Source organism: Ketobacter sp. (assembly GCF_003671495.1).
In the GTDB taxonomy this organism is placed as follows: domain Bacteria; phylum Pseudomonadota; class Gammaproteobacteria; order Pseudomonadales; family Ketobacteraceae; genus Ketobacter.
This window is the reverse complement of sequence record NZ_RCHN01000045.1, coordinates 1-57,671: the sequence shown is the minus strand read 5'-3', so window position 1 is coordinate 57,671 and position 57,671 is coordinate 1. Positions and strand designations below refer to the sequence as shown.

General features: G+C 55.4%; 50 protein-coding genes and 2 tRNA genes (1 of these 52 running past the window's edge). 32 read left to right on the top strand and 20 right to left on the bottom strand.

Translation table 11 applies throughout. The features are described from left to right. The 3 genes in view from D9N14_RS20555 to D9N14_RS20545 are tightly spaced (at most 7 nt apart) and all read right to left on the bottom strand, a layout consistent with a single transcriptional unit that may run on beyond the window. Positions 1–53: the 5' end (the start) of an HAD family hydrolase gene (locus tag D9N14_RS20555; protein ID WP_290583314.1), read on the bottom strand. It extends 631 nt beyond the left edge of the window; 53 of the gene's 684 nt are visible here — the first part of the coding sequence; it begins with the start codon at positions 51–53; the stop codon falls past the left edge of the window. Between the two features lie 7 nt (positions 54–60). After that, positions 61–759, bottom strand: coding sequence for a bifunctional 2-polyprenyl-6-hydroxyphenol methylase/3-demethylubiquinol 3-O-methyltransferase UbiG (ubiG, locus tag D9N14_RS20550; RefSeq protein ID WP_290583312.1), 699 nt, complete (start codon positions 757–759; stop codon positions 61–63). Next, positions 752–2,089: a TRZ/ATZ family hydrolase gene (locus D9N14_RS20545; RefSeq protein ID WP_290583310.1), complete on the bottom strand. Its 1,338-nt coding sequence runs from the start codon at positions 2,087–2,089 to the stop codon at positions 752–754. The genes ubiG and D9N14_RS20545 overlap by 8 nt, the downstream gene beginning before the upstream one ends. A 155-nt stretch (positions 2,090–2,244) precedes the next feature. On the opposite strand from D9N14_RS20545, the gene mtnA reads away from it, so the two are divergent. From mtnA to D9N14_RS20500, 9 genes are all read left to right on the top strand, one after another. Beyond that, entirely contained in the window at positions 2,245–3,324 is a 1,080-nt protein-coding gene (gene mtnA / locus D9N14_RS20540) for an S-methyl-5-thioribose-1-phosphate isomerase (protein WP_317622654.1), read from the top strand. 215 nt (positions 3,325–3,539) lie between these two features. Next, positions 3,540–6,194: a DNA gyrase subunit A gene (gene gyrA / locus D9N14_RS20535; protein WP_290583308.1), complete on the top strand. Its 2,655-nt coding sequence runs from the start codon at positions 3,540–3,542 to the stop codon at positions 6,192–6,194. A gap of 5 nt (positions 6,195–6,199) precedes the next feature. Further along, on the top strand, positions 6,200–7,279 hold the full coding sequence (gene serC / locus D9N14_RS20530; protein WP_290583306.1) for a 3-phosphoserine/phosphohydroxythreonine transaminase: 1,080 nt from the start codon (positions 6,200–6,202) through the stop codon (positions 7,277–7,279). Positions 7,280–7,288: 9 nt separating this feature from the next. Further along, a complete protein-coding gene (pheA, locus tag D9N14_RS20525; RefSeq protein ID WP_290583304.1) occupies positions 7,289–8,389 on the top strand; it encodes a prephenate dehydratase in 1,101 nt (366 codons plus the stop codon). A gap of 1 nt (position 8,390) precedes the next feature. Next, positions 8,391–9,497 carry a histidinol-phosphate transaminase gene (gene hisC, locus D9N14_RS20520; RefSeq protein ID WP_290583302.1) on the top strand — a complete coding sequence of 369 codons (1,107 nt, stop codon included), beginning with the start codon at positions 8,391–8,393 and terminating at the stop codon, positions 9,495–9,497. Beyond that, positions 9,494–11,740 (top strand): bifunctional prephenate dehydrogenase/3-phosphoshikimate 1-carboxyvinyltransferase, encoded by a 2,247-nt coding sequence (locus tag D9N14_RS20515; protein WP_290583300.1) that lies wholly within the window; start codon positions 9,494–9,496, stop codon positions 11,738–11,740. The genes hisC and D9N14_RS20515 overlap by 4 nt, the downstream gene beginning before the upstream one ends. Continuing rightward, the gene (gene cmk / locus D9N14_RS20510; RefSeq protein WP_290583298.1) at positions 11,733–12,431 is read left to right on the top strand and encodes a (d)CMP kinase; all 699 of its coding nucleotides are present in this window, start codon (positions 11,733–11,735) and stop codon (positions 12,429–12,431) included. The genes D9N14_RS20515 and cmk overlap by 8 nt, the downstream gene beginning before the upstream one ends. A gap of 248 nt (positions 12,432–12,679) precedes the next feature. Continuing rightward, positions 12,680–14,362, top strand: coding sequence for a 30S ribosomal protein S1 (gene rpsA / locus D9N14_RS20505; RefSeq protein ID WP_290583296.1), 1,683 nt, complete (start codon positions 12,680–12,682; stop codon positions 14,360–14,362). A 135-nt stretch (positions 14,363–14,497) separates the two neighbouring features. Next, complete coding sequence (locus tag D9N14_RS20500; protein WP_290583294.1) at positions 14,498–15,343, top strand: SDR family NAD(P)-dependent oxidoreductase; 846 nt, start codon at positions 14,498–14,500, stop codon at positions 15,341–15,343. A gap of 70 nt (positions 15,344–15,413) precedes the next feature. Here D9N14_RS20500 and D9N14_RS20495 read toward each other — a convergent pair whose 3' ends face one another. Then, positions 15,414–16,745 (bottom strand): TolC family outer membrane protein, encoded by a 1,332-nt coding sequence (locus tag D9N14_RS20495; RefSeq protein WP_290583292.1) that lies wholly within the window; start codon positions 16,743–16,745, stop codon positions 15,414–15,416. A gap of 86 nt (positions 16,746–16,831) precedes the next feature. Between D9N14_RS20495 and D9N14_RS20490 the strand changes: the two genes are divergently transcribed. Then, complete coding sequence (locus D9N14_RS20490; protein WP_290583290.1) at positions 16,832–17,149, top strand: YqcC family protein; 318 nt, start codon at positions 16,832–16,834, stop codon at positions 17,147–17,149. Positions 17,150–17,157: 8 nt separating this feature from the next. Here the strand turns inward: D9N14_RS20490 and D9N14_RS20485 are convergent, their stop codons facing one another. The 3 genes from D9N14_RS20485 to D9N14_RS20475 all read right to left on the bottom strand — a co-directional run bounded on the left by D9N14_RS20485 (position 17,158) and on the right by D9N14_RS20475 (position 22,168). Then, positions 17,158–19,497 carry a hybrid sensor histidine kinase/response regulator gene (locus tag D9N14_RS20485; RefSeq protein WP_290583288.1) on the bottom strand — a complete coding sequence of 780 codons (2,340 nt, stop codon included), beginning with the start codon at positions 19,495–19,497 and terminating at the stop codon, positions 17,158–17,160. 143 nt (positions 19,498–19,640) lie between these two features. After that, on the bottom strand, positions 19,641–20,051 hold the full coding sequence (locus tag D9N14_RS20480) for an HIT domain-containing protein (RefSeq protein ID WP_290583286.1): 411 nt from the start codon (positions 20,049–20,051) through the stop codon (positions 19,641–19,643). Further along, entirely contained in the window at positions 20,051–22,168 is a 2,118-nt protein-coding gene (locus D9N14_RS20475) for a carboxy terminal-processing peptidase (protein WP_290583284.1), read from the bottom strand. The genes D9N14_RS20480 and D9N14_RS20475 overlap by 1 nt, the downstream gene beginning before the upstream one ends. Positions 22,169–22,584: 416 nt before the next feature. Here D9N14_RS20475 and D9N14_RS20470 point away from each other — a divergent pair, with 416 nt between their 5' ends. The 5 genes from D9N14_RS20470 (at position 22,585) to D9N14_RS20450 (ending at position 27,683) form a co-directional block, all read left to right on the top strand. Beyond that, entirely contained in the window at positions 22,585–24,210 is a 1,626-nt protein-coding gene (locus D9N14_RS20470) for an OmpP1/FadL family transporter (RefSeq protein WP_290583282.1), read from the top strand. A gap of 34 nt (positions 24,211–24,244) precedes the next feature. Beyond that, positions 24,245–24,793 carry a histidine phosphatase family protein gene (locus D9N14_RS20465; protein ID WP_290583280.1) on the top strand — a complete coding sequence of 183 codons (549 nt, stop codon included), beginning with the start codon at positions 24,245–24,247 and terminating at the stop codon, positions 24,791–24,793. Between the two features lie 9 nt (positions 24,794–24,802). After that, positions 24,803–25,093 carry a DUF503 domain-containing protein gene (locus D9N14_RS20460; RefSeq protein WP_290583278.1) on the top strand — a complete coding sequence of 97 codons (291 nt, stop codon included), beginning with the start codon at positions 24,803–24,805 and terminating at the stop codon, positions 25,091–25,093. A 500-nt stretch (positions 25,094–25,593) separates the two neighbouring features. After that, on the top strand, positions 25,594–27,237 hold the full coding sequence (locus tag D9N14_RS20455; protein WP_290583276.1) for a hypothetical protein: 1,644 nt from the start codon (positions 25,594–25,596) through the stop codon (positions 27,235–27,237). 14 nt (positions 27,238–27,251) lie between these two features. Beyond that, positions 27,252–27,683 carry a phosphate ABC transporter substrate-binding protein gene (locus D9N14_RS20450; RefSeq protein ID WP_290583274.1) on the top strand — a complete coding sequence of 144 codons (432 nt, stop codon included), beginning with the start codon at positions 27,252–27,254 and terminating at the stop codon, positions 27,681–27,683. Between the two features lie 70 nt (positions 27,684–27,753). Here the strand turns inward: D9N14_RS20450 and D9N14_RS20445 are convergent, their stop codons facing one another. Continuing rightward, complete coding sequence (locus D9N14_RS20445; protein ID WP_290583272.1) at positions 27,754–28,791, bottom strand: DUF2804 domain-containing protein; 1,038 nt, start codon at positions 28,789–28,791, stop codon at positions 27,754–27,756. Positions 28,792–28,812: 21 nt separating this feature from the next. Here D9N14_RS20445 and D9N14_RS20440 point away from each other — a divergent pair, with 21 nt between their 5' ends. Then, positions 28,813–29,199 carry a SirB2 family protein gene (locus tag D9N14_RS20440; protein ID WP_290583270.1) on the top strand — a complete coding sequence of 129 codons (387 nt, stop codon included), beginning with the start codon at positions 28,813–28,815 and terminating at the stop codon, positions 29,197–29,199. A 9-nt stretch (positions 29,200–29,208) separates the two neighbouring features. After that, positions 29,209–29,994, top strand: a complete 786-nt coding sequence (locus D9N14_RS20435) for a thioesterase family protein (protein WP_290583268.1) — start codon at positions 29,209–29,211, stop codon at positions 29,992–29,994. A 45-nt stretch (positions 29,995–30,039) separates the two neighbouring features. Here the strand turns inward: D9N14_RS20435 and D9N14_RS20430 are convergent, their stop codons facing one another. Both D9N14_RS20430 and D9N14_RS20425 read right to left on the bottom strand, forming a co-directional pair. Then, positions 30,040–30,942, bottom strand: coding sequence for an SDR family oxidoreductase (locus tag D9N14_RS20430; protein WP_290583266.1), 903 nt, complete (start codon positions 30,940–30,942; stop codon positions 30,040–30,042). A 128-nt stretch (positions 30,943–31,070) separates the two neighbouring features. Beyond that, complete coding sequence (locus tag D9N14_RS20425) at positions 31,071–32,207, bottom strand: acyl-CoA dehydrogenase family protein (RefSeq protein ID WP_290583264.1); 1,137 nt, start codon at positions 32,205–32,207, stop codon at positions 31,071–31,073. Positions 32,208–32,485: 278 nt separating this feature from the next. Between D9N14_RS20425 and D9N14_RS20420 the strand changes: the two genes are divergently transcribed. After that, positions 32,486–33,490 (top strand): AraC family transcriptional regulator, encoded by a 1,005-nt coding sequence (locus D9N14_RS20420; protein ID WP_290583262.1) that lies wholly within the window; start codon positions 32,486–32,488, stop codon positions 33,488–33,490. 23 nt (positions 33,491–33,513) lie between these two features. Here D9N14_RS20420 and D9N14_RS20415 read toward each other — a convergent pair whose 3' ends face one another. From D9N14_RS20415 to D9N14_RS20390, 6 genes are all read right to left on the bottom strand, one after another. Next, complete coding sequence (locus D9N14_RS20415) at positions 33,514–35,184, bottom strand: fused response regulator/phosphatase (protein WP_290583260.1); 1,671 nt, start codon at positions 35,182–35,184, stop codon at positions 33,514–33,516. Positions 35,185–35,210: 26 nt separating this feature from the next. Further along, positions 35,211–35,507, bottom strand: coding sequence for an STAS domain-containing protein (locus tag D9N14_RS20410; protein WP_290583258.1), 297 nt, complete (start codon positions 35,505–35,507; stop codon positions 35,211–35,213). A gap of 20 nt (positions 35,508–35,527) precedes the next feature. Continuing rightward, a complete protein-coding gene (locus D9N14_RS20405) occupies positions 35,528–36,658 on the bottom strand; it encodes a methyl-accepting chemotaxis protein (RefSeq protein ID WP_290583256.1) in 1,131 nt (376 codons plus the stop codon). Positions 36,659–36,799: 141 nt separating this feature from the next. After that, the gene (locus tag D9N14_RS20400) at positions 36,800–38,704 is read right to left on the bottom strand and encodes an ATP-binding cassette domain-containing protein (protein ID WP_290583254.1); all 1,905 of its coding nucleotides are present in this window, start codon (positions 38,702–38,704) and stop codon (positions 36,800–36,802) included. 6 nt (positions 38,705–38,710) lie between these two features. Next, positions 38,711–41,200, bottom strand: a complete 2,490-nt coding sequence (locus tag D9N14_RS20395; protein ID WP_290583252.1) for an ABC transporter permease — start codon at positions 41,198–41,200, stop codon at positions 38,711–38,713. Further along, the gene (locus D9N14_RS20390) at positions 41,197–41,883 is read right to left on the bottom strand and encodes an ABC transporter ATP-binding protein (protein ID WP_290583250.1); all 687 of its coding nucleotides are present in this window, start codon (positions 41,881–41,883) and stop codon (positions 41,197–41,199) included. Before D9N14_RS20390 ends, D9N14_RS20395 begins: the two co-directional genes overlap by 4 nt. 44 nt (positions 41,884–41,927) lie before the next feature. Between D9N14_RS20390 and D9N14_RS20385 the strand changes: the two genes are divergently transcribed. Further along, positions 41,928–42,575, top strand: coding sequence for an arylesterase (locus tag D9N14_RS20385; protein WP_290583248.1), 648 nt, complete (start codon positions 41,928–41,930; stop codon positions 42,573–42,575). 81 nt (positions 42,576–42,656) lie between these two features. On the opposite strand, the gene D9N14_RS20380 is transcribed toward D9N14_RS20385, so the two are convergent. Both D9N14_RS20380 and D9N14_RS20375 read right to left on the bottom strand, forming a co-directional pair. Continuing rightward, complete coding sequence (locus D9N14_RS20380) at positions 42,657–43,913, bottom strand: acyl-CoA dehydrogenase family protein (protein ID WP_290583246.1); 1,257 nt, start codon at positions 43,911–43,913, stop codon at positions 42,657–42,659. A 163-nt stretch (positions 43,914–44,076) separates the two neighbouring features. Then, a complete protein-coding gene (locus D9N14_RS20375; protein ID WP_290583244.1) occupies positions 44,077–45,522 on the bottom strand; it encodes a rhomboid family intramembrane serine protease in 1,446 nt (481 codons plus the stop codon). A 326-nt stretch (positions 45,523–45,848) separates the two neighbouring features. On the opposite strand from D9N14_RS20375, the gene ihfB reads away from it, so the two are divergent. The 6 genes from ihfB to D9N14_RS20345 all read left to right on the top strand — a co-directional run bounded on the left by ihfB (position 45,849) and on the right by D9N14_RS20345 (position 49,570). Next, positions 45,849–46,196 carry an integration host factor subunit beta gene (gene ihfB, locus D9N14_RS20370; RefSeq protein WP_290583242.1) on the top strand — a complete coding sequence of 116 codons (348 nt, stop codon included), beginning with the start codon at positions 45,849–45,851 and terminating at the stop codon, positions 46,194–46,196. 99 nt (positions 46,197–46,295) lie between these two features. Continuing rightward, a complete protein-coding gene (locus D9N14_RS20365) occupies positions 46,296–46,607 on the top strand; it encodes a hypothetical protein (RefSeq protein WP_290583240.1) in 312 nt (103 codons plus the stop codon). A gap of 1 nt (position 46,608) precedes the next feature. After that, a complete protein-coding gene (gene lapB, locus D9N14_RS20360; RefSeq protein ID WP_290583238.1) occupies positions 46,609–47,781 on the top strand; it encodes a lipopolysaccharide assembly protein LapB in 1,173 nt (390 codons plus the stop codon). Between the two features lie 29 nt (positions 47,782–47,810). Next, a complete protein-coding gene (gene pyrF, locus D9N14_RS20355) occupies positions 47,811–48,506 on the top strand; it encodes an orotidine-5'-phosphate decarboxylase (RefSeq protein ID WP_290583236.1) in 696 nt (231 codons plus the stop codon). A 66-nt stretch (positions 48,507–48,572) separates the two neighbouring features. Next, positions 48,573–48,863 (top strand): ComEA family DNA-binding protein, encoded by a 291-nt coding sequence (locus D9N14_RS20350; RefSeq protein WP_290583234.1) that lies wholly within the window; start codon positions 48,573–48,575, stop codon positions 48,861–48,863. A gap of 71 nt (positions 48,864–48,934) precedes the next feature. Further along, positions 48,935–49,570, top strand: a complete 636-nt coding sequence (locus tag D9N14_RS20345; protein WP_290583232.1) for a phospholipid-binding protein MlaC — start codon at positions 48,935–48,937, stop codon at positions 49,568–49,570. Here D9N14_RS20345 and D9N14_RS20340 read toward each other — a convergent pair whose 3' ends face one another. Further along, positions 49,571–50,068 carry an acyl-CoA thioesterase gene (locus D9N14_RS20340; RefSeq protein ID WP_290583230.1) on the bottom strand — a complete coding sequence of 166 codons (498 nt, stop codon included), beginning with the start codon at positions 50,066–50,068 and terminating at the stop codon, positions 49,571–49,573. Positions 50,069–50,239: 171 nt separating this feature from the next. Between D9N14_RS20340 and D9N14_RS20335 the strand changes: the two genes are divergently transcribed. Next, the gene (locus D9N14_RS20335; protein ID WP_290583228.1) at positions 50,240–50,701 is read left to right on the top strand and encodes a transcription termination/antitermination NusG family protein; all 462 of its coding nucleotides are present in this window, start codon (positions 50,240–50,242) and stop codon (positions 50,699–50,701) included. A gap of 102 nt (positions 50,702–50,803) precedes the next feature. Here the strand turns inward: D9N14_RS20335 and D9N14_RS20330 are convergent. Continuing rightward, positions 50,804–50,879, bottom strand: a tRNA-Asn gene (locus tag D9N14_RS20330). A 245-nt stretch (positions 50,880–51,124) separates the two neighbouring features. Between D9N14_RS20330 and D9N14_RS20325 the strand changes: the two genes are divergently transcribed. The 6 genes from D9N14_RS20325 to infC form a co-directional block, all read left to right on the top strand. Next, entirely contained in the window at positions 51,125–52,399 is a 1,275-nt protein-coding gene (locus D9N14_RS20325; RefSeq protein ID WP_290583226.1) for an aminotransferase class I/II-fold pyridoxal phosphate-dependent enzyme, read from the top strand. Positions 52,400–52,543: 144 nt separating this feature from the next. Continuing rightward, a complete protein-coding gene (locus D9N14_RS20320) occupies positions 52,544–53,959 on the top strand; it encodes a mannose-1-phosphate guanylyltransferase/mannose-6-phosphate isomerase (RefSeq protein ID WP_290583224.1) in 1,416 nt (471 codons plus the stop codon). A 2-nt stretch (positions 53,960–53,961) separates the two neighbouring features. Further along, a complete protein-coding gene (gene uvrB, locus D9N14_RS20315; RefSeq protein ID WP_290583222.1) occupies positions 53,962–55,971 on the top strand; it encodes an excinuclease ABC subunit UvrB in 2,010 nt (669 codons plus the stop codon). 15 nt (positions 55,972–55,986) lie between these two features. Further along, positions 55,987–56,994, top strand: a complete 1,008-nt coding sequence (locus D9N14_RS20310; RefSeq protein WP_290583220.1) for an NAD-dependent epimerase — start codon at positions 55,987–55,989, stop codon at positions 56,992–56,994. Positions 56,995–57,057: 63 nt separating this feature from the next. After that, a tRNA-Val gene (locus D9N14_RS20305) sits at positions 57,058–57,134 on the top strand. A 235-nt stretch (positions 57,135–57,369) separates the two neighbouring features. Next, positions 57,370–57,671 (top strand): translation initiation factor IF-3 (gene infC / locus D9N14_RS20300; protein WP_411267964.1); only part of this gene is annotated, 302 nt, incomplete at its 3' end.

Genomic DNA, 57,671 nt, shown 5'->3' with positions numbered 1-57,671 from the left:
TCCAGATCGAACAGCACGGCGGCGATGGGGCAAGGAACTGCGTTGTCAGGCATAGTGGGCTCAGTCCGCCTTGATGCAGTGCAGGAAGTAGTTCACGTCCACGTCCCGGGTTACTTTGAATTGCATGGTGAGCGGGTTGACGCTCATGCCGCTGAGATCGCGAATGCCCAATCCCGCTTTGCGGGCCCAGGCGGACAGCTCTGAAGGTTTGATGAATTTCATATACTCATGGGTGCCCCGGGGCACCAGGTTCATCACGTATTCCGCCCCGACAATGGCCATCACATAGGACTTGGGGTTGCGGTTGATGGTGGAGAAAAACAGGTGGCCTCCCGGTTTCACCAGGGTTGCACAAGCCTGCACAATGGCCGCGGGGTCTGGCACGTGCTCCAACATTTCCATGCAGGTCACCACGTCGAAAGCAGCGGGCATTTCGGCGGCCAGGTCTTCCACCGCGATGCAGCGGTAGTCGATGTTCAGGTGATTGGCCGCAGCGTGCTCCCGGGCGGCCTGCAGGTTGGCTTCGCCCATGTCGATGCCTGTCACCTGGGCGCCGCGATAGGTCAGGCCCTCGCTCAGGATGCCGCCACCGCAACCCACATCCAGCACCATTCGGTCGGCCAGGGGGGTGCGCTCATTAATGTAGTTCAGGCGCAACGGGTTAATGTCGTGGAGGGGTTTGAACTCGCCTTCCAGGTCCCACCACTTATCCGCGATGGACTCGAACTTGGCGATTTCGGTGTGATCAACGTTACTCATCAGGGTGCTCATCCGCCATTTGAATTTGTGCTTTCCAGAGTTTGGCTTTGCTCAGGATGTCCGCCAGGTCTATGGTGGTGAGCTGACGATTTTTCATGACCTGGCGGCCGCCAATCCAGGAATCGGTTACCTGGCTTGCGGGGGTGGCATAGACCAGTTGCGACTCCAGGTGATAGTGGGGCTGGCAGGTCACATCATCCATATGTACAGCAATCATATCCGCTGCTTTACCGGTTTCCAGGCTGCCGGTCAGATCGTCGATGCCGAGGGCCCGGGCGCCGTTGATGGTGGCCATCTGCAGTGCCGTCGCTGCGGGAATGGCGCTGGGGTTGCCGGCGACGCCTTTGGCCAGCAGGGCGGCGGTTCGCATCTCACCGAACATATCCAGGTCATTGTTGCTGGCTGCGCCGTCTGTGCCCAGGGCCACATTGACCCCGGCCTCAACCAGTTTGGCCACCGGGCAGAAGCCGCTGGCCAGTTTCAGGTTGGACTCAGGGCAGTGAATCACATGCGTGCCGGTTGCCGCCAGCAGGGTGATCTCATCGTCGGTCAATTGCGTCATGTGAACTGCCTGCAGTTGCGGGTTCAGCAGGCCCAGTTCATTCAGTCGGGCGATGGGGCGTTGACCACCTGCCTTCAATGCCTCTTCCACTTCGAAGGCGGTTTCATGCAGGTGAATTTGCACTGCCATGTTGGTTTCCACCGAGTAGGCGGCGACTTTCTTCAAGGGGGCGTCGGAAACGGTGTAGGGCGCATGCGGACCGAAGGCCACATTGATCAGCGGATGATTGCGGTAGTCGTCGTGCAGTTGCAGCCCCTTGCGCAGGTATTCATCGGCGTTTTGCGCCCAGTTAGTGGGGAAGTCCAGAATCGGGAAGCTCAATTGGCAGCGCATGTGGGCGTTGGCCGCGGCCTTCGCCACCACGTTGGGGTAAAAGTACATATCACTGAAGCAGGTGGTGCCACTGCGGATCATCTCCGCCATGGCCAGCAGGGCGCCTTCCTGGGTGAAGGCCTCGTCCACCCAGCGTCCTTCTGCCGGCCAGATGTGGTTCTGCAGCCAGTCCATCAGGGGCAGGTCGTCCGCCAGTCCCCGGAACAGCGTCATAGCGGCATGACCATGGGCGTTGATCAAGCCCGGCATCAGCACATGTTCGGGTAATTCTATGGTCTCCGCTGCCTGTATTGACAGCGATCCCTGCGGGGCAATAGCAACAATGCGGCCCTTGTCGATGGCCACGCTCTGGCGTTCCAGATAGGGTTGCTGCGGGTCCATGGTCAGGACCCAGCGGGCATGGATGATGGTGGCGACGAGTTGGTTTTCTGGCATGTAACGGTTCCTGCGCTGGTTCGCGTCGGGCAATAGTACCTGTGTTTGATTCCAGAGTGAAAATGCGAGCACAAAAAATCCCTTTAAATTCCTCGTTGTCTGGCTCTGTTGGATGCCTGTCCGTATAATTCCCAGTCTTATTTCGATGAGGACAGATGATGGTTTCAGCCCAGGAACATTCCGTAAGTGCGATCGAATGGCGAGATGAAGCCCTTTGGTTGCTGGATCAGCGCCTGCTCCCCCTGGAAGAGGTCTGGCTGGAACATCAGGATGTGGGGGCGGTGGTTCACTCCATCCGTGAGATGGTGGTGCGAGGAGCGCCTGCCATTGGCATTACCGCCGCCTATGGGGTGGTGATCGCAGCCCGGCACCGTCGCAACCTGGATGCCTACACCTGGCGGGAGCAGCTGGAGCAGGATTTTGATGCCCTGGCCCAGTCCCGCCCCACTGCAGTGAACCTGTTCTGGGCTCTGGACCAGATGCGGGCTGCCCTGGATAAACTTACCGACAGCGAGGACCCCATCGTCCAGTTGCTGCGGGAGGCAAAGAAAATCCACCGCCTGGACGTGGCGGCCAATCACGCCATGGGGCGTTTGGGCAGTGCGGTGATGGCGAACATCAACAGCCCCGCAAAGGGGGTCATCACCCACTGTAATACCGGTTCTCTGGCCACTGGGGGCTATGGCACGGCCCTGGGCGTGATTCGGTCTGCCTGGCAACAGGGCCTGATTGACCGGGTGTTCGCCGATGAGACGCGCCCCTGGTGGCAGGGTTCCCGCCTGACGGCCTGGGAATTGGCCCAGGACAAGATTCCGGTCACCCTCATGGCGGATACCGTGGGTGCCACCCTGATGAAGCAGGGGCGCATCAGCTGGGTGATAGTGGGGGCAGATCGCATCACCGCCAATGGCGATGTGGCCAACAAGATCGGCACCTATAACCTGGCGGTGCTGGCCAAGCATCATGGGGTGCGCTTCATGGTGGTGGCCCCTTCCACCACCTTCGATATGGACCTGACCAGCGGTGAAGACATACCCATCGAGGAGCGGGGTCCGGATGAGGTGGTCACGGTGAAAGGACACCGGCTGGCCCCGGACAACATCGAGGTCTACAACCCGGTTTTTGACGTTACCCCGGCGGAATTGATTGATGCCATCGTGACGGAAAAAGGGGTGGTGGAGCGCCCCAATACAGCCGGCATTTCCAGTCTGATGAAAAAGCACTCCCTGCACTAGGGATTACCGCCTCAAAAGCGCAAAATTTCCATAAAAAACCGCCTTTTGCCCTTAGCCCCGTCTAGGGGCTTTGTGCTATTATTTGGAGCTTTAAAATCGGCCCAGAAAGCCGTCAGGGGCAATGACAAAAACGACGACAGATCAACCCCGGTCACTGTGAGCCTAGGCCCTGCAACCGGCCTGCCCATAGCCGTCAACAGCAAACCAGGAACCCGATGTCAGAACTAGCCAAAGAAATCCTACCGGTCAACATCGAAGACGAACTCAAGCAATCCTATCTTGATTACGCCATGAGCGTTATCGTGGGGCGTGCGTTGCCGGATGTGCGAGATGGTCTGAAGCCCGTGCACCGTCGCGTCCTGTACGCCATGCACGAGCTGGGCAATGTGTACAACAAGCCTTACAAGAAGTCCGCCCGTGTGGTGGGTGACGTCATCGGTAAATATCACCCTCACGGTGATTCCGCGGTTTACGACACCATCGTGCGCATGGCGCAACCGTTCTCCCTGCGTTACATGCTGGTGGACGGGCAGGGCAACTTCGGTTCCATCGACGGCGATAACGCCGCGGCCATGCGATACACCGAGGTGCGCATGGCCAAGATCGCCCACGATCTGCTGGCGGACCTGGAAAAGGAAACGGTGGACTTTGTTCCCAACTACGATGGCAACGAGCAGATGCCATCAGTGTTGCCCACCCGCATCCCTAATCTGCTGGTAAACGGCTCCTCCGGTATCGCGGTGGGCATGGCCACCAACATCCCACCCCACAACCTGGGGGAGGTGATCGACGGCACCCTGGCCTGCATTGATAATCCCGAGATTGATGTGGACGGCCTGATGGAATACATCCAGGGCCCGGATCTGCCCACCTACGGCATCATCAATGGCCGCTCTGGCATCATCGAGGCCTACCGCACCGGTCGTGGCCGCATGTACATGCGGGCCCGGGCTCACATCGAAACCGAAAAGAACGGCAAGGAAACCATCATCATCACGGAGATCCCCTATCAGGTGAACAAGGCACGCCTGATAGAGAAGATCGCTGAACTGGTGAAAGAAAAGCGCATTGAAGGCATCAGCGAGATCCGCGACGAGTCCGACAAAGACGGCATTCGTGTGGTGATTGAGGTGCGCCGTGGCGACAACGCTGAGGTACTGCTGAACAATCTGTATTCGCAGACCCAGTTGGAGACGGTTTTCGGCATCAACATGGTGGCCCTGGTGGACGGCCAGCCCCGCCTGTTGAACTTGAAAGGCATTGTAGAAGCCTTTATCCGTCACCGCCGCGAGGTAGTGACTCGCCGTACTGTATACGATCTGCGCAAGGCCCGTGAGCGTGGCCACGTGCTGGAAGGCCTGGCAGTGGCGCTGGCCAATATCGACCCGGTCATTGAATTGATCAAGGCGTCGCCCAGCCGGGCTGAAGCCGAAGAGCGGTTGATGGGCCAGGGCTGGACCCCGGGCTACGTGCTGGACATGCTGGAGCGGGCCGGTGGCCCGGATGCCTGTCGGCCGGATGACATCGACCCCAATTTCGGTCTGCGGGACGATGGTTTGTACTACCTGTCGGAAGTTCAGGCCAAAGAAATCCTGGACATGCGACTGCATCGTTTGACCGGTCTGGAAACCGACAAGCTGCTGAAGGAATATCAGGAGAAGCTGGATCTGATCAAAGAGCTGATGGCCATCCTCGCCGATCCCCAATTGCTGATGCAGGTGATCCGGGACGAGCTGGTGGAAGTTCGCCAGCAATATGCGGATGATCGTCGCACCGAGATCGTGGCGTCCCGCATGGATCTCACCAACGAAGACCTGATTCCGGAAGAAACCGTGGTGGTGACATTGTCCCACGGTGGTTATGCCAAGACACAGCCCATCGGCAATTACCAGGCCCAAAAACGGGGCGGTAAGGGCAAAGCCGCGGCCTCCGTCAAAGACGAAGATTATGTGGAACACCTGCTGGTCACCAGCAGTCACGACACCATTCTCTGTTTCAGCAACCAGGGAAAAGTGTACTGGTTGAAGGTTTACCAGATTCCCCAGGCCGGCCGCCAGTCCCGTGGCCGCCCCATTGTGAATCTGCTGCCGCTGTCAGACGATGAGAAAATTACCGCAATCCTGCCCCTGCGGGAGTACGAGTCCGGTAAGTTTGTGTTTATGGCCACCTCCAATGGCACGGTGAAAAAAGTTGAGCTGGAGGCGTTCTCCCGCCCCCGCAGTTCCGGCCTCATTGCCATTGAACTGGACGAAGGCAATCGCCTGGTGGGTGTGGATATCACCGACGGCGAGCAGGACATCATGCTGTTCACCTCAGAAGGCAAGGCTGTGCGCTTCAAGGAAGAGAACGTGCGGGCCATGGGCCGTACTGCCCGCGGGGTGCGCGGTGTCAACCTGCCGCAGGGGGTGGATCTGATTTCCCTGATCGTGCCGCAACCCGGGCATCAAGTGCTGACCGCCAGCGTCAACGGATACGGAAAGCGTACGGCGGTGGAAGATTTCCCCACCAAGGGTCGGGGCGGCAAGGGCATCATCGCCATGCGCTGTAGTGAGCGCAATGGTGACCTTCTGGGCGCCGTACAAGTTTCTGAAACCGATGAGATCATGCTGATTTCAGATCAGGGAACGCTGGTGCGTACCCGGGTGTCTGAGGTCTCCATCCAAGGCCGTGATACCCAGGGTGTGATGCTGATCCGCCTGGCCAAGGACGAGAGCCTGGTGGGTGTGGAGCGTATTGCCGAACTGGCGGATGATGAGCTGGATGCTGAAGCGGACGCCTCCACCCCGGACAATACTGAGCCAACCACAAGCACAGGTCCTGTTGACCAGGATGATGACAACCAAGCCGATATTGATGAAGAGGATGCCTGAACCCTATGACGCGCGCCTTTAACTTTTGTGCCGGTCCGGCAGCGTTGCCGGAGGCAGTGTTGGAGAAAGCTCAGGCAGAGATGCTCGATTATCAGGGCAGGGGGCTGTCGGTCATGGAAATGAGTCACCGGTCCGACGAGGTGGTGGCCATTGCCGAGAAGGCGGAGCAGGATCTGAGGGATCTGCTGGCCGTACCCTCCGACTATAAAGTGTTGTTTTTGCAAGGGGGAGCCAGCACTCAGTTTGCTATGGTGCCGATGAACCTGTCCTCCAACAATCATGTGGCGGATTATGTGAACACTGGCCAATGGTCCAGCAAGGCCATCAAGGAAGCCCAGCATTTCTGCAATGTGAATGTGGTGGCCAGTAGTGAAGGGGATAATTTCTCCTCCGTGCCCGCCTTTGACAGCTGGCGTCTCAGCTCCAATGCGGACTACCTTCATTATTGTCCCAATGAAACCATCGGTGGTGTGGAATTTGATTTCATTCCGGACGTGGACGTGCCTCTGGTGGCAGACTTCTCCTCCAGCATTCTGTCGGAGCCACTGGATGTGGGCAAGTTTGACCTGATCTATGCCGGAGCCCAGAAAAACATCGGCCCGGCCGGTCTCACCGTGGTGATCGTGCGGGAAGGGTTGCTGGGCAACGCCATCCCTGCCACGCCCACTATGCTGGATTACAAAACCCACGCGGATGCCGATTCCATGTATAACACGCCACCCACCTATGCCTGGTACCTGGCTGGCCTGGTATTTGAATGGCTGAAAGAGCAGGGTGGGCTGAAAGCGATGGGAAAACTGAACAAGGCCAAGTCGGACAAGCTGTACCAGTACATTGATGAGAGTGGTTTTTACGCCAATCCGGTGGCGGTGAACAACCGATCCCGCATGAATGTGCCGTTCACGCTGGCGGATGCGGCCCTGGACAAGGCATTCCTCAAGGAAGCGGAAGCTCGACGTTTGCTGAACCTGAAAGGACACCGGTCTGTGGGTGGCATGCGAGCCAGTATCTACAATGCCGTGCCCATGGAAGCGGTGGATGCACTGATTGAATTCATGAAAGACTTTGCGCAACGAAGGGGTTAGTCCGAGAGCATGTCTGATTCCAAACCCACACTGGAAACATTGCGGGACACCATTGACCAACTGGATCAGCAGATTCAGGAACTGATAAACCAGCGTGCACACTGTGCCCAGCAGGTGGCGGATGTCAAACAGGGCGCCATGGCCGAGGGTGAGAAAGCAGTGTTCTATCGTCCCGAACGGGAAGCCCAGGTACTGCGACGGGTTATGGAACGTAACGTCGGGCCCTTGGGTGATGAGTCCATGGCACGCTTGTTTCGCGAGATCATGTCGGCCTGTCTGGCTTTGGAAGAACCCATGTCCATTGCCTATCTGGGGCCGGAAGGCACCTTTACCCAGGCGGCGGCGCAGAAGCATTTTGGCCATGCGGTGAAAACCGCTCCCATGGCCACCATCGATGAAGTCTTCCGTGAGGTGGAATCCGGTAGTGCCCATTATGGCGTGGTGCCGGTGGAAAACTCCACCGAGGGTGTCGTCAATACCACGCTGGATTCCTTTACCCATGCCAATGTCAGCATCTGCGGCGAGGTGGAGCTGCGCATTCATCATCATTTGATGGTGGGGCCCAACACCCGGGAAGACGCCATTACCCGCATATACTCCCATCAACAGTCCTTTGCCCAATGCCGGCAATGGCTGGATGCGCACTATCCCACGGCAGACCGTATCCCCGTCAGCAGCAATTCGGACGCCGCCCGGCGCATGAAAAGCGAATGGAATGCAGCCGCCATTGCCGGGGAAGTGGCAGCGGAAATGTACGGGCTTAAGGTGCTGGCGTCCAATATCGAGGACAATCCCCACAACAGCACGCGATTTTTGATCGTGGGTCGGGAGCAGGTGCCGCCCTCCGGTGAGGACAAGACCTCCATCATCGTGTCGATGAAAAACAAGCCCGGGGCACTCTACGAATTATTGGCTCCGTTCCACGAGGCCGGGATCATGCTCACCCGGGTGGAAACCCGACCCTCCAAGGACGGCACTTGGGCGTACCTGTTTTTCATTGATTTCGAGGGCCATGAAAGCACCGAGGCAATCAAGCGTTGCCTCAAGCGTGTGGAGGAAATGGCCGTGTATGTAAAACGACTGGGCTCCTACCCGAAAGCGGTGCTTTGATATGGCATGTGATTTTATTGCTTTGGCGACTCCCGGTGTGCAGGGTTTGACGCCCTATGTGCCTGGAAAACCCATTGAAGAGCTGGAACGTGAGCTGGGTATTCGCAACATCATCAAGTTGGCCAGCAACGAAAACCCCCTGGGCCCGAGTCCGCGAGTACTGGCAGCGCTGAATCAGGTCAAGTCAGAGCTGACCCGATATCCTGACGGTAACGGCTTCCAGCTGAAGCAGGCCTTGTCGTCCAAACTTGGTGTAAAGGCCGACACCATCACCCTGGGCAATGGCTCCAATGATGTATTGGATTTGATCGCTCGGGCATTCCTGGCGCCCGGTGATGAGGCCGTGTTCTCCCAATATGCCTTTGCCGTGTACCCCATTGCTACTCAGGCCTGTGGTGCCAGGGCGGTGGTCACTCCCGCCAAAAACTGGGGCCATGACCTGGATGCGATGGCGGCAGCAATCACCGGCCAGACCAAAGTGGTGTTCATCGCCAATCCCAACAATCCCACTGGAACGTCCTTTGGACGGGCCCAATGGGAAACCTTCATGAGCAAGGTGCCGGAAACCGTACTGGTGGTGCTGGACGAGGCCTACATTGAGTACGTGGAAGAGGGCTCAGATGCTCTGAATGGTTTGGCTTACCTGGACCAGTATCCCAATCTGATCGTCACCCGCACTTTTTCCAAAGCCTATGGACTGGCGGCGCTGCGGGTCGGCTACAGCCTGTCAGATCCGCAGGTGGCCAATGTGTTGAATCGGGTTCGACAACCTTTCAATGTGGATTCCTTTGCACTGGCTGCCGCCACCGCAGTCCTGGAAGACGAGGATTATCTGGCCCGCAGCCGCTCGGTGAACAGCGAAGGGATGGCGCAGTATGTTGCCGGTTTCCAGTCCCTGGGCCTGGATTTCATTCCATCGGCGGGGAATTTCATCACGGTGCACTTTTCGGTTGAAGGCATGAGTGTCTATCAGAAGCTGCTGCAGGAAGGCGTCATCGTTCGTCCGGTGGCAAACTACGGCATGACCCACTCATTACGCATCAGCATCGGATTACCCCAGGAAAACCAGCGTTGCCTCGCAGCGTTGGAACGCGTGCTGGGGCAATGATTAAGGACACCAGCCTGACTCAGCCCCTGGACCGCGTGGTGATTGTGGGATTGGGTCTGATCGGGGGCTCCTTTGCCCTCGGCCTCAAGGCCCACGGCCTGTGTCGCGAGGTGGTGGGTTGCAGTCGCTCCCGCAGCACCCTGGAAAAAGGCCTGGAACTGGGCGTCATCGATCGGGCGGAACCGGATATCCAGCAGGCGGTGGCCGGTGCGGATCTGGTGATGCTGGCGGCACCCATCGGCGCCACTGAAACCTTGTTGCGCGCCATGGCACCGGCCCTGGACGGCAACACGGTGGTGACCGACGGCGGCAGCGTCAAAGGCAACGTGGTGGCCGCCGCCCAGTCAGTGTTCGGTCACATTCCCCCCTGGTTTGTCCCTGGCCACCCGATTGCCGGGTCCGAGCGCAGCGGTGTTGAAGCTGCCAAGGTGGACCTCTACCAGAACCACAAAGTCATCCTTACCCCCCTGCCTGATACCGATCCCCACGCCTTGAGCATGGTGGCCCATCTGTGGCGCGGAATGGGGGCGGATGTGCTTACCATGAGTGTGGAGCAGCACGACGGCGTTTTGGCCGCCACCAGCCATCTTCCCCATTTGCTGGCGTTCTCCCTGGTGGATACTTTGGCCAAAGAAGATGAAAATCAGGAGATATTCCGGTACGCTGCCGGCGGTTTTCGGGATTTTACCCGCATTGCCTCCAGCGACCCCACTATGTGGCACGATATTTTCATCGCCAACCGGCAGTCTTTGTTGGACGTGATCGGGCACTTCGGCCGGGGATTGGAAGAATTCAGGGCCGCGGTGGAGCAGGGGGATTCCCAGGCCATGCTCGGCATCATGACCCGGGCCAAAGTGGCCCGTGACCACTTCACCAAAATGTTAGCAAAGCGTGCATACAGTAAGACTATGACAGAAAAGAACATTGTGTTCACTGCTCACCATGGCGGTGAGGTAAAAGGTGCCATTCGAGTGCCGGGCGACAAATCCATATCCCATCGGTCTATCATGATGGGCTCCCTGGCGGACGGCCTTACCGAGGTGTTCGGCTTCCTCGAAGGCGAAGACAGCCTGGCAACGCTGCAGACGTTCCGCGATCTTGGGGTCACCATCGAAGGCCCCAATAATGGCCACGTGAAAATCTACGGTGTGGGCATGCATGGTCTGCTGCCGCCCCATGGTCCATTGTATTTGGGTAACAGCGGTACTTCCATGCGACTGTTGGCGGGTTTGCTCTCCGCCCAGAAATTTGACGTGGAATTGACCGGCGATGAGTCCCTCTCCCGCCGTCCAATGGGGCGCGTTACCAAGCCCCTGGCGCAAATGGGCGCCCAGGTGGTATCCCGGGAGGATGGAACCCCTCCACTCAAAATACAGGGTGGCCAGCCTTTGAAAGGGATTCATTACGACATGCCCATGGCCAGTGCCCAGGTTAAATCCTGTGTCCTGCTGGCGGGGCTTTATGCGGAAGGCACCACCAGTGTCACCGAGCCGGCCCCGACCCGGGATCATACTGAGCGAATGCTGCGCGGTTTTGGCTATCCGGTGACCACGGAAGGCAACAGGATCACCCTGGTGGGTGGCGGTGGCCTGCGTGGCACCACCATTGATGTGCCGGCGGATATTTCCTCCGCTGCGTTCTTTATGGTAGCGGCCAGTATTACCCCTGGTGCCGACCTGACGTTGGAGCATGTGGGCATCAACCCAACCCGCATCGGCATCATCAACATCCTCAAAGCCATGGGTGGCAATCTGGAGGTTCTGAATCCCCGCGAGGTGGGGGGCGAGCCGGTGGCGGATATCCGCGTGCAATACGCGCCTTTGAAAGGGATTCATATTCCGGAAGATCAGGTGCCACTGGCCATTGATGAGTTCCCGGTGTTATTCGTAGCCGCAGCCTGTGCACAGGGCACCACCGTATTGACCGGTGCCGAAGAGCTGCGAGTGAAGGAAAGTGACCGCATCCAGGTGATGGCGGACGGCCTGCAAACCCTGGGCGTGCAGGCTAACCCGACCCCGGATGGCATTGTCATCGAAGGTGGCCCCATCGGCGGTGGGGTGGTTGAGAGCCATGGTGACCATCGCATCGCCATGGCATTTGCTGTGGCGGCCCTGCGGGCGACGGCCGATATCACCATTAACAACTGTGCCAACGTTGCCACTTCGTTCCCCAATTTCGTTGAATTGTCACGGAAAGTCGGTATGAAGCTGGATGTCGCAGAAGTAGGAGAATCCCATGTCTAACCCCCCAGCCAGTGCCCCTGTTATCACCATTGATGGCCCCGGCGGCTCCGGCAAGGGCACCATTGCCCAAAAGGTGGCGAAGGCCCTGAACTGGCACTTGCTGGACAGCGGCGCCCTGTATCGGTTGGTGGCGCTGGCGGCCAGCAACCACGGAGTGTCCCTCGACAACGAAGAAAGCCTGCAGATCCTGGCTGAGAATATGGACGTGCAGTTCCTGGTGGATGATCCGGATCAGCCCATCCGAATTGTGCTGGAAGGCGATGTGGTGACCAAGGACATCCGCTCTGAGGAAGTGGGGCGTGATGCGTCCAAAGTAGCCGCTTTGCCCAGCGTGCGCGCCGGCCTGCTGCAGCGTCAGCACGATTTCCGGGACGCCCCCGGCCTGGTGGCGGATGGCCGGGATATGGGGACAGTGGTGTTCCCGGATGCGGAATTAAAGGTCTATCTTACGGCAAGTGTCGAGGAACGTGCGGAAAGACGCTTCAAACAGTTGCAAGAGAAGGGCATGAGTGCTAATTTAGCCGACCTTCAAGCAGCGATACAATCTCGGGACGCCCAGGACATGAATCGCTCAGTGGCACCCTTGGTTGCAGCCGATGATGCCATCATTATTGACAGTACTGACATGACAATCGATGAGGTGTTTACCGAGTTAATGAATCATGCCAGAACCAAAGGCCTTGTGAAGTAATCCGTCCGGCCCTCACGCTAAGCGGATTAGACAGGTCAACCCGGGCATAGACCCGGATATAAGAATTAGAGCGTATGGGGATTCGCCTCAGGGTGAGCTTCATTCGCTTTTTGGCGTTTTTCGGAGCCGTATTTGCCAGCTGGCGCTGAAAAACTGAGTAAAAACAACCCGTACGGTGCTGGTAGCGTATGGCGGATTGGCTAATGCCGAATCCTAACGGGGTTAGCTATTAATGACAGGTAAAACACATGAGCGAAAGCTTTGCCGAACTATTTGAAGAAAGTTTAAAAGAACTGGACATGACCCCGGGGTCCATCGTCAAAGGTACCATCGTATCGATCGACGATGACTGGGTTACTGTATACGCCGGCCTGAAATCAGAAGGCGTGATTCCCCGTGATCAATTCATCGGTGACGGTGGCCAACTGGAAATCAATGTTGGCGATGAAGTCGACGTGGCTCTGGAATCTCTGGAAGACGGTTGGGGTGAAACCCGCCTGTCCCGCGAGAAAGCCAAGCGTGCTGAATCCTGGAAGCGTCTGGAAGCCTGCTTCGAAGCAGACGAAGTGGTTAAAGGTATCATCAACGGTAAAGTCAAAGGTGGCTTCACTGTGGATATCGAATCCGTACGTGCGTTCCTGCCCGGTTCTTTGGTTGACGTTCGTCCGGTGCGTGACACTCTGCACCTGGAAGGCAAAGAACTCGAATTCAAAGTCATCAAGTTGGATGCCAAGCGCAACAACGTGGTGGTTTCCCGTCGTGCGGTTCTGGAAGCAGAGAACAGTGCAGAGCGCGAAGCGCTGCTGGAAAAACTGCAAGAGGGAATGGAAGTCAAGGGTATCGTCAAGAACCTCACCGATTACGGTGCGTTTGTGGATCTGGGCGGTATCGACGGTCTGTTGCACATCACCGATATGGCTTGGAAGCGCATCAAGCACCCGAGCGAAATCGTGGAAGTGGGCGACGAGATCAATGTAAAAGTATTGAAGTTCGATCGCGAGCGCAATCGTGTGTCCCTGGGCCTCAAGCAGTTGGGCTCTGATCCTTGGGTTGAAATCACTCAGCGCTACCCAGAAGGTAGCCGCGTGAAAGCCAAGGTCACCAACCTGACCGACTACGGCTGCTTTGCTGAACTGCAGGAAGGCGTTGAAGGTCTGGTGCACGTTTCCGAAATGGATTGGACCAACAAGAACGTACATCCTTCCAAAGTCGTATCCATCGGCGAAGAAGTGGATGTGATCGTTCTGGACATCGACGAAGAGCGTCGTCGAATCTCCCTGGGTATCAAACAGTGCAAACCCAACCCATGGGAAGAGTTCGGCACCAAGTTCAATAAGAACGACAAGATCTCCGGTAAGATCAAGTCCATCACTGACTTCGGTATCTTCATCGGCCTGGACGGCGGCATCGACGGTCTGGTTCACCTGTCTGACATCTCCTGGGATCTGCCTGGAGAAGAAGCGGTTCGTGAATACAAGAAAGGCGACGAAATCGATACCGTTATCCTGTCCGTTGATCCGGAACGCGAGCGTATCTCCCTGGGTATCAAGCAACTGGAACAGGATCCATTTGCCATGTACGTTCAGGAGAACGACAAGGGTGCCATCGTCAACGGTACTGTGAAGTCTGTTGATGCCAAAGGCGCCATTGTTGAGCTGGTGGATGGTGTTGAAGCCACTCTGAAGGCCTCTGAGCTGAGCCGCGATCGTGTGGAAGACGCCCGTTCTCACCTGAACGAAGGTGATCAGGTTGAAGCCCGTATCATCAGTGTTGACCGCAAGAACCGCGTGATCAGTCTGTCTGTGAAAGCAAAAGACATGGCGGATGAGAAAGAAGCCATGAAAGCGCTGAACCAGACCCAGGCTCAAGAAGCCGCACCGAAGACCATCGGTGATCTGATCAAGCAACAACTGGAAAACGCCGACAAGTAATTGTCAACGTTGTCCTAAAAAAGGCGACCGCTGGAAAGTGGTCGCCTTTTTTTATGCCTGTTTTCAGGTCTCGGTTTTGTTCACTAAACAATTCGTATACGATGGCGGGATATCCATAAAGCAGTGGGGTTCACCATGAAAAATTTACAGGGGAAAGTGGCGGCCATTACCGGAGCCGGGTCCGGGATCGGGCAGGCATTGGCCGTGGAGTTGGCAAAGTTGGGGTGCGACTTGGCGCTCTCCGACAAAAATGAGGCCGGCTTGCAGGACACGGTGGGCCAATTGCAATCCATGGGTACTCGCTCAAGCTCCACGGTGTTGGATGTGGCGGATCGAGCCGCAGTGTATGCTTGGGCTGACCAGGTGGTGGCAGAACATGGGCGGGTGAATCTGATTTTCAACAATGCGGGCGTGGCACTGAGTGAAACCGTAGAAGCCATGACCTATGAGAATCTGGAATGGCTCATGAATATCAACTTTTGGGGTGTGGTGTATGGCACCAAGGCGTTCCTGCCCTATCTGAAGCAGGCCGGGGAAGGGCATGTGGTTAATGTGTCCAGTGTCTTCGGTATGATCGGCGTGCCGACCCAGAGTGCCTACAACGCAGCCAAGTTTGCGGTGCGGGGTTTTACGGAATCCCTCAGGGAGGAAATGGAAATTGAGGGCGCCAATGTCATGGTGTCCTGTGTGCATCCTGGGGGTATTAAGACCAATATCGTGCGCAGTGGGCGCATTGGCGAAGTGGGCAAAGCCAGTACCAGCGACCGCGACAAGATGGTAAAAATGTTCGATAAAGCCGCACGTACCACGCCCAAGCAGGCTGCTCTGACTATTATTGATGGAGTCCGTAAAAACAAGCCCAGGATTCTGATCGGGGCCGATGCTCATGTGATCGACAGTGTGCAACGTTTGCTGCCCACGGGGTACCAGAAGTTGCTGGTGTGGGGGGCAAAACGGAATTTCGACAAGCACAATCGATAGGATCGTGCCAAGGTAAACGTAAAATGGCGACCATAAAAAAGGGCTCTTGCGAGCCCTTTTTTTGTCAGGTTTACTTTTCCATCCATTGTTCCAGCGCCAGGATTTCATCGCTGGTCAGCATACCGGCCTCTCGTTTCAAGGCTAACGAATTCAGCACATAATCGAAGCGGGCGTTGGTGTAATCACGCTCGTTCTGGAACAGATTTCTCTGCACGTTCAATACGTCCACAATAGTCCGGGTTCCAGCTTCATAACCGGCCTGGGTGGCTTCGAGGGCTACTCTGGCGGAGTTGGTGCTTTGCTTGCGGGCATTTACTTCCGCGACGTTGGCGATGGTCAACTGGTAATAGTTGGTGACATCCTGAATCGCCTCGCGGCGCGCCTGGTGTTCCAGGTCCTGGGCCGCCATAAATTGATACTGGCTCTGACGGCGGTTGGCGCTGATGGAGCCGCCACTGTACAAGGGTACCTGCAGCTCCAGGGCGATGATGTTGCTGGTGGTGTCCGGGCTGGTGGAGTTGGTGGTGAGGGACTGGGCGTCGCTGCTGGAATAGGCGTGGGTCCCAACCAAATCCAGCGTGGGAGCGTGTTTGCCTCGCTGGCTCTTGTAGTTCTCCTGGGCGGCCTCGGCGGCATAAATTGCCGCTTGCAGGTTGGCGTTACTGGCCTGGGCTCGCTCAAGCCACTGGTTCAGATCCAGCGGCTCCGGCACGGTTACCGGAAGATCCAGGCTCAAGTCCACAACATTGTCCACCGTGGTGCCGGTGATGGTTTCCAGCAGGCGCAAGGCAACAAACTGTGCGCTCTCGGCACTGATGCGGGCGCTGACAGCTGTGTCGTAGGCGGCCTGGGCTTCATGGACATCGGTGATGGCCACCAGGCCCACTTCGAAGCGCTGTTTGCTTTGTTCCAGTTGGCGGGCGATGGCTTCCTGTTCGGCCTTACGATAGGAGAGGTTAGCGTTGGCCCGCAGTACTTCCAGGTAACGGGTGACGGTGCGCAGATAGAACTCTTCCTTGATGTCCTGGAATTCGGAACCGTATTGGCTGTCAAGGGCCTTGCCAAGCTGGTAGGTGTGCCAGTTGTCGAGCCGGAACAGTGGCTGTCTCAGATTGGCGGAATAGCCATGGCTGTCGTAATCGTCATCGCCCAGATCTTCGTATTCCACATCGGTCTTGGCCAGGTTACCACTCAGATTGATCTGGGGTAGCAGGCCTGCCCGGTTCAGGTCAATAACCTGTTGGTTGGCCAGATAGGTGTTCTTGGCAGCGGCCCACTGAGGGTCGTTTTTCTCAGCCAGCTCGTAGGTTCGCTGCAGGGTGAGAATTTCCGCCTGAGCGGCTGCGGCTCCGAGGAACAGAGAGCTGCCCAGGAGAAGTGACTTGAAATACATGGTTTTCATTAGAAGCACCGTCTTCCGGTTACATTGGGATAATCTTATTGTGAGTGTATTATTGTCCAGAGGTTCACTTGAGTGAAGGGTTAATTATGGCAGATCGAGAGCTGCTTTTGTCATTGTTGACGAATCTGGAAACGGAGATGCGGGAAATGGATTTGTGGGAGACACAATCACCACCGGCGCCGGCCTTTGAGAGTCAGTTACCGTTTTTTTACGATACGATGAATTTTGGTCAGTGGTTGCAATGGGTGTTTGTTGCCAGGTTCCGGGCCATTCTGGAGGGCCAGCATCCATTGCCTCCGAATTGTGAGGTGGCTCCCATGGCAGAGGAATATTTCGCAGAACTGGACGTTTACTCTGACCCGGTGGTGGGGTTGCTCCGTCGCTTTGATGAAGAGTTCAAATAAGCAGAACCTTAAATCGAAAGCGCTTTGTTCTCTTCCATGGTCTGCTGTATTTTTTCACGCAGTGCGTCGATGCGAATGGGTTTGGTAATGTACTCGTCCATTCCAGCCTGTAAACACAGCTCCCGGGATTCCCCTACAGCGTGAGCGGTAACCGCAATGATCGGTTTTCTGGGCAATTGGTTATGCATTTCATATTCCCGAATGTGGCGGGTGGCAGCATAGCCGTCCATCTCAGGCATCTCGCAGTCCATTAATACCACATCGATTTCATGGTGATGCTCCTGGTAGTATTCCAGTGCTTCCTTGCCATTGGTGGCAAATTCCGCCTCTATGCCCAGCTTTGTCATCAGCCCTTTCACCACCACGCGATTGACTTCATTGTCTTCCGCCGCCAGAAGCTTCAGGTTCATTTTTTCCGAGGTGGATATAGAGGTGGGTGCATGACGCTGAGTGTCCAGGGGCAAGTCACTGTTCTTGCCCACTTCAAAACGACAGTTGAACCAGAATGTGGACCCCTTGCCGGACTCACTTTCCACGCCTATGTCCCCATTCATAATGTGCACAAGCTCCTTACAAATCGACAGGCCGAGTCCGGTTCCGCCATATCGGCGAGTGGTGGAGCTGTCCGCCTGGGTGAAAGGAGTGAACAGGTTTTTCTGTACGTCGCGCGAAATCCCGATTCCGGTGTCTTTCACCTGGAAGCCGATACTGACGCGGTTTGACGTTTTTGAATCCAGTTTTGCGATGATGCCAATACTGCCGTGTTTGGTGAACTTCACCGCATTACTCATCAGGTTCAGCAGTACCTGGCGCAGTCGGGTGGGGTCGCCGATCAGTACGTCGGGTATGTCCTTGGCCACCCGGGTGTAAAAGCTCAGATTGCTGGAAAGTTCCTTGCTCTGGAATACCGAGAGACACTCCGCAATCAGATCATGGGGGTTGAATGGGATGCGCTCCAGGTCCATCCGTTTGGCCTCAATTTTGGATAGATCCAGAATGTCATTGATCAGATGGAGAAGGGCGTTGCCGGAATTATAGATAGTGTCTACGTAACGTTTTTGCTCCCGCGTCAGCTCCGTTTCCCGCAACAGTTCCGCAATGCCAATCACCCCGTTCATGGGGGTTCTGATTTCATGGCTCATCTTGGCCAGGAATTCACTTTTGGCCGTGCTGGCTGCCTGGGCTTTGTATGCTTCCCGCATTTTTTCCAGCAGCTGTGTCTGTGCTTTGGCCTTGGCTTTTCGCTCCTCGGTGAAGAAGCTGCCGAATGCCATGGACAGCAGGGCAACCTCTATGGCTGCACCAATCTGCGCGGCGTTTTCGGTGAGGAAATTGCTGGGTAGAACGCCGGTGTAATTCAGGGCGAACAGGGTGAATCCGGTAGCCACGATCAACCAGGCACAGGTGTAGTAACGTGCCACGTGGGCGCCGTGCCTCCAGGCCAGGATGCCGGCAGAAAGGTTCAACAGCACGGTCGCAATTAACATGATCATGCAGGTCTGCAGCAGAAAACTGTAACTGCCCACAAAGCTTGAGATCATGATCGTGAGCCCGGTTAGGGCACCGGTGGCCATCACATAGAAAAGTCTGGGCGTATGTTTGCGCACTTCCAGAAAAAATATGGAAAACAGCAACGCGAAGGTAAAAGTACCACCCAGAAAGAACACGATGGAGATCTGATTCCAGGTGGGCCAGGTGGGCCAGAGGTACTGAAAGCCGAAGCCGCGCCAGGAAGCAAAGGCGAACATCTGAAACAGTAAATAGGCCACATAGTAAATGTAGGATGGGTTGCGCACCACAAAGAACAGGAACAGGTTGTAGAAGAACATGATCAGCATGCCGCCGATGAAGAGTCCCTGACCCAACATGAAGCTCTGATCGGATTTGATGAACTCGGCTTCTTCCCACAAGTAGAGTGGCATTTTGACCGAGCCTTGGGTTTCCAGCCGAATATAGAGTTCGGTGGGAACGCCTTCCGGCAAAGTGATCGGGAACAGGAAGTTGCGGTGATCAATGGGGCGGTGTTCATGGGGGAGCTTGTCTCCCACATGGAATACCTGCAGGATTTCGCCATCACGGACAAAATACACATCCAGGTAATCGATCAAAGGGTAATCCACATTCAGCAGCCACTCTTTACGCTGATCGTGCTGGTTCACTATGATGCTGTGGAACCAATACACAGATTGGCTGTACCCGAGATTGGGCACGGCGTCGGCTGACCGGAACCACTGGTAGCGCTCCCGTTGTTTTAGAAAATCGCTGACTCTCAGAGTGCCATCGGGGTCCTCGAGGATTTCAAGTTCGGGGGAGAGCTCGTGGACACTGTGGGACTCATCAATAACCACGGCTTCGGTTGCTGCATGGAGAGAACCGGAAAATAGAAGTATTGCTGCTCCCAGCAATAGCCGAGTCATAACCCAATTAACGGGAACCTGTGCGCGCATGCAATCCTTGTTCGTGTTGATGACCCGCTCTTAGCCAGTGGTGTTCAACGCCCGGAAAAATATTGATTCAGGGAATGGGTGCGGGTTTTGATTTCTTCTTGTTCCATTGGAATTCGTGGAGCCTGTCCCCAGACCGGTTTCGGCCAGGCTGGGTCCTGTTGCCGGCGTCCTATTACGTGCACATGCAGCTGGCTGACCATGTTGCCCAGAGCCGCTGTGTTGATTTTGGTACTGCCAAAAGCGGCGGTTACGGCTTTCCCCAGTTCAACACAATACAGGTGCAGCCTGATTTGCATCGCCTGATCCAAATCATGCCATTCGGTGATCTGCACCTGCTTGGGGACCACGATGAACCAGGGGTACTGGGCATCATCCATCATTAACAGGAGCAGGTCGCTTTCCTCTCGAACCAGGATCGTATCGGCTGCCAGTTGCGGGTGTAATTCAAAGGCCATTAATGTTGCGCCATCCGGGTCTGGGGAGGCTGTAGGGCAATATAATCCGTGAGTATCTGGCCGGTTTCTTTCAGCTCATAATCTATTTCGAGCTCGCCGTGTTTGGCTGCAGCTTGTTCTGACTTTTCTTCCAGGCTGGCCTGCAGTTCCTCATAGGTTTTGAAGGGGGCCTTGCCCAGTGCTTCCCGGCGTTTGTTTTCGATGGTCAGGCGGCGCTTTTCCAGCACCTGCTTTTCCTGCTGGCGTGCATTCCAATTCAGGCTCACATTGGTTTTGGATCTGGCAGATTCAATACTGGCCATCTGATCCTTGATGTATTGGAACTCGGGGTTATGGCTGGCGCGTTCCTCGTGGGCGGTACGCAAATAGGTCAGATTGGTTTCCAGCAATGGGTTCCGGTGGTAGCGGGCAGGGCGGATCTGATCTGACGGTAACGCGTGGGGTAGGGAGCTTTCGCCAATTTCTTCGTGATCAATCAGGCTGGGGTATTCAATATCCGGCACGATGCCCGCGTGCTGGTTGCTGACGCCGGATACGCGATAGAACTTGGCCATGGTCACTTTCAGTCGGTCGCCCCGGGAGCCGTAGTTCAATGGCTGGAGTGACTGGACGGTGCCCTTGCCGAACGTGCGGTCGCCCACGATGATGCCACGTTGGTAATCCTGAATGGCGCCGGCGAAAATTTCGGAGGCAGATGCACTCAGCCGGTTAACCATCACCGCTAAAGGACCGTCATAGAGTACATCCGGGTCGTGATCCTCAAGTACTTCAATGCTGCCGTTGAAGGATTTGATCTGTACCGTGGGGCCGGTTTTGATGAACAGGCCCAGCATTTGATTCACTTCCGTGAGTGAGCCGCCGCCGTTGTTGCGCAAGTCGATGACCAGGCCGTCGATCTGTTGCAGCTTGAGCGATTCGATAAGGTGAGCCACGTCAATGGTGGTGGAGCGGCACTGACTGCCCGCGTTCTTCAGACACTCCAGGTTGGCGTAGAAGGTGGGGACGTTGATAACACCGATCTTCTTTTTACCGGCGGGGGAATCAATTTCCATTACTTCAGATTGAGCTGCCCGGTCTTCCAGATTGACCGTGTCCCGCTTGATGCTGATCACTTTGGTGTGAGCGTCGCTTTTGGCGTCGGCCGGAATGATTTCCAGAAACACCATGGTGTCTTTCTTGCCGCGGATGCGCTGCACCACTTCGTCCAGGCGCCAGCCCACTACGTCGATGATTTCATTGCGGCTTTGACCCACACCGATAATACGGTCGGCCTCTTTCAGTTGCTGGCCTTTTTCCGCGGGCCCACCGGTGACCAGGCTGACTACCTTGGTGTATTCGTCGTCGCTCTGCAGTACTGCTCCGATGCCTTCCAGTTGCAGACTCATATTGATATCGAAGTTTTCGGAAACCTTGGGGGAGAAATACTGGGTGTGGGGATCATAAATCTGGGTGAAGGCATTCATGTAAATTTCGAACGCGTCTTCGCTGTTGGCCTGCTTTACCCGGTTCAGTTGATTGCGGAAGCGTCGGTCCAGGGTCTCCTGGATTTCCTCATCGGTTTTCCCCATCAGGCGCATGGTGATGATGGTGTCCTTGAGGCGCCGCCGGGACAAGTCGTCCAGTTCTTTGCGGTTCTTGGCCCAGTCCGATTTTTTTGCATCCCGTTCGAGGGTTTCATCGATGGAAAAATCAAAGGAATCAATCCCTTTGGAAAGCAAGTCGATGGAGTATTCGAGTCGTTCGCTGATGCGCTGCTGGTAGCGGTTGAAGATTTCGAAGGCCGGCTGCAAATTGGAGCGCTGCAGGGCGTCATCCAGTTGCGCGCGATAGCGTTCAAACTCCTGGATGTCCGAAGCCATAAAGTAAGCCTTGCCGCCATCCAGGGAGGCCAGGTAGTTATCGAGAAACTCGCTGGACAACGCGTCATCCAATTCGTGTTTGCGCATATGATAGCGATTCACACCATCCAGTATGCGCACGGAGGTGATGGCTTGTGCCCGGGTGGGCTTGAGAACCGCGTCACTCGGTGGAATGCTGGCTTGAGCACTGCCCAGTACGGTCAGCACCAGCAGTACGGAAGAAAGAGTCCACAGGGAAGACGTTTTTATTCGTGTCATGGCGTTACCAACATCAGCGACGTAAATGGCTGCAAACTATACAAAGGTACTTTGAGCAGTATCCATCCAACCTTATTACGGACTTTAGACACAGATCAAGCACCTAATATCCGTAGCGTTACATAAGTGTAACTCAAACCGGAAACAATGCCCTCCCACAAACGAGAAATGCATCTAATTTAATGAAATTTAAAGAAAAGTTGGGTGTTCATCAGGCATACAAAAAACAACTTGAAAAGTTTATCTGACCCTATAGACTGGACAAACACTAAATAATGTCTCACTGATTGAGCGCTCAGACAACGTAAATTTTGGCGTTGAAGGCCAGTAGCGAACTCAGTTGGGACGATATTGTAACTAATAAGAACAATGAGTTAAGGCCCGGCTTTGGGCTTTTTGGTAAGTAGAGGGATTCCATGGTCAAGTTTTTGGAAAGCCGGCAGGGATTAGGCTGGCTTAAGGGCGCGTTTGCGTCCGCATTAGTGTCGGTATCTTCCATGAGTTATGCCGCCATCTCGGAGAATCTCACCATTGGCAACCCAAGAGCCTTGTCTTTGGGGAACGCAGTTACAGCAGATCCTCCAGGCGTTGATTCCATTCACTACAACCCCGCTGGTCTGGCTCGCGTCCATGGTCGGGAGGGCTTGTTCAAACTGACGCTAGCCTATTTTTTGATTCAAGCGGATTTCGGCAATTATCATCCGGATGCCCAACAGCAGATCGATAATTGGGCATTGGGGGAGACCGATCCGGTTGAAAACTCCCACAGTGAAACCGATACCATCATGCTGAAGATCCCCTTTGTGGATGGTCCACAGGAGTGGCCCCTGCCCATGATGATCGTGCCTACCGGTGGTGCCGCGTTCCGCCCGGAGGGCACGGATTACACCTTGGGAACATCCGTTTTTGCCCCGCTGGCAGCAGGCTACAAACGCGATGACGGCGATCCCGGGCAGTTTATGGGTAAAGAGATGGCCCTAACCCGGCTCACCTATTTTTCCCCCACAATCGGCTTTAAATTGAATGACGAATGGTCGGTGGGTGCCGGTATTCACTTCTCTTATTCCGGGATCGCTGCCTATACGGATCTGCGGGTCAGCCACGTGGCCCTGGGTGTGATAAACACCCTGTTAACCCAGTTGGATGATCAGACCGACTGTTTGTCCGGACTGCTGACTTTCTGTGGTCAGAGCATGAGCCCGTTTGAATACGCGGTGGGTTTGGAAATCGATGTGGAAACCCCGTTGTCGGTGAATGCGGTGTTTGGTGCCCTGTGGGAACCGACTCCCTGGTTTACCTGGGGCTTTGTGTATCAGACCGAGGCCAATCAGCGTATGACCGGCAGCTACCGCATGACCTATTCCGAGGATTGGCAGGGTGTGTTCGGGGCGATTCACGATGAATTGGGGTTCTTGGCCATCCCCCTGGGGTTGCCCGTTGGCTTGGCGGAACAAACCGGTGACGCCACCGTGGAGCTGAAGTACCCGGCACACTTCTCCACCGGTATCAGCGTGCGGGTGTTACCCAAGTGGAAGGTAAACATTGATGCCAAATGGACCGACTGGGCAGTTTGGGAAGGCTTGAAAATCGAGTATGACACCAAGCAGGAATTCAACGGTGTTGCCGCAGCCCTGGCGCCGGAATACGCCACTTCGGATACGCTCATCATTCCACGTCACTACGAAAGCACCTGGAACCTGGCGTTTGGTGTGGAGCACCAGTACAACGACCGTCTGACATTGCGCTTCGGCTGGGAACCCCGTAAATCATCCATTCCCGATGACAAGCAAGGGTTGTTGCTGCCCTTTGGTGACGCGAACCTCTACTCCTTTGGCTTTGGTTATGACTGGATGGAAGGCAAGCACTTCGACTTTGCCATCGGCTACATGCACGCCGAAGCGGATATCCCTGCCGGCAGCAGCACCAACGCCAACAGCATGGATATCTACAACAACATCCTCTACAACCCCTATGCGGGCTTGGACGTGGAAACTTCTGTGGATGCGCTCCTGATTGAAGCCAGCTACACCTGGCAATTCTGATGCAAGGTGGTTGAAACTGCGGTAGTCTTGCGCCATGACTACACTCTATTTGGTTCGTCATGGTGAGGCTGCCGCCAGTTGGGAAGAGAACCCGGACCCTGGTCTGAGTGAGCGGGGGTTGCTTCAGGCGCAGTCCCTGCCGGCGCAGTTCGATGGGTTGCCGGTCCAGCATATTGTCAGTAGCCCGCTGTGTCGGGCTCGTGAAACTGCAATCCCCCTGAGCCAGGCTTTGGGAATCCCGATTCAGGTCTCCACAGCATTTCGTGAAATTCCTTCTCCGGTAGACATATCGCTAGCAGAGCGTTTAGCCTGGCTGCGAAGCTGTGCCCAGCAGCCCTGGGAGGGTGCCCCGGCCGAATTGCAGCAATGGCGGCAGAACATTCTGGACGCGCTCCGGCAGTTGCCGCCAGACTCGGTGGTGTTCACCCATTTTATGGTGATGAATGCGGTGCTGGGCCACACTCAGGAGCGCCCCAGCCTGGTGTGCTACCAACCGGATTATGGCTCGGTGCTGACATTGGAGGTGACGGACGCCATTGTAGTGACCTGTATTGGAAAACAGGCGCAGAGCCGGGTTCTGTAAACATCATTTATGAATACGGCATATCTTCTCTATTCTGAATTCGAGCTTCATATCCCCTACAGCCAATCCCTCAAGCAGAAGCGGCAGGTGGTGCAACGCCTGCGGGACCGCCTGCGCCAACAGTTCAATGTCTCGATTGCTGAGGTTGCCAGCCAGGAGGAGTGGCAACGAGCGGGGATGGCTCTGGTCATGGTAGGTAGCAGTCGCAGGCAGTTGGAAAGCCAGCAGAATGCCCTGGAGGCGTTCATCCTGGAGGTGGTGGACGCAGAAGTTCAGTGGTTGAGTCGTGAGTGGATTTAGCGCAGGTGCTAACGCGTTGACGGATGAGGCGTTTTTAACAGTCTTTTAGTATGTTTATTCTAAAAAATATTGATAACCTGCTTTCATGTTGGAGAAATGCAGTTTAGCAGCTCCACACACAGAATTTTGGTTGTGCCGACCAATCCTGTTGTTGATTTTTAGCGTACTTTCTCGCCCGGACCTCATCGGGCATTCCCTTAGCCCGCCTCCCAAGCGGGCATTTTTTTGCCCGAAAGAAAAGCATAGCAAACATTTCCGCAACGTAAATACTCTTGATTGAGTCAGGTCAAAAAATGCTCGTGATAGGCTTCCTTCCATGTATTTCTTCAAAAAATCAGCAAGTTGTGGCTGCTTTTTTAGGATTTTTTTTTGATGTTATGACTATTTGACCTAGACTTCGAAGTAGACAGCCGAGGTCTGAGTCACCACCACAGTGCTGCCTGACTTCCTGACTTAAATGTGGTGGTGGTTGTTTTGTCTAAAAACTAAAGGAAACAACAATGGTTAAGAAGAAGACAACCTTAGCCTTGTTGCCTATAACTCTTTGCTTTTCCAGTCTGCCGGTGCTCGCTGCGACCACTGCGGACCTGGAAAAGAGGTTAGAGCAACAAGAAAAGCAAATTAAACGACTGGAGAATCGGCTCAAAGGTACTCGAGCCGCTGTAAAAGAAAACCGATCCCGAATTTCCGATGCGGCTGACCGTCTGCAAATCAACGGCTTCATGACGGCGGGTGCAGCGGTAAATGACGGCGACGATGTCTATGAGCCTTTCTACGGGATCGATGACGATACCCGTTCCAGTGCGATTTCAAAAGCCGGCGTTCAAATGACGTTTGAAATCACCGAAGACTGGGATGCTACCGTGCAGCTGCTGAGTCGCGGAGCCAATGGCTACGACCTGCAGGCAGAGTGGGCGTATCTCGGCTGGCAGGCGACAGACAATCTGGCCTTGAAATTCGGTCGACAGCGTCTGCCTTATTACCTGCTGTCGGAATACCTCGACGTAGGTTATGCCCTGCCTTGGATCATTCCACCGCTGGAGTTGTATAACATACCCGCGACCACCACCGATGGTATTTCCGGTGTGTACAGTTTCAACGTGGGTTCAGTTAACTTTGCTGCCCAGGCTTATGCGGGGCAATCAACAGGGCGTACTGAGCAGCTGGAAGCCGACTTTATTTCCAGCCCATCCTGGGGTGCTAACTTAACTGCCGATTGGAATTCATTTACCTTCCGCGTCGGTTACAACCGCTCCACACTGAGAACCGATCCAGATGAGGGTGGCGTAGCGGACAGCCTGGTGCCTGCCATGCAAGAAGCAGAGTCAACCTACGGTCCGGCTTACGGTGTGGCGGACCCAGGGAATCTGGAAATCAGCACAGAAAACATCCGGACGGATTACATCAGTGCCGGCTTTATGTATGACGACGGCAGCCTGCTGGTGATGGGTGAGATTGCGAACCTTTCGGCGGAAACCTTCCAGCCGGTAGGTGATGCGGGCTATATCACGGTGGGTTATCGTTTCGGCAAGTGGATGCCGCACTTGACCTTCTCCAAGTTCCAGACGGATTCCAAGGCGGATGATCGTATACGCGCGATCCAGGAATACGCGGATGCGGTGGGTAAGGCAATGTATAGCTCAGCGGGCGTTGTCGGTGTACCGAACCCCGGCTTGGTGGCAACCAACGGCTATTTCAATAGCGACTATGCTGGACTTGGTGTAACCAACGGAATCATCACATCCTCACTTTGCCCGACTCTGGATGCAGTAGCGACTGGCTGCGAACTCTCGGTTCTGGGGCAGCGTGATGCATTGCATGATGCGGTGATTGGTTATAGCCAGACTATCTACAATTCGATGGAAGATCAGATACAGGAACAGCAATCCGTCACCATCGGCTTGGTATACGACATCAATCCACGAGTTAAAGCCAAACTGCAGGCGACACACTACGAAAACTTTGGAGCAAACACCTACCAGTACCTGAACTATGGAACGGAAGTTACAGGTGTTGGCGCGCTGGAGACGTTCAACGGTTTTACGACTGTTGACGGCCACAGCAACGGTCGATTCTCCGGCGATCCAGACGCGGCGGGTAACCATACCGCTATCTACTCCTTCTCAATCGATGCAGTATTTTAAGGGGGGAGCAGATAATGACTATCAAATTGAAACTCGCACGAGTACTGAGCACGGCTGGATTGATGATGGCTGCAACCTTCGCTTCGGCTGAGGTGGTGGTGATCGTGAATGCCAGTTCATCCATTAGCACTGCAAGCGCCGATGAAATCCAACAGGTATTTCTGGGCAAACGCAACGAGATCGGTGGTGTGTCGGTCACACCGGTTGATCAGTCCGAAGGCAATGAAGCCCGGGATACCTTCTACGAAAAAGTCGTGGATAAGACGCCCGCGCAACTCAATGCTTACTGGTCGCGCCTGATCTTCACCGGTAAAGGCAAGCCGCCCAAGCAGTATTTTGATGATGCTGAAGTGGTTGAAACGGTGTTGGAAGAAGAAGATGCCATTGGCTATATCGATTCTTCTGCCGTAACGGAAGGGATCAAGGTGATTTACACCGCGCAATAAGTCTGAATCATCTGGTCCAAACAAAAAGGCCGCACAGTGTTGCGGCCTTTTTGTTTTTAATGGGGTGAAGTCACCATTTAGCGTAGTGATCTTCAATCAAGCCATTGATGCCTTGCACTTGGTAACTATGACCATCGTTGTCGGTCACGGTTCCGAAATACTTCCCTGGGAGCTGTGAAAAATTGGAGGCGACCAATAGGGCGTTGATCTTTTCCCGGTGACAGCCCTCAGGGTTGAACCTGAGATCAACAGCGCCATCTGAGCTGGTGATGTGCCAGGTTTCCATGCGGTTTTTCCGGTTGAATTCAAAATGCGCTGGAGCCAGGGCGTGAGCGCGTCCGTCAATCCAGAGCGTGTTCTCGTTGAAGCTGGTTTCATTCACGCCGCAGGCGAGGTTTAATCCCAAGCGCTTTCCATCGGGAAGGATGCCGGAGATGCTGGACCAGTTCCAGGCGGTCTCCCGCTGCATAAACCCGCAGCTCCAGTCGCTGCTGCCGGTAACCTTGTTGCCATCAAGCGGGATATTCAACCCCTGCCATAGTACGTGACCTGTTACGGTCAGGGTGGTGTGTTTTTGAGTGAAGGCCCAACCATTGTAACCGGCCCGGCTGCAGACGGTGACGGGCTCGAACGTCTCCGGTTGGGTCAACTCCACGTCCACCTGTACCCGATCAGCAATGCTGACGTTCAGTCGATAGCGGTTGGGGCGCTCCAAGGCCTGAATCCGAAACTGGGCAGCCCCTTTGCGAAACTGGCTGAGGCCGGAGAATGGGCGGGGGGAGAGTTGGCAGTGTCGCCCCAAGGGTTGAATGAACCGGTACGGGTGCAACTGGCCGGATTGGTGGTCGAACAGGTAAATGAATGCGGTGGCTACGTATTGCACGTTCGCAATGGCACAGGCCAGGGTATAGTCCTCACTGTGCAGGCCAATAAAGTGAAACTGATTGAACCCAAAGTGTCTCTGCAACCGGTTGGCTGGCCGATCCATCGGATCAAGGTATTCAAAGTCCCGGTGATTGACTTCAGAGAAGGTTTGTTGGAATCGTCCATATTGTGGTTGCCCGTTGGGCATAATCAACTTATCGTATGGCGCTGTATTTCGATTCATTGTTTGGCTTCGGGGGAAGTTATGTATATCGCATTTAAACACAGTCACATGATGTTTGCGGTCATCAGTGGCCTGTTTTTCCTGGTTCGCGGCTGCTGGATGTTGATGGATTCCAATATGCTGCAGAAAAAGTGGGTAAAGATATTACCCCATGTGAACGATACGTTATTGTTAATCTGCGCCATAGTGCTGTGTGTGATGTTGCAGCAGTATCCGCTGCAGCACAGTTGGCTGACGGTAAAAGTGGTGGCCCTGATTGCCTACATCCTGTTGGGTGTGGTGGCATTGAAGCGGGGCAAAACCAAAGCGGTGCGCACCGTTGCCCTGGGGGCCGCTTTGCTGGCCTATCTGTTCACCTTTTCGGTGGCGCGAACCCATAATCCGCTGGGCTTTTTTGCGTTGTTGTAAGGCTTTCCTATGAGTGAATTTTGGGATGATACCGCGGTAGAGCGTTTAGACGAGTTCCACCTGCGGGGCACGATCACGGATCGCTGGAGCGTGAACGGCATTCCCAATGGCGGCTATTTGATGTCTCTGGCGGCCCGTGCGCTGGCGGAAGTGCTCCCTCATCGTGATCCGCTCACCCTGACTGGCCACTACGTGGAGAAGGCCTCGGTTGGGCCGGCCGAACTGTGGGTGGAGCTGATTCGCGAAGGCAATACGGTTTCGACGGCAGCCCTGAAACTGGTGCAGGAGGGAAAGGAGCGGGTTCGGTTCACGGCCACCTATGGCGACCTGTCCACCACGACCGGTGTCACTTGGGTTGGGGATACGCCGCCCGACATTGACCGCAACAAGTGCCTTACCTCACCTCGTTTTCTGGCCATCCATGAGCGGGTGGAGCTGCTGTTTTCACCGGTCACAGCGGATTGGTTGCGCGGCAAATCCCGAGATGCCATGGATCATGAGCTGATGGCGTACTTTCGGGATGGCACTGAGCCGGATGTGTTGAGCCTGCCGTTTTTTGCGGACTGTGTACCGCCCACCACCTTCACCAAGTTCGGAGCAGTGGGGTGGGTGCCGACGCTGGAGTTGACTGTGCACATTCGGGCAAAGCCCGCACCGGGTATCCTCACGGGCCGGTTTCGGACCCGCTACCTCATTAATGGATTGATGGAGGAAGACGGCGAGCTGTGGGATTCCAACGGTGATCTGGTGGCGCTGAGCAGGCAATTGGCGAAATACCGCGGGGGGCAGATCTGAGTGGGGTGTGCCCGGCTGTCCGGGCACGTCAGGCGCCTGGCGTGATCAGCGGTTTTGCAGGTTCTGCATCATGGCCATCATGGCTTCCTGGCCGTTGGCAGGGTGGTCGGCGTCATCGAATCCGGTGATCGCTGCCCACTGTTCATTGACGTCCTCAGCGCTGATGCCGTTACCAAGGTTGAAGCCAACCCCTTTGCTTCGCTCCCAGCGCAGTTTGCCCATCCAGCCGGCACCCACTTCGTAGAGGCCTCCGGTTTCCTGGCTGTTCTCGTCGCAAAGTTTTACCACCAGGGGGGTGATGAACTCCGGTTTCAACTGTTCCACCAAGGCCGGTGGCAGGATGGTTTCAGTCAGTCGTGAGCCCGCAATGGGGGCAATGGTGTTCACCAGGATATTGGACTTGCGGCCTTCCAAGGCCAGCGTCTGACTCAGGCCATGTAATCCCAGTTTGGCCATGCTGTAGTTGGCCTGGCCGAAGTTTCCATAGATGCCGGCCGCGGAAGCGGTGAAAATCAGGCGGCCGTACTCGGCTTCCCGCATGTGTGGCCAGGCGGCGTGACTGACTTTGAAGGCGCCCTTGACGTGCACCTGGTAAACCAGGTCCCAATCGTCCTCCGTCATCTTGGCAAAACTTTTGTCGCGCAGGATGCCGGCGTTGTTGATGACCACGTCGATGCGACCAAAATTATCCAGGGCGGTTTGTACGATTCGGTCACCGTCGGTTACGGAGTCATAGTTGGCGACGGCCTCGCCTCCGGCAGCCACGATCTCATCCACCACCTGATCCGCAGCATTTTTGCTGGCGCCGTCACCGAAGGCGCTGCCACCCAGGTCGTTCACTACTACTTTGGCACCGCGGCGGGCAAACTCCAGGGCATGGCTTTTGCCCAGGCCATTCCCGGCGCCAGTGACAATCACCACGCGCTCGTCGAATCGTACAGAGGTCATTGTGTGCTCCTGATACTGTTCTTGTTATTGGGTTTGCGGGATTGCTCTGCTGTCAAAAAAAAGGGCGGTTACATGGACCGCCCTGTGTTTAGACTGAATTCAGTCTCCCTCATGTAGTCCTTTGCTGGTTACAGGCCAAGGCTGCGACCGATGATTTCCTTCATGATTTCGTTGGTGCCGGCAAAGATCGGCGTGATTCGCGCATCAATGTAAGCCCGCGCGATGGGGTATTCCATCATGTAACCGGCGCCACCGTGGAACTGAACGCCCTGGTCAACCACACGGTTGAGCAGATCGGTGCACCACCACTTGGCCATGCTGGCTTCGTCCGGTGTAATGGTTCCCGCGTTCAGCTTGGTCACCAGGCTGTCCACAAAGGTCTGGCCGATGGTGATCTCGGTTTTCAACTCCGCCATGCGGAAGCGGGTGTTCTGGAACTTGCCGATGGGCTTGCCAAACGCGGTACGTTCTTTAACGAAGTTCAGAGTTTCGTTGAAGGCATATACTGAGCCGCCCACTGCACCCAGTGCGGTTACCAGGCGTTCCTGAGCCAGTTTTTGCATCAGGTAGATAAAGCCTTGGCCGGGCTGACCCAGAACGTCGGTTTTGGGAACCACCACGTTTTCGAAGAACAGCTCGGCGGTGTCCTGGGATTTCATGCCCATTTTTTTCAGGTTGCGGCCGCGATTAAAACCTTCGGCACCACGGGGAACACAAACCAGGGTAACGCCTTCGGGGGCTTTGGCTGCCACGATAACCAGGTCTGAGATGATGCCGTTACTGATGTAAGTCTTGGCACCGTTCAGGATATAGTGATCGCCTTTGTCTTCCAGGCGGGACTTGATGGCCTGCAGGTCGCTGCCGGTGTCCGGTTCGGTCATGGCAATCGCAAGAATGATCTCGCCGCTGCAGATACCGGGCAGCCAGCGCTGTTTTTGCTCTTCGTTGCCGTAAGCGGAGATATAAGGAGCGATGACGTCGTTATGCAGCGCCAGTGCGAAACCGTTTTCACCGATATAAGCAAGCTCTTCGATCATGATCTGGGAGTAGCGGAAATCGTTCAGGCTCAGACCACCGTATTCTTCATCCACTGCCGGTGCCAGGAAGCCGTTTTCACCGGCCTTTTCCCAGATGGCGCGATCTACGATGCCCTGTTCGATCCATTTTTCCTGATGGGGTTTGACTTCTTCTTCGCAGAATTTGCGGAAGTTTTCACGAAAAACCTTGTGCTCTTCTTCGAAAATGGATCTGTTATCAAAACTCATTATTCTCTCCGGTTATGTAATTCTACCGTTAACGACCGCCAAAATTTTTTATAGCAGACTGCATGGTCGTCAATTATTGATAGGGGCCATAGATGCAACAATGACGTAATGTGCCAATTTTCATGACCTAAAACGACAAGTCACTGGAACTTCAGGCGGGAAGCCAGTAAAGTTTAGGGCTGTTTGCTGTGTTAAACCTATACAAATGTTAGAGAAATGTGGCAAACCTGTCGAGCCTGTATAAACATATGAAAAATAAACACTTTTAAGGCTTTTTTGTGAGCTCTAGATTCATCCCCATTAATCAGGTCCTGATTTTGCTGGAAGCGGCGAAGCGTGGGGGCCTGAGTACGGAGCTGCTGTTGCAGGAGTGTGGCATAGACGCCTCGGTGCTACATGAGGCGGATGCCAAAGTCGATAAGAAAGCATTTATTCACCTGATGTTGACGGTGATGCGCCACACCGAAGACGAGTTCATGGGGTTCGGCTCCGGGCGCGTATCGAAACCCGGAACCTTCAGCATGATGGCTCATGCTGTTATCAATTGCGCCACGCTGGAGAAGGCGATCCGTCGTGGGGCGAAATTCTATGAGCTGTTCGATTACGCCATTGCCAGTCGTCTGGTCCCCTCCGATGACGAGGCATTGATTCAATTTGTGTCGCGGGGGGAGATCCTGTTTCGCCCCCATATTATGGAAGCCGTGGTGTTTCTTACGCTGCGCTTCCTCAGCTGGTTGATTGGCCAGCAGATTGTTCCCAAGCGCATCAATCTGGATTTTGATTCCATCGATGATGGTGAGTTTGCCAATCAATTCCCCTGTCAGGTCCACTATGGCCAGCCCCGTTGCGAGATCGTGATGGACAGTCGCTACATGTCCATGCCCCTGGTACAGAATCAGTTATCCCTGAGCAAGTTCCTCAAGGCATCGTTGGAAGAATTGATGGACGGGGACATCGAAAATGCCAGCCTCAACGCGCAGATTCGCAGCATCATCAGTAAGGAGTTTGGTAATAATTTTCCTGACTTCTCGGTGGTGTGTGAGAAGCTGGCCATGACGCCCCAGACCTTGCGGCGCAGGCTCAAGGATGAAAACACCAGCTATCAGGAGATAAAGGATACCATTCGCAAAGATGCCTCCATTTATTATCTCTCCAAGCCGGAGCTGACCATCGATGAAATTGCCTTGCTGATGGGGTTTTCGGAAGCCAGTTCGTTTCATCGGGCTTTCAAAAAGTGGACCGGGAAAACCCCTTCGGCCTATCGCCAGGAATTATTGAGTTGAATGGCGCTGTCCGCGGGGCAGTATCAGGTGTGGATGGTGTACTCGGCTTCCACCCGGGTGCCGCCTTCGCTGTAGCTGACCCGGTCGCACAGGGTTTCGATCAGGTCGATGCCGCGGCCAAAGGAATCTTCATCGGTAGAGTGATTGCGATGTGCAACATCAAAACCACAACCGGAATCATCCAATTGCAGACTCAGGTAGCCCTTGCGGCCTTCCACGCGGAAGGAGACCGTAATGTCGAGAGTCCCGCAGGACAGCTGCTGTAGCTTTTCTTCCCGCTGTTGATAATATTCCAGGTAACCATCTTCGGTTTTTTTCAAGTCGGAACGCAAACCCAGAATCCCGTGCTCCAACGCATTGGAATACAGCTCGGCCAGAATGGTGTGCAGATAATCTTTGTGTGACTCGATCCCCGGCGCGGAACTGATCATGTCCACCAGTTGAGCCACAGGGGAAGTGGGCTTTTTCATTTCCTCTGCCGTGAGGGTCATGTGCAGGGTCCAGGGCAGGGCGAGCTCCAGGTTTAACACCGATGCATCCCCACTCACGGCCGCTTCTACTGGTTTGCAGATCAATTCCAGCAGCGTGATGTCGTCGTTCTGGTCTTTGTGGCCAGTAAAGCGGTTAACGCTCTCGATCAGGCTGGTGAGGGGATCGCTGCTGGCGCCGTCAAAATGATCCAGCATGCGGTTTTCGCCGTACATTTCCCCCTCCGAATTCAGCGATTCGGGAATGCCATCGGTGTAGAGATACAGACGATCACCGTCGGCGACTTCGATAATATTGGCTTCCCGCTCGAACTCGTCATCTTCCAGAATACCCAACGGCATATGAGTCGAAGGGATCTTCTGCTTCAGGGCCCCGGATGCGTCGGTGTGCAAGGCATCCGGCATACCACCCATCCACAGTGTCAGGCGGTTGCCTTCTGCGTTGAGCTCGGCGATGGCGGCCGCCGCAAACATGTCGTCCGGCAGGAATTTTTCCAGGGTGCGGTTGACTTCCCGGGCGATACTGCTCACCGACGCACCCTGTTGGGCAGCGTCCAGAAACGCCTGTGACACCGGCAGCGCGCCGATGGCGGCGGGCAGGCCGTGGCCGGTGAAGTCTGCCATCAGTGCGTATAAACCACCGGATGGACTGATGGTCACCAGCAGCAGGTCTCCATTGAAGGTGGCAGCGGGGGAGATATAGTGACGGGTGTTTTTGCTGTCCAGGATGCTGGCTGCAAGGGCGTTCTCGAACACATTCTTGGCAATCTCGTGTTCGCGCAATGTGAACTGGTGGAGCCGGGTCAGCTCCTTGTTCTGCCGGTTAAGCTGTTCGTTCAGATCTTTGATCCGGCTGTGGGCTTTGATTTTGGCTTGCAGCACCTGTTCGTTGATGGGTTTACTGAGGAAGTCATCACCGCCGATGGACAGGCACTTGGTGAGGGAGGCGTCGTCAGAGAGAGCAGTCAGAAAAATGATGGGAACGTGGGTTCCGCGCAGATGCTCCTTGATGGCCTGGGTGGCTTCGAAGCCATCCATGATGGGCATCATCACGTCCATCAACACCAGATCCGGAGTGGCGCTTTTGAACAGCTCAACGGCTTCCTCTCCGTTGGTGGCTTCCACCACCTCGTGACCGTCGTCCTCCAGCATCCAGGCCAGCAGCTTACGGTTGGCTTCGGTGTCGTCTACCACCAGAATCTTCATGTCGTCACCATTCCCTTGAGCTCGCTTTATTCGATGTCGAACTTTTTGTCGAAGCGGGAAATGGTCAGAATCTTTTTGATCTGGGGGCGACAGTTGATGATGGCGATCTTGGTATTGTCACCGAGGCTTTTGCGCATATTGAGAAGCATCCCCAAGGCCGAGCTGTCCATATGCTCGGTTGCGCGCATATCAATGATGAAGCTTACGTCTTTTTGATCGCCATAGGATGCCCTGAACTCCTGTACAATCTCGAAATCAAAGCGTCCACTGATGCCGATAGTGAGTGTTTTTCCATCACTGGATAAAGTACTTTCAACGGGCATTGGTTTTCTCCTTGCCGTGACTAGAATAAATCGATTTCTCCGGTGGGAGAGCTCGATGCGGTGTTATCACGCATTATGGACTGTTTTTTCTTGACTGCTAAACAATTTTCCAGCTCGGAAACACGGTCCATGTGGCGTTCTGAAAGGGTGGCGACACTGCAGATTTCGCCCAGCTGATGATTGATCCCGTCCAGGCGCTCAAGGTCCTGGCTGATTTCTGAGATGACCTGTGTGAAGATGTCTTCGAATTGCATGGCGTGGACGGCCGTATTGACGTGTTGGTTTACCTCTACGTTCAGCTGATTAAGACGGTCCATGGTCTCGGAAACGTGCTGGTTGGTTTCCTCCAACCCATTCAGCATGCTGTCCACGTAGCCCTTTGCGTTGATGGCGTCGTTCAGGTCCAGTGAGGCGATTGCACCGACAATGTCCCGCACCATGGTGACCGTGGACTTGGTGATTTCGCCCCGGTTGCGGATTTGCTCGCTCAGTCGGTTCGTATCCTGGGAAAGTTTGCGTACTTCATCGGCCACCACGGCAAAACCGCGTCCGGCTTCTCCGGCTCGGGCAGCTTCTATGGCGGCATTGAGGGCCAGCAGGTTGGTTTGCTCGGCGATGGTACGGATATCGGCCAACAGGCCGAACATGTGATCCAGTTCTTTCACCATGTCACCAATGTGATGGACGGCTTGTACGCTCTTTTCGCTGACGTCGATCAGCAGCGACACGTACTGCATCAAAATATCACTCACTTCGCTGGCGAATTTCTCCACGGTAACATTTTCATCCTCACCGTCTTGAGAGTGGCCGCGTCCGGTTACCGCTTTGGTGACGTCGCGAATCAGTTGGTTGGTGTGATTTGAGGTGTGTCCCAGCCCGGAAAAGCTGGCCGACAGACTGGCGCTGCTGCTGCGAATGGCTTGGTCGATGGAGTGCACCTTGCGGGTGATGCTTTCGAAGCTGGATTCATTGTCCCGCACGGCGAGGTCGATCGCCGGGAACTCGGCCATGGGCCGTTCGGCCGGAGTGGGTGCGATGGCCTGTGAACGGTGTCGGCCAAGCCAATGGTTGTAAACCAAAAACAGGGCCAGAGCCCCGATCAACATAGCTTCGATCAGCAGGCTGTCCGTGCTGAGGACGCCGACAGCCACTAGTATTCCCAGAGTGACAGCAATGTTTTGAGGTCTGGCCAAGTTACTACCCACTTACCCGATGTCAGAAAGAACGGTAACTGACTGTTTTACAATCAGTTTAGATCAGTTGGGTGTTTTTTCCAGTTTATCGTTGTGGGGCTACTCCGAGTTTTTCAGGGACTCCAGCTGCTCCCAGCGTTCGAAGGCCGTTTCCAATTCCTGTTCCAGTTGCTCAGCCTGTTGTTTTAATTCGGCTATTTTCTCCTGGGCTTGCTGATATAGCGTAGGATCAGCAAGTTGCTGATGGGCGCTTTCCAGCTTCTGTTCAAGAGATTCAATGGTCTGGGGCAGGGATTCCAGTTCCCTTTGATCTTTGTAACTGAGCTTTTTCCCGGGTTTTGCCTGTGGCTTGGCGGGCGTGTCTGCTTGGGGCTCCGCGTATTGCTTTTCCGTCGCGGGCGCCGGGGCTGCTTTAGGGCGCTGACGCAGCCAGTCGTCGTAGCCCCCCACGTATTCCGCCAGCTTGCCGTTACCCTCGAACACGATGGAGCTGGTGACGATGTTGTTGAGAAAGGCGCGGTCGTGGCTGACCAGCAGGATGGTACCCTGGTATTGGTCCACCAGCTCCTCCAGCAGTTCCAGGGTTTCGATATCCAGGTCGTTGGTGGGTTCGTCCAGTACCAGCAGGTTGCTGGGTTGGGTGAACAATTTTGCCAGCAGCAGGCGGTTGCGTTCACCTCCGGAGAGGGCGCGCACCGGAGTACGGGCCCGCTCCGGGCTGAACAGGAAGTCCTGCAGGTAGCCCATGATGTGCTTGTTCTGGCCGTTGACCGTGATGGTGTCACTGCCCTGGCTGACGTTTTCCCGCACGCTCAACTCTTCATCCAGCTGTGCCCGCAGTTGATCGAAGTAGGCAATCTCCACGTTGGTTCCGAGTTCCACGGTGCCGCTGTCGGGCTTTAATCTGCCCAACAGCGCCTGGATCAGCGTGGATTTGCCGACCCCGTTGGGGCCGATGATGCCGATTCGATCCTCCCGCAGGATCAGGGTGGAGAAGTCCTGGATAATGGGGCGCCCGTTGAAGCTGACGTTGATGTGCTTGGCTTCAATGACCTTCTTGCCGCTGATTTCAGCCTGCTGGATGGTGGCGTTCATGGTGCCTTGCCGTTCCCGGCGCTGGGCGCGTTCCTTGCGCATGGCTTGCAGTGCCCGTACCCGGCCTTCGTTGCGGGTGCGGCGTGCCTTGATGCCCTGGCGAATCCAGACTTCCTCCTGGGCGAGTTTCTTGTCGAAGCGCTCCCACTCTGCGGCCTCCGCTTCCAGGGCCTCTGCCTTGCGTTGCAGATAGGTCTGGTAACTGCCGGGCCAGCTGGTGAGCTGGCCCCGGTCCAGGTCGATGATGCGGGTGGCCAGCCGGCTGAGGAAGGATCGATCGTGGGTGATGAACAGGACGCAGTTCTTGTAGCCGAGCAGGAACTCTTCCAGCCAGGCGATGGACTCGATGTCCAGGTGGTTGGTGGGCTCGTCCAGCAGCAGGATGTCCGGTTCCTGTACCAGGGCGCGGGCCAGCAGGACTCGTCGCTTCACGCCGCCGGATTGTGCTTCAAATGCCACCTCACCCTCCAGGGACAATTTGGAAAGCGTGGCTTCCACCCGCTGTTGCAGCGCCCAGCCGTCTTCCGCTTCCAGGGCTTTCTGCACGCTCTCCAGGCGGTTGAAGGCGGCTTCGCTGCCGCTGGCCAGCTCTTCGGTCAGATGGTGATACTGCTGGATCAGCTCGCCCACTTTGCCCAATCCTGAAGCCACAACGTCGTAGACGCTGCCACCGGTGCCCTGGGGTACTTCCTGTTCCAACCACGCAATGCGGGTTCCCGGCGACATTTCAATTTGTCCGTCGTCGGGTTTGATCTGGCCGCTGATGACTTTAAGCAGGGTGGACTTGCCGGTTCCATTGCGCCCCACCAGGCACACCCGTTCGCCTTTTTCCAGGTTGAGGTGGGTTCCATTCAGCAGCTCCGGCCCACCAAAGGCCAGATGAATGTCGCGCAGTCGAAGCAGGGACATAGGGATTTATTCTCTTAAGGCTACCGCCGGGCTCTGTTTGAGGATGCGTTGGCTGCTGATCTGCCCGGCTAACCCGATCACCAGCCCCATCAATGGGGGCACTATTATCCAGATCCAGGGGTTGGGAGTATAGGGGAGCGCGAGCAACTTTAAGTAGATGGCAAGCCGGGCCATTTCCGCCCCGAAACAGGCCACCAGTCCGGACAGCGCGCCGATGGCAAAGAACTCGGACCACTGTTGGAGGATGAGCTGGCGCCGGGTGGCTCCCAGGGTACGCATGATGGCGCCTTCCCGATAGCGCTGGGGCATGGTGGTGATCAGGGTGGCCAGGGTGATGGTCAGGCCTGCCGCCAGCACGAACAGCAAAATGAATTCCACCGCCGCGCTGACCTGGTCCAGTATGGTCCGCACCTGCCGTAGAATTACGTCCACCTCCAACAGGGTGATGGCGGGGAAGCGTTGCACCAGAGGCTTCAGCAGGTCCTTGCGCTCTGGCTCCAGGTGAAAGCTGGTCAGGTAGGTGGCGGGCAATCCTTCCAGGGCTCCCGGATTGAACATCAGGTAAAAATTGGGCTGGAAGGACTCCCATTTCACCGAACGAATACTGGCAACCTCGGCGGTAAAGGTCTGGTTGGCCACAAAGAATGTCAGCACATCCCCCAGCTGAACACCCAAGCGCTGGGCCAGCCGTTGCTCGATGGAAACCCGGGCGCCCGTGTCCGCCGGCAGTGTATCCCACCACTGACCCTCAATGATGCGGTTGTCCGAAGGCAGGGCCTGGGCCCAGCTCAGATTCAGTTCCCGGTTCAGGGCCTCTTCCTCTTCTTCGCTGCCGGATTCCTTGGTAACCGCCATCTGCATGGGGGTCTGGTTGATGTGGGTGAGCCGGCCGCGCACGATGGGGTAGAGTGGTTGGGACAGGATATTGTTCTCCTGCAGGTGCTGTTCAAATGCGTCTGCCTCATGGGGCAGCACGTTCAGCACAAAGTGGTTGGGCGCTTGTTCCGGAAGCTGCTGTTGCCAGGTATTGATGAGCTCACCCCGCACCAGCAGGATCACCAGCATGGCCATGGCGGTGAGGCCGAAGCCCAGCAACTGCACCCGGGTACTGAGCCGACGCCGGCTCAGGTTGCGCAGACCCGCCTGCAGCGACAGCGAACTGCGTTGACTGATCTGGTTGATCAGCAGGCCAAACAGTGCAGTCAGTCCGTAAGTGACGATCCAGGCCAGCAGGCTGCCCAGAACGATGGCTGCGATCAGCACTGGATCCCGGGTGTACCAAAGCATGAGCCCACCGATCAGCATCAGCACAATGCCATAGAGCAGGCTTTTGGACAGCGGGGAGGGCGTGAGATCCCGCCGCAATACCCGCAGCGGCGAGGTCCTCTGCAATTGAACCAATGCCGGCAGGCTGAAACCGAGCAGAATCACCAGTGCCAGAATCAGGCCGCTGAAAAACGGCCGGGCGGAGGGCAGGGGGATGCCCTGGGGCAACAAGCCGGACAGCATTTCCATCAGGGAGAAATGGAGCAACCACCCCAGCGCGCCACCCAGTACCGCGCTGATCAGAGCCAGGGCAATCAATTGACTGGTGAATACCAGCAGGATCTGATTGGAGCGCAATCCGAAACAGCGCAATAGCGCCGCGGTGTCATAGCGGGTTTCGCTGAAGTGTTGGGCGCCCATGGCCAGTGCCACCGACGCCAGCAGAATGGCCATCAGGCTGGCCAGTTGCAGATAGCCTTCGGCCCGGTTCAGGGCCGCACTGACCGTGCGCTGACGAGAATGAATGGACAGAATGTTTTGTCCCGGTTGCAGCGAGGGGGTAAGTGTGGCCCTGACATTGGCAATGGCCGACTCCGGGCCGGCAAACTGATAGTAGTACTCCACCCGGCTCCCGGTCTGGATCAGGTTGGCGGCCCCCAGGTCGGACTGGTTCATCATCAGCCGGGGCACAAAGGAATAAAAGCTTCCGCCACGATCGGGCTCGAAGGTCAGCACTTTCTCAACGGTTAACCGGGTATCCCCCACATCCACCTCATCACCCATCTGAATACCCAATACGTTGAGCAAGCGGGATTCCACCCAGGCCTGCCCGGGGCCGGGGCCCCGCGGGCTTTCGTAATCCGGCTCGAACGGCTGGTCGCTGACTTTCAGGGGTGTTTTCAACGGATATTGATCGCTCACCGCTTTGATGGACGTTAACTGCATGCCCTCATCGGCCATGACCACGCTGGAGAATTCCACGGCGCGGGCAAATCGAACGCTACTGGGCAATTCCGGCAGTCGGTCCAGCGGCACCGGGCTTTTGATCACCAGGTCCCCGCCCAGCAGGTTGGAGGCCTGCAGCTCCATGGCGTTTTCGATCCGTTCGCTGTGAAAGCCGATGGTGTTGTGGGTGGTGACGGCCACCAGCAGGGCAATCAGCAGCAGGTTGAGGTGTCCGGAGCGCCAGTCCCGCAATAACAGACGCAACGCCAGCGTGATCTGTTTCATGACAGTTGACCGGCGTTCATGGTGACGGTGCGCCCACAGCGTTGCGCCAGGGTCATGTCATGGGTAACCAGTATCAGCGTGGTCTGGTGGGATCGGTTCAGCTCAAACAGCTGATCGGCGATGGCTTCGCCGGTATGGGTGTCCAGGTTGCCGGTGGGCTCGTCGGCGAACAGAATATCCGGCTCGGTGACAAAGGCCCGGGCCAGGGCCACCCGCTGTTGTTCGCCGCCGGACAACTGGCTGGGATAGTGCCGCAGGCGCTGGCCCAGTCCGACCCGGGTCAGCATCTCCCGGGCCCGTTCCGGCACGTGGCGACCATCGGCTATTTCCAGCGGCAGCATCACGTTTTCCAGCGCGGTCAGGTTCGGTAACAACTGGAAGGATTGAAACACGAACCCCACGTGGGCGGCCCGCACCCCTGCCCGCTGATCCTCACTCATGGCATCGAGCTGGTTGCCCATCAGGTGGATGGAGCCGGAAGAGGGAACATCCAGGCCCGCCAACAGTCCAAGCAGGGTGGATTTCCCGGAGCCGGACTCCCCCACGATGGCGAGGGTTTCCGCGGCGGCCACTGAGAGATTGATGCTGGACAGGATGGTCAGCACCTGATCCGGCATGGACACTGATTTTTCCACATTGGTGGCCTGAAGGACGGGCGTGCCGTTTTGCGGCATACTGTTCATAGACTTGAAATCCTTACAGATTCTGATGAAGGTAATGCTAACAAATGATGAGACCACTGTTTGCGTTATTTAGTTTAATCCTCTGTTTATGTGTGGGCTCTGCCCAGGCAACCTCTGTCCAGGACTCCTCTGCCAGCGAGCGGGTGTTGCTGGTGGTGGGGGACAGCCTGAGCGCCGGCTATGGTATCCCCCAGGGGGAGGAGTGGGTGCGACTGTTGCAACAGACCCTGGAGCAACAGAAGTTGGCGGTGCGGGTAGTCAACGCCAGCATCAGTGGTGATACCACTTCCGGCGGCCTGGCACGTCTCAAACCTTTGCTGGAGCAGGAAAGCCCGGACTGGGTGCTGATTGAGCTGGGCGGTAATGACGGCCTGCGCGGGATGTCCCTTTCCGCCATGGAAAGCAACCTGCAGGCGATGCTGGATCTGGTAAAACAGCAGGGCGCAGAACCCATGCTGGCGGGCATCAAAATTCCACCTAACTATGGCAACAAATACCGCAGCCGCTTTGAGCAGATCTACGTGGATTTGTCCGAACGTAATGAGGTGCCGCTGTTGCCCTTTTTGTTGGAAGGCGTTGGCGGAGTGGAGGATTTGATGCAGGCCGATCGGATTCACCCCAATACTCAGGCGCAACCCTTGATTGCCGACAATGTGTGGCAGTTTCTTGAGCCGGTGTTGGCGGCGGATTAGAAAGCCAAATCAGGCCCGCTGTCACAATGTGGTACGGCAGCAGGCCTGTGTTCCGGGGGGGGGATCGGCTTTGTCTGATGCCTAATCCCGTGACAGTAAATCCCGGGCGATGTGGGTGATCTGGATTTCGTCGGTGCCGCCATAAATCTGCAGGATCTTGGCATCGCGGGCCAGTTGCTCCACCTGGTATTCCGCCATGTAACCGTTGCCGCCGTGGATCTGTACCGCTTCCATGGCAACCTCCACCGCAGTTTGCGCCGCATACAGCTTCATGGCCGAGGCCTCTGCCAACGTCATGCTGCGCCCTTTGGCAACGGTTTCGATATATCGAAACACCAGGTTTTCCAGATTGATGCGGGCAATTTCCATCTTCGCCAGCTTGGCCTGAATCAGCTGGAATTCCCCAATGGGCTTGCCGAACTGCACCCGCTCTTTCGCATATTTCACTGAAAGCTCCAGGCAGCGTTCGGTGATCCCCAGGGCCATGGCGGCCACGCCGGAGCGCTCTGCCGAGAAGGTATCCTTTACGCCGCTGCGATAGGAGATCTCCTCGGTCTCACCCAGCAGCCGTTCCGGTCCCACCTTCACATCCTGCAGAAACAGCTCCCCGGTGGGGGAGGAGTGGATACCCATTTTGCGGAACGGCTTGCTTTGGGTCAGGCCGTCCATCCCGCTGTCGAGGATGAAACTGAGTACTTTGCGCTGTTTGGGTTCGACGCCGGCTTCGTCCAGTTTGCAGATGAAGACAATGGTGTCCGCATAGGGGCCGTTGGTAATGAACGTTTTGTTGCCGTTGAGGATATAACCCCCATCCTCCGTGCGGCGGCAGGTGGCTTTCATGCTGCCGAATGCGTCAGAGCCGGAGTTCGGTTCCGTAATGGCCCAGGCGCCAATTTTGTCCATGGTCAACAGGTCCAGAGCCCAGCGCTCTTTTTGCGCGAGGGTGCCGCGGGACATGATGGTGCCGGCGGTCAATCCCATGCTGACGCCCATGGCCGTGACCATGCCGGGGCAATAGCGGCACAGCTCAATGGTGGGAATCATGCGCATGGCGGTTTCCTCGCCACGCATCATCTCTGCCATGGCGGGGTCCCTTTCCTCTTCATCTTGTTCAGGTTCTGGCTGGCCGGCCAGCCGGGCTTTTTCCTGGGCAATCTGTTTTTCAAACCGCTGCTTGGCCATCACATCGATGCCAAAGGTTTTGAGGAATTTGCGCAGTGTGTCATAGGGTGGTGTGTCGCCGTGTTCCAGCGCATCCAGGTTGGTGGCGATTTCCCGTTCCACAAACTGGCGTACAGCGCCTCGCAGCATGCGTTGTGGCTCGCTCCATTCAATCATGTCCGGCTCCTGATATTGTGATTCTTCTTATGTTTGAGGGTGACCATTTGGTCATGGTGGAGCCAGCATAACCAAACTGCAGTTCAGCGGACATGACCAAAACTGCTGATAACGGGGGGAATCCTGTCACTCTTTGCAACCTGAGGGGCGTAAGGGCCCGGTGTCAGGTTTGTTGCAGAGACTGTTCCAGACTGTCGGCCATGTCCCGGAACTGGTTGCTCAGGTGGCGTTCCCCTCGCTCGTTGATGCCCCTGGCCAGCAGGCGCAGGACCTTCACCAGCATGGGCTCCCGCAGGCGCCGCTGCTGGGCCTGCTTCACCATCGAGGTCACGGTCTCCCAGGCTTCGATCTGGCAGAACTGCAGCATCAGCTTGAGCAGGGTTTCGTCGGGGAGGGAATGTTCCCCCATTAACGGCAGGTAATCCCGGTACACGTCGTGCAGCATGTGCATGGTGGCGGTATCCTGCGTGGTCATGCTCAACAATTGATGGGCCGTGGTGTGGAAGCGGTCAGTATGGGGCTGGAGCTTTTCCAGAAAATATCGTTGCTCCAGAACCGCATTTTTCTGCGGGTATTGGGCCTCAAGCTGGGCCAGCTTGCGCTGGGCGGCGTCAAAATTGAACGTGGCCAACTGTTTCAGATAGTCATCAAGGCTTCGGCGATATTCCTCGTCCTCATCAGGCGCCTGATCCAGGTAGGTTTCCTCCACTTGAACCAAATACTTACGGCCCACCAGCATACCCAGCCCACCCGCCAGCAACCCGCCGGCATGGGCGATGTATGCCACCCCATCATTGCCACCCCAGATGGCATTGATCAGCTCCCAGCCCAGCCAGACCGGCAACATCACCAGGGCGGGGGCGGTAAAGTAACCGAAGTAGAAAATGATACTGTAAAAGAACTTGATTTTGCGCAGGCCATATAAAGCGGCATACATGCCCATCACACCGGAGATGGAACCGGATGCGCCCACCAGGGGGATATGGGCACTCCAGTTGAACAGGGTGAATGCGAGACCGGCCACAATGCCGCAGAACAGGTAACAGAGGACGAAGTACGTGGAGCCGATGGCGGCTTCCACGGCCACGCCGGTGAGGGCAAGAATGACCATATTGCCGATCAGGTGCATGGTGCTGCCGTGCATGAACTGGTAGGTCAGATAGGTGATCACCCGGCTGTCAGCGGGGATCAGCCCCAGCTTAAAGGCGCTGACCTCAGCCACCATGGTATTCACTTCGCTGCGGGCGGAGCGCCAGTCATCGTAGACATCTTCCCCCCAGAAGCGGGCATCCGTTTTATCCATTTCCACGGTAAAAGAAAGGTCTGCCAGAATGGCGTAGCTGAGGTAAACCCGCTCCGACTCGGACCAGGCGGACTCAAACTCTGCTGCTTCCAGCTCGCGACCGGTCTGATGCAGATGGCTGATGTAATTGGGGTATTCCAGGTCCAGCAAGCCGTGCTCAGTGTAGTATTCGGCGGCCAGGTAAAGCCGTTCCTCATCACTCCACTGCCAGCCGAAGAACACCAGACAGCACACCATAATCAGTGCACAGGTCATGACGGGAGCCCGCCTCCAGTCGATACCGCGCTCCGCCGGAATTATCAGCATGTTCTCTAACCTTTCTTATTTGGATTCCATTAAGTAAAGCAAACTTTGAAAAAATCAGGAAAAACAGGTTTTTAGAGTCTTTAGTTCTAAAAGTAGGCAAAATTTATCCAGAAGCCACTATGACCGATCGGTCATCTTGGGTTTGGTTAAATTCCGAGCTTGCAAAGTGTTAGAGTTTGCTATATTTAAATCATGAGTTAAATTAATAAATACAGTTTTCTCAACGGGTTAAGCGATATTGTCCAGCTGCCTCGTATATAGGTGCAGAAAACAGTGTGCGCACAGGGCGCTTCAGGGAAACAAGTACTGCGGGAGGTACTGGTAAAATGGAAGACAACGGGACTAACGATACGCTGCGAAATTCCGTGTTGACCAAGTCAGAGCTGATAGAGCGGGTGGCACAAAAGCAAACCCAGCTGTCTCAGAAAGATGTCGAGTTGGCGGTGAAAACCATGCTGGAAGAGATGTCGCAAGCTCTTGCCACCGGTGGTCGCATCGAGATTCGGGGCTTCGGCAGCTTCTCCCTGCATTATCGCGCGCCACGGCTGGGGCGTAATCCCAAGACCGGGGAATCAGTGGATCTGACCGGAAAATACGTTCCGCATTTCAAGCCGGGTAAAGAGCTGAGGGATCGTGTTAACAACGACCCTGAACCGGACGGCTCTGCGATGTAAGTGTATTCGCTTGAATTCCCTGATAAAAACGGCATGATTAGCCCATGCCGTTTTTTTATGCGCGCTGTTCGCGTGCCGAATTGCTGAAAAGAGCATGACATGGGAAATATTGTTAAAGCCTTTTTGATCGTTGCAGTGATACTGCTGGTGTCCCTGGTACTCGGGATGTATCAGATTCAAAACGATCATGACATACAGGTCGATCTGATCTATTTTGCTGAACCCATCGAGATGAGCGTGGCCCGCTTCGGGATGGCGTTTTTCTTCGGCGGTGTACTGGTGGGCATCGGATTGTGTGTGCTGATCTGCGTGGTGCTGGGGTTCGAGGTGGCCGCCGCAAGGCGGGAAGCCAGCAAGTTAACCAAAGAGTTGAAAAAACTGCGCGAGCGCAATCTGAAGGAAACCACCTGATATGGTGGATTTGTTCGTCGGGATCCTGCTGTTTGCCGCCATCGTGATCGGATGGTTGCTGGGCAAGGCGGAGCGGCGCAAAACCGTGGCGGTAGAGACCGGGTCCGGCGTTGGTAAAGAGTATTACGATGGCCTCAACCTGCTATTGAATGAAAAGCAGGATGAGGCGGTGGACCTGCTGCTGAAAACCCTGGACGTAAATGGAGACACCTTCGAGACTCACATTGTGATGGGCAGTCTCTATCGCCGGCGGGGTGAAGTGGACCGTTCCATCCGCATACATCAGGATCTGTTAGCCCGCTCTGATCTCAGCAAAGCGCAGCACGCTGCGGTCAAACTGGAACTGGCCCGGGATTATCTGAACGCCGGCGTACTGGACCGTTCCGAGCGCCTGCTGAAGGAGATCGCGGAGGAGGGCAGCCTGCAGCAGATTCGTGCCTTGGAATATCTGCTGCGGATTTATGAACAGGAGCGCGAGTGGGGCTCCTGCATTGACGTTGCCGAAAAACTCATGGCCAAGGGCAAATTGCTGCAGGTGCAACTTGCTCACTACCACTGCGAACTGGCTGAGCAGATTCTGAAACTGGGTGATTACGTGCAAGCCCGGCGCGAACTCAAAAAAGCCCTTGCTGCCGATCGATATTGTGTGCGAGCCAGTATGCTGCAGGCGCAGCTGGAAACCGAGGCCGAGAACCCCAAGGAAGCCGTCAAATCATTGCGGCGGGTGCTGGAACAGGATCCGACTTTTGTCCCGGATACGTTGCCCTTGTTGCACCAAAACTATGAAAACCTCGGGCAGATGAATGAGTTGTCAAAGTACTTGTTTGAATGCCTGGAGAAGTCCCCCGCCATCTCCATCGTCATTGAGCTCTCCCGTTTGGTAACGCAGCTGGAGGGAGAGCAGGCCGGCGCGTTTGTTTTATCCGAGTATTTGAAAAAGCGGCCTTCCGTCAAGGGTCTGGACCGATTGATCGAGCTGCAGATGAACCGGGCTGGCGGAGAAGAGCGAGAGAATCTTGCCATTCTGCAAGCCTTTACCCAGAAGCTGATTCGGGATAAACCTATATACCGCTGTACCGGTTGTGGCTTTGATGGCAAGACGTTGCACTGGAAATGCCCGACGTGTAAAACCTGGGGCTCGGTGCGACCCATCCAGGGCCTGGAAGGCGAGTAACAGCGATTGAACGATAACAGGAGCTGAATATGGTGTGCCAATCTCCCATAATTGTGGCGTTGGATTTTCAGTATAGAGAACAGGCCCTTGAGGTGGCCGACCAGCTTGACCCCAGCCAATGTCGCTTGAAAGTGGGTAAAGAACTGTTCACCCGCGAAGGGCCGGCCATGTTGAAAGCGCTGCACGATCGCGGTTTCGAGGTGTTCTTGGATCTCAAGTTTCATGACATTCCCAATACGGTGGCTAAAGCCTGTTCTGTAGCCGCTGATCTGGGGGTCTGGATGGTCAATGTGCATGCGTCTGGAGGTCGGCGCATGATGGAAGCCGCGCGCAAAGCGGTCGAACAGGCCGGTACCGGCACCCAGCTGATTGCCGTAACGGTGCTCACCAGCATGGAGCGTTCGGATCTGGTGGAGGTGGGCGTTGACCTGGAGCCTCAGGAGCAGGTTCTGCGGCTGGCGCAGCTGGCCCAGGATTGCGGATTGCAGGGTGTTGTATGTTCTGCCCAGGAAGCGGCCATGTTGAAGCCGGCGTTGGGTACAGCATTTAAACTGGTGACCCCGGGCATCCGTCCCGCGGGCTCAGCGGCCGGGGACCAGCGACGTATCATGACGCCGCCAGAGGCCCTGTTGGCCGGTGTAGATTATATGGTGATTGGCCGCCCCATCGCTCAGGCATCAAACCCCAAAAGTGCGTTACAGGCGGTTTTGGCCAGCCTGCAATGAGGCAACGCTTTCTTTGACCCTTAGCTGTCTTCTTGAAGAGGAATCGACCACTTTCAGAGACAGCGTATGCTTAGAACCGCAATTATCAGTGGGGTGGTAATGTGGCTGCTGTGTGCCACACCGGGAATGGCTGCCCAGAAAAACCAGTTTTTTATTCCCCTGCCCATCAACATCAACGCCTCCGACGCGTTAACCCTGTCCAGGGCCCTGGTGGGCGTAGGGCCGGTCAAGGCAGAAGCAATAGTCCAGTATCGCGAGCGCCATGGCCCCTTTGTCACTGTGGAAGACCTGTTGCAGGTAAAGGGGATCGGCAAAGGAACCCTGCGCAAAAACAGCGGTCGTATTGCAGTGGAGTGACAAATTTACTTTTTTTGTGCCTGGCCGGTTTTTATACTTGGCGGGTTGATATTCGTTATATGGAGAACACCGTGTTTACAGCCCGCCACCCCTTCGTTTTTCTACTGATGGTTTTTTTGGGTGCAACGCCTGCGTTGGCCAAAAATGTGGTTGCTCCAGACCAGTTGATCAACAATCTGTTTGTTGAGATCAACAACCGTATTACCCAGGATCAGGATAAGATCGCAACGGATAAAAGCCACCTGATCACTATTGGGGACGAAGTGTTGTCACCCTATGTCAGCTTTGAAACCATGGCCAAACAGATTCTGGGCAAGAACTGGCGGAAGATCACACCGGAGCAGCGGCTTCGATACACCGAGGCGTTTCGGCAGCGAGTCTCGGTTTCCCTGGTGTCCCAGTATGACCCCAGCAAGACCTACAACCTCGAGGTCACCGGATCGCGCCAGAACGAGCAGGGGGACCGGGCTGCCGTAAGCAGCGTGGTGACGGAAACCAGCACGGGGCAAAAATACAACATCAGTTACAAGCTGTTTGTAGACCGAAAAAGTCAGAACTGGCAGGTCTATGATGTGGTGGTGGAAGGTGTGAGTGTGCTGCAAAGCTTCAAGACCGCCAGTGCGGAAGATTTCAAGAAGAATGGCATCGAGTATATGATTGCCCAGCTGCAAAATTCGGATCAAGCCCAGCCTGAAGTCACCCAGTAATCATTTCATGTTTTTCAGGCTCTCCCGGGTTTTCAGGCGGGCATCCCGCCGAACCTGGGCGCCTTGATAACGCCGCAATTCCTCGGTCGTTTGGGGATTGATGTCGGGCACCTCACATGGCCTGTTATCCGGTCCCAGTGCGACAAAGGTAAAGTAGGCGGAGACAATATGCTTCTTCTCACCTGAGAACGAGTTCTCCGCATCCACCCTGACGCCAATTTCCATGGAGCTGGACCAGGTCCGGTTGACCGACGCGCTGATCAGCAAGGTGTCGCCGTCCTTGGCGGGAGCCACGAAATGGAAAGAGTCCACTGACGCCGTCACGCACACCTTGCCGCTATGGCGCTCGGACACCACGAGCGCGACCCGGTCGCACAATGACATGATCAGCCCGCCAAATATGGTGTAGTGGGCGTTAAGGTCGTTGGGAAAAACCTTATATACGTGATTTTGAACGGATGAGGCCGATACCGGTTTTGGTGTGACTACATTATTCATGGTTTGAGTGGTCCGTGAGCCGGTGTTATCAATTGTATCAAAGCCTTGAGTTAGGCCTGTTTAAGGACAATACTTCAAAGGATAATGTGCGTAAATCGCAAATAATAATGTGGAATGGTCCGATGCTCGTCAAAGCCGCCGGACCGGTCTTGTTTCAGGGGATGATGTCCGATGTCCTGGTATGTGGTGAAGACGAAGGCGCGTCAGGAGAGCAGGGCGCTTGACCATCTGGCCAATCAAAATATAGAGGTGTATTGCCCTTGGCTCGTGCGTAAAGATGGGCGAAGGGAGGCGCTGTTTACCAGTTATCTTTTTGTGCGATTGAGCTCGCTGGCTTCGCGTTTTCATGCCATCAAAAATACCCGCGGTGTGCTGTGTATGCTGAAGTTTGGGGAGTGGTGGGCCCAGGTCGATGATCCGATTATTGAATACCTGAAGTTCAAGGAGAACGGGTTTCGGAACGTGCCTTTGTTCGAGCCGGATCAGGAGGTGGTCATCAAGGATGGCCCATTCAAAGGTGTGGAGGCGGTTTACCTGTGCGCCAATGGCGATGAGCGGGCGATGGTGTTGCTCACCCTGTTGGGGCGCAAGCAGTCGGTTGTCATCAAAGAAAGCCTGCTTAAAGCGGTTTAACCCGCTTGGCCACTGAGCGGTTGGTCTCCACCGCCTGGGGCAAAAACGAGCGGCAAAAATGAGGCATAAAAAAAGGGAGCTTTTCAGCTCCCTTTTTGGTGTTGGCTCCACAGGCAGGGCTCGAACCTGCGACCCAGCGGTTAACAGCCGCTTGCTCTACCGACTGAGCTACTGTGGATCAGCTCTTGAGGACGCGTATATTAAGGGCATGAATCCCTTCGGTCAACCACTTTTTTCCATTTTTTTATCAATCAGTTAGGGTGTTTGTGTGGTTGTCAAAAGGATTGATTGCCTGCGTCGGGGCCGCTTGAGACGGGCTGGTAAATTTAGCCCAGGCGAGCCTGGGTTCTATTGCAATAGCAACGTAACTCACTATAGTGTCGGGTCTCAGCGTCTCATCATTGTCATCTCAGGGGGTTTACCTTGTTTATAGACCAGGCATCTGCTCAGGATTTGCAAGCGCAATTGGCTGAACTGGAAAAGCAGTATGCAGCGTTTCAGTCTGCCAAATTAAATTTGGATTTAACCCGGGGCAAACCCAATAGTGCTCAGTTGGACCTGTCCAATGGGCTGGATGGTATTTTGACGGACGGGTATAAGGCAGCTGACGGTACGGATTGCCGCAATTACGGCGGTCTTGATGGTCTGCCCGAGGCTAAGGCCCTGTTTTCACAGGTGTTGGGTGTTACACCCGCTGAGACTCTGATTGGTGGCAACGCCAGTTTGACTCTGATGTTCCAGACCATGGCGTTTGCACACTTCTTCGGTGTGCGCGGTGCACAGAGTGCGTGGAGTCGTGAGGGGGAAATCAAGTTTCTGTGCCCGGTGCCGGGATACGATCGTCATTTTGGAATCTGTGAAGAGCTCGGCATTACCATGATCCCGGTGGCCATGGACGAAAATGGTCCGCTGATGGATGAAGTGGAAGCGCTGGTCAAGGCCGACCCGTGTATCAAAGGGATCTGGTGTGTTCCCCGCTTTTCCAACCCAACAGGTATCGTTTACAGCGACGAAGTGGTGGATCGTATCGCCCGGCTGGCCAAGATCGCCGGAGCCAACTTCCGCGTTATGTGGGATAACGCCTACGCCATTCATGCCTTGAGCCACGACGCCCCTGCGCTGGCAAATGTGATGGACGCAGCCCGCAAGCAGGGTACCGAGGACTCCATCGTAATATTCGGCTCCACCTCCAAGGTGACCTTTGCCGGATCGGGTTTGGCCTTTATGGGCACCTCCGAGGAAAACCTCAAACATTTCAAAAAGCACCTTGGCATGGGAACCATCGGCCCGGATAAAGTGAATCAGTTGCGCCATGTAACGTTTTTTGGTGATTATGCGGGCTTGCTTGATCATATGGACAAGCATGCGGAATTACTCAAGCCCCGTTTTGACGCGGTTCTGCAGCACCTGGATGAGGGGTTCTCCGAGTCCGATATGGGGAGCTGGACAGTGCCGGAGGGTGGCTATTTTGTGTCCTTTGACTCCCGGCCCGGTCTGGCAAAGGAGATCGTCCGTCTGGCGCTGGAGGCGGGAGTGAAGTTGACACCGGCGGGAGCGACCTTCCCGTATGGTCAGGATCCTGAGGATAAGAACATCCGCCTGGCACCCAGCTTTCCTTCTCTGCAGGATATCAACAAGACCATGGAAGTGTTCGTGGTGTGTGTGAAGCTGGCGTCCATCCGACAGAAGCTGTCCTGATATTCCGGTACTGCACGTATTCTGGTACCACCCGTTGTAATCAAAAAGCCCGACAGTCCAGGTGACGTCGGGCTTTCTCATTTTTGGTGGGTGAGTGTGGTATAGTCGTATCAGTAAAAGCAACAAAGATAAGGATCTAAATATATGATTCCGGTCATCCTCTCCGGTGGTAGTGGTTCAAGGCTTTGGCCCCTGTCGCGTTCAGCCTATCCCAAGCAGTTTTTGCCCCTTTGCTCTGAATATTCCCTGGTTCAAGAAACGGTCTTGAGACTGCGTGGCAGCGTAGCCGATGAGGCGCCCATTTTTGTCACCGCCAACGACCAGCGGTTTTTATTGGCAGACCAGGTGCAGTCATTGGATATCCAGGATGCGCACATCATTCTGGAGCCAGCTCGACGCAATACCGCCCCTGCTATTGCGTTGGCGTGCTTTGCCGCGTTGGAGAGATCTGCAGACGCTGTGGTTCTGGTATTGCCATCGGATCACCATATTGAAAATTGTGAGGTGTTTCACAGGGCCCTGCTGACGGCAAATAAAGCGGCCTTGAATGGTGGCCTGGTGACGTTTGGTGTTGTACCCAATAAACCGGAAACAGGGTACGGCTACATTAAAGCAGATAATCAGGGCAGTGATGGCTGGTATCCGATCCAGGCTTTCGTTGAAAAGCCTACCCTGGAGGTCGCTGAGGCCTATCTGGCAGCGGGGGATTACTTTTGGAACAGCGGGATGTTCGCATTCCGAGCAGACCTCTATTTGCGCGAGCTTGAATACTTTCAGCCTGAAATTTATGGGGCGGCCAGGGCGTCCTGGGAGGCAAGAGCAGTAGATCTTGATTTTATCCGTGCCGGGGAGGCCGCCTTCGTGGCGTGCCCGGAAAACTCCATTGACTACGCAGTGATGGAAAAGACGGATAAGGCAGTGGTGATCCCGCTCGACTCTGGCTGGTCTGACGTAGGCTCTTGGCAGTCCCTTTGGGAAGTGCAGAGTAAAGACGCTTATGGTAATGCGTTGAGCGGGGATGTGTATGTTGAGGACACCCATAATACCATGGTGCATGCCAGCAGCCGGATGGTGGCCTGTTTGGGGGTCAATGATGTTGCTATCGTGGAAACGCCCGATGCCGTGTTGGTCGCGAACATTCAGCAGGTACAAAAAGTCAAAGATATCGTTAAGAAAATCGAAGCAGAAGGGCGCTCCGAGCATGAGTTTCACCGCGAGGTGCACCGGCCCTGGGGTCGGTTTGATTCCGTCGACATGGGGGATCGCTACCAGGTGAAGCGGATCACAGTAAAGCCGGGGGCGAGATTATCGACCCAGATGCATCACCATCGGGCGGAACACTGGGTGGTTGTGCAGGGCACGGCTAAAGTGCAGAGGGGTGAAGACTCCCTGCTTTTGTCAGAGAATCAATCGGTTTACATCCCGGTTGGTGAGGTCCACTATCTGGAAAACCCTGGCAAGATCCCTTTGGAAATCATCGAGATTCAGACTGGTTCCTATCTTGGGGAGGATGACATCGTCCGCTTCAGTGATCAATACGGAAGAGGGTCAGATGGTTAACCGTGCGTAAATTCAAGGTCCATTCCAAATACAAGCCGGCGGGAGATCAGCCGACGGCGATTTCGCAATTGGTGGAAGGTCTGGAGGACGGGCTGTCCCATCAGACGTTATTGGGGGTGACCGGCTCCGGTAAAACCTTCACCATCGCCAATGTGGTGGCTCAGGTGCAGCGGCCGACCTTGGTGATGGCTCACAATAAAACGCTGGCTGCTCAGCTCTATGGCGAGTTTAAAGAGTTTTTCCCGAATAATGCAGTTGAGTATTTCGTTTCCTATTACGACTACTATCAACCGGAAGCCTATGTTCCGTCATCCGACACTTTTATCGAAAAAGATTCGTCCATAAACGAGCATATTGAGCAGATGCGATTGTCTGCCACCAAGGCGTTGCTGGAACGGGAAGATGTCTTGATTGTGGCGACGGTCTCGTCCATTTATGGCTTGGGTGATCCGGGCAGCTACCTGAAAATGGTGTTGCATCTGGATCGGGGCGAACCCATGGATCAACGCAAAGTTCTGCGGCGTCTGGCGGAGTTGCAGTACACCCGCAATGATCTGGAGTTTAACCGGGCCACATATCGGGTGCGGGGCGAAGTGATCGATGTGTTCCCGGCGGAATCCGAGCGCGAAGCATTGCGTATCGAGTTGTTCGACGATGAGGTGGAAAACCTTTCCCTGTTTGATCCGCTCACCGGTGAAGTGCTGCAGAAGGTGCCGCGCTTTACGATTTATCCGAAGTCCCATTATGTTACCCCGCGGGAGACGGTGCTGGATGCCATTGACAACATCAAGGTTGAGCTGCGGGAACGGCTGGAATTCTTCTCTAACGAAGGCAAATTGCTGGAGCACCAACGGCTCAGTGAACGCACCCGGTTCGATATCGAGATGATGCAGGAGCTGGGTTACTGCACCGGCATTGAAAACTATTCCCGGTTTTTGTCCGGCCGGGCACCGGGGGAACCTCCGCCCACCTTGTTTGAATATCTGCCACAAAACGCCCTTGTGGTGATTGATGAATCCCACGTCACGGTGCCGCAGATTGGCGGAATGTTCCGGGGCGATCGCTCGCGCAAGGAAACCCTGGTGCAATACGGCTTCCGCCTGCCATCGGCCCTGGACAATCGCCCGCTGAAGTTCGAGGAGTGGGAAGCCTTGTGCCCCCAGACCATCTTTGTTTCGGCAACCCCTGGTCCCTATGAGGCAGAGCACCAACAGGCCATTGTGGAGCAGATCGTGCGACCCACCGGCCTGGTGGACCCCGAGATTGAAGTGCGCCCCGCCCTCACTCAGGTGGAGGACCTGCTGTCCCAGATCCACGCGACGGTGGCAAAAGAAGAGCGGGTACTGGTTACCACGCTCACTAAACGCATGGCGGAGGACCTGACCGATTATCTGATGGAGCATGGTGTCAGGGTGCGCTACCTGCACTCTGACATTGATACGGTGGAGCGCGTTGAGATTATCCGCGACCTGCGCCTGGGGGAGTTCGATGTGCTGGTGGGCATCAACCTGTTGCGGGAAGGGCTGGATATGCCGGAGGTGTCCCTGGTGGCCATTCTGGACGCTGACAAGGAAGGCTTTTTGCGCTCGGATCGCTCCCTGATTCAGACCATTGGTCGGGCAGCCCGTAACCTCAATGGAAAGGCTATTCTCTACGCCGACAAGATCACCAATTCCATGCAACGGGCCATGGATGAAACCGAACGGCGCCGGACCAAGCAGATCCAGTTCAACGAAGCCAACGGTATCACGCCCAAAGGCATCAAAAAATCTGTGGAAGATATTCTGGAAGGCGCCAGGGCTCCGGGTGGGAAGAAACTCGGCCGTAAAGTGGCTGAAAAGAAAACAGGCTATGATCGGGATCTTTCAACCATGGAGCCGCGCCAGGTCAGCGCACTGATCAAGGAGCTTGAGCAGAAGATGTTTGAGGCGGCGAAAAGCCTGGAGTTTGAAGAGGCGGCACGATTGCGGGATGAAGTGCAGCAAATCAAAAGTCGGGCCTTTATACAATAAAGTGATTCTTTGCATATGAAAGTATTGGTAACCGGGGCAGCCGGTTTTATAGGTTCTGCACTGTCTCATCGGCTTTTGGCGCGGGGTGATCAGGTGGTGGGTCTCGACAACCTGAATGATTACTACGATGTCAGCCTGAAAGAGGCTCGCCTGGCGCGATTGAAAGACCACACGGGGTTCAGCTTTCGACGCCTGGCTTTGGAAGATCGTGCCCACCTGGAAGCGTTGTTCAAGGCGGAGCAGCCGCAACGGGTGGTGAATATGGCGGCTCAGGCGGGCGTGCGCTATTCCCTGGAAAATCCACATGCCTACGTGGATTCCAATCTGGTGGGTTTTGTCAATCTGCTGGAGTGTTGTCGGGCCAGCCAGGTTGAGCATCTGGTGTATGCATCCAGCAGCTCCGTGTACGGTGCCAACACCACCATGCCGTTCTCCGTACACGATAACGTCGATCACCCTCTGTCACTGTACGCCGCCACCAAAAAGGCCAATGAGCTGATGGCTCATACCTACAGCCATCTTTATGGCCTGCCGACCACGGGCTTGCGCTTTTTCACGGTTTACGGGCCATGGGGGCGACCGGATATGGCTCTGTTCAAATTCACCAAGGCAATCCTGCAGGGCAGCCCCATAGACGTCTTCAACTATGGCAATCACCGCCGGGACTTCACCTACATTGACGACATTGTCGAGGGCATGTTGCGGACGTTGGACAGAGTGGCTCAGCCTGACCCCCAGTGGACCGGGGATGCCCCGGATTCGGCCAGCAGTAGAGCGCCTTATCGCCTATATAATATAGGCAGTAATCGCCCGGTGGAGCTGCTGCGCTATATCGAGGTGCTGGAACACTGCCTTGGGCGTACGGCTGAGAAGAATCTTTTGCCCATGCAACCGGGTGACGTACCGGATACTTATGCCGATGTGGATGCCCTGGTGGCGGACGTGGGTTACCGCCCTCAAACCACCGTGGAAGAGGGGGTTGCCCGTTTTGTGGACTGGTATCGGGACTTCTATAAAGTCTGATTTTTGAAATCATGACTTGCACTTACGGGTGGGCAGTGGTATTTTTGCGCGCCTGAATACAGCAGGCACGTAGCTCAGTTGGTTAGAGCACCACCTTGACATGGTGGGGGTCGTTGGTTCGAATCCGATCGTGCCTACCAAATTTACACTTGGATCGAGGATCTAAGTGGTTCTGTAGCTTGAGAATTTTCCAAAGCAGTCTTAGAATCTCAAGGGCAGAACCCTTGAGGTTCTCTTTCAGTGAATATAAATGGAATCAAGCAACCCTGGATCGGGTGGCTTGGTTTTTTTATTAACGGGCTTGGAGGAAGAGCTATTAAGCAGCGTAACAGACGCCCCGTAGTACAGTCGAAAAAGAACCGGACTAATGATGAGATCACCTGCACTGAAGTGCGATTGATCGGAGGAGACGGTGAGCAGGTCGGTATTGTCAGCATTGACGACGCCCTGAAGGCCGCCGAGGAAGCGGAGATGGATCTGGTGGAAATCGCTCCTGACGCTGAACCTCCCGTGTGCCGGATCATGGACTACGGAAAGCACATCTTCGAAGAGAAGAAGCGCCAAGCTGAAGCCCGTAAAAAGCAGAAACAGACCCAGGTGAAGGAAATCAAGATTCGCCCGGGAACTGAAGAGGGGGACTACCAGGTCAAACTTCGCAACCTGAAGCGGTTCCTCGA

Coding starts and splice junctions, on each gene's coding strand:
- D9N14_RS20380 (WP_290583246.1), bottom strand. CDS start 43,913: ATGATTGAATGGAGCGAGCCACAACGCATGCTGCGAGGCGCTGTACGC.
- ihfB (WP_290583242.1), top strand. CDS start 45,849: ATGGAAGACAACGGGACTAACGATACGCTGCGAAATTCCGTGTTGACC.
- D9N14_RS20475 (WP_290583284.1), bottom strand. CDS start 22,168: ATGACACGAATAAAAACGTCTTCCCTGTGGACTCTTTCTTCCGTACTG.
- D9N14_RS20335 (WP_290583228.1), top strand. CDS start 50,240: ATGTCCTGGTATGTGGTGAAGACGAAGGCGCGTCAGGAGAGCAGGGCG.
- D9N14_RS20395 (WP_290583252.1), bottom strand. CDS start 41,200: ATGAAACAGATCACGCTGGCGTTGCGTCTGTTATTGCGGGACTGGCGC.
- D9N14_RS20440 (WP_290583270.1), top strand. CDS start 28,813: ATGTATATCGCATTTAAACACAGTCACATGATGTTTGCGGTCATCAGT.
- D9N14_RS20390 (WP_290583250.1), bottom strand. CDS start 41,883: ATGAACAGTATGCCGCAAAACGGCACGCCCGTCCTTCAGGCCACCAAT.
- D9N14_RS20415 (WP_290583260.1), bottom strand. CDS start 35,184: ATGAAGATTCTGGTGGTAGACGACACCGAAGCCAACCGTAAGCTGCTG.
- rpsA (WP_290583296.1), top strand. CDS start 12,680: ATGAGCGAAAGCTTTGCCGAACTATTTGAAGAAAGTTTAAAAGAACTG.
- D9N14_RS20500 (WP_290583294.1), top strand. CDS start 14,498: ATGAAAAATTTACAGGGGAAAGTGGCGGCCATTACCGGAGCCGGGTCC.
- pyrF (WP_290583236.1), top strand. CDS start 47,811: ATGGTGTGCCAATCTCCCATAATTGTGGCGTTGGATTTTCAGTATAGA.
- cmk (WP_290583298.1), top strand. CDS start 11,733: ATGTCTAACCCCCCAGCCAGTGCCCCTGTTATCACCATTGATGGCCCC.
- D9N14_RS20470 (WP_290583282.1), top strand. CDS start 22,585: ATGGTCAAGTTTTTGGAAAGCCGGCAGGGATTAGGCTGGCTTAAGGGC.
- D9N14_RS20385 (WP_290583248.1), top strand. CDS start 41,928: ATGATGAGACCACTGTTTGCGTTATTTAGTTTAATCCTCTGTTTATGT.
- D9N14_RS20455 (WP_290583276.1), top strand. CDS start 25,594: ATGGTTAAGAAGAAGACAACCTTAGCCTTGTTGCCTATAACTCTTTGC.
- D9N14_RS20435 (WP_290583268.1), top strand. CDS start 29,209: ATGAGTGAATTTTGGGATGATACCGCGGTAGAGCGTTTAGACGAGTTC.
- D9N14_RS20445 (WP_290583272.1), bottom strand. CDS start 28,791: ATGAATCGAAATACAGCGCCATACGATAAGTTGATTATGCCCAACGGG.
- D9N14_RS20460 (WP_290583278.1), top strand. CDS start 24,803: ATGAATACGGCATATCTTCTCTATTCTGAATTCGAGCTTCATATCCCC.
- hisC (WP_290583302.1), top strand. CDS start 8,391: ATGGCATGTGATTTTATTGCTTTGGCGACTCCCGGTGTGCAGGGTTTG.
- lapB (WP_290583238.1), top strand. CDS start 46,609: ATGGTGGATTTGTTCGTCGGGATCCTGCTGTTTGCCGCCATCGTGATC.
- D9N14_RS20490 (WP_290583290.1), top strand. CDS start 16,832: ATGGCAGATCGAGAGCTGCTTTTGTCATTGTTGACGAATCTGGAAACG.
- D9N14_RS20430 (WP_290583266.1), bottom strand. CDS start 30,942: ATGACCTCTGTACGATTCGACGAGCGCGTGGTGATTGTCACTGGCGCC.
- D9N14_RS20425 (WP_290583264.1), bottom strand. CDS start 32,207: ATGAGTTTTGATAACAGATCCATTTTCGAAGAAGAGCACAAGGTTTTT.
- ubiG (WP_290583312.1), bottom strand. CDS start 759: ATGAGTAACGTTGATCACACCGAAATCGCCAAGTTCGAGTCCATCGCG.
- D9N14_RS20515 (WP_290583300.1), top strand. CDS start 9,494: ATGATTAAGGACACCAGCCTGACTCAGCCCCTGGACCGCGTGGTGATT.
- D9N14_RS20320 (WP_290583224.1), top strand. CDS start 52,544: ATGATTCCGGTCATCCTCTCCGGTGGTAGTGGTTCAAGGCTTTGGCCC.
- D9N14_RS20545 (WP_290583310.1), bottom strand. CDS start 2,089: ATGCCAGAAAACCAACTCGTCGCCACCATCATCCATGCCCGCTGGGTC.
- D9N14_RS20410 (WP_290583258.1), bottom strand. CDS start 35,507: ATGCCCGTTGAAAGTACTTTATCCAGTGATGGAAAAACACTCACTATC.
- mtnA (WP_317622654.1), top strand. CDS start 2,245: ATGATGGTTTCAGCCCAGGAACATTCCGTAAGTGCGATCGAATGGCGA.
- D9N14_RS20495 (WP_290583292.1), bottom strand. CDS start 16,745: ATGAAAACCATGTATTTCAAGTCACTTCTCCTGGGCAGCTCTCTGTTC.
- D9N14_RS20450 (WP_290583274.1), top strand. CDS start 27,252: ATGACTATCAAATTGAAACTCGCACGAGTACTGAGCACGGCTGGATTG.
- D9N14_RS20400 (WP_290583254.1), bottom strand. CDS start 38,704: ATGTCCCTGCTTCGACTGCGCGACATTCATCTGGCCTTTGGTGGGCCG.
- gyrA (WP_290583308.1), top strand. CDS start 3,540: ATGTCAGAACTAGCCAAAGAAATCCTACCGGTCAACATCGAAGACGAA.
- D9N14_RS20350 (WP_290583234.1), top strand. CDS start 48,573: ATGCTTAGAACCGCAATTATCAGTGGGGTGGTAATGTGGCTGCTGTGT.
- D9N14_RS20310 (WP_290583220.1), top strand. CDS start 55,987: ATGAAAGTATTGGTAACCGGGGCAGCCGGTTTTATAGGTTCTGCACTG.
- serC (WP_290583306.1), top strand. CDS start 6,200: ATGACGCGCGCCTTTAACTTTTGTGCCGGTCCGGCAGCGTTGCCGGAG.
- D9N14_RS20340 (WP_290583230.1), bottom strand. CDS start 50,068: ATGAATAATGTAGTCACACCAAAACCGGTATCGGCCTCATCCGTTCAA.
- D9N14_RS20480 (WP_290583286.1), bottom strand. CDS start 20,051: ATGGCCTTTGAATTACACCCGCAACTGGCAGCCGATACGATCCTGGTT.
- D9N14_RS20375 (WP_290583244.1), bottom strand. CDS start 45,522: ATGCTGATAATTCCGGCGGAGCGCGGTATCGACTGGAGGCGGGCTCCC.
- D9N14_RS20465 (WP_290583280.1), top strand. CDS start 24,245: ATGACTACACTCTATTTGGTTCGTCATGGTGAGGCTGCCGCCAGTTGG.
- D9N14_RS20365 (WP_290583240.1), top strand. CDS start 46,296: ATGGGAAATATTGTTAAAGCCTTTTTGATCGTTGCAGTGATACTGCTG.
- pheA (WP_290583304.1), top strand. CDS start 7,289: ATGTCTGATTCCAAACCCACACTGGAAACATTGCGGGACACCATTGAC.